Consider the following 57,671-nt stretch of genomic DNA (forward strand, 5'->3'; position numbering starts at 1 on the left):
AAGAAAAGATTTCTGCGGAAGTTTCATGGTTTTATAGGGTGTGTAAAAACGCTTCGACTCCGCTCAGCGTGACATTGCTAATACTAAAAGATATATTTTAACGATGCCATGCCGGACAGAGTCGAAGCATTTATATTTTATGTAAAGATTACTTTAATTTGTTCAAAGCACTTTCCAGTTTTGGAAGCATTACTTTGATCTCATCTACAGCCAATCCTCCTACAGAAGCACGGAACCAAGGTTCTGATTTTTCTTCTCCGAAAGCTGAGAATGGTACTAAAGCCACTCCTGCTTCGTTAATTAGGTAGAATACAAGGTCTGAAGAGTTTTCAAGTACAGCTCCGTCTGGTTTTGTTTTCCCGATATAGTCTAATTTAATAGTAAGATAAAGAGCTCCCATTGGTTCAATACTGTCAACAGCCAATCCTTTTCCTTTTAAATCCTGAACTCCGTTGTGAAGTACTTTTAAACTGTTTTCAAGTTTAGCTTTAAAATCGTTCACGAAAGTATCTACATTCTCTGAATTTTCATAGAATTTGGCCGTTGCTTCCTGCTCTGGTTTTGGTGCCCATGCTCCAACGTGAGTAAGAAGTGCCTTCATTTTATCAAGTATATGAGCAGGCCCGAATCCCCATCCAACACGTACTCCTGTTGCTGCAAGGCATTTTGAAATACCGTCGATATAGATGGTGTAGTCTTTCATTTCAGGGAAAAGAGAAACCGGATCTACGTGCTCAGCACCGAATGTAAGACAAGAGTAGATCTGGTCATACATTAAGTATAACGGTTTTTCATCTGCTCCTCTTTTTTTGTTTTCAGCAATGACCAGTTCGCAGATTTCTGAAAGCTGTTCTTTTGTAAACATTGTTCCTGTAGGGTTCAATGGTGAACACAATGCCAATAATACAGCTCCATCCAAATGAGGTCTTAAATCATCAGCAGTCGGAAGGAAATTGGTTTCCGGTTTTGTTTTCACTTCTACAGCGTTGGCTGAAGTAAGATAAGCATAGTGATTGTTGTTCCATGATGGTGTAGGATATACTACTTTATCACCTTCATCTACGATGGTTTTGTATACGGCATAGATCAAAGGTCTTGATCCGGCAGTAATCAGGATATCCTCAGGAGAATAATCAAGATTCCATCTTTTTTTAAGGTCTTTGGAAACTTCTTTTCTTAAAGATAAAAGTCCGTTGGCAGGCGGATAGTTCGTCAGATTATTCTGATATGCTTTCTGAATCTCTTCCTTCAGCAATGCTGGAATAGGATAGATATTAGAATTCAGATCACCAATAGTAAGATTGGCAATTTCCGCTCCTTTTGCTTTTAGATCATTTACTTCGTTACCAATTTTTACAATTTCAGAACCGATCAGGTTCGCTGCTAATTTTGAAACTTTCACTTTTTCTTATTTTAAATTTATATTATCGTTCTCCATTGATTCTCTCATCTATTTGATCTACGGGTGTTTGTGCATCAAAAAGGATCATTACTTCTTTTGCTTTTTTTGCCGTATTGGAATTCGGATATTTTTTGACGATCCTGTTGAACTCCGCTCTGTTTTCATCGTTTAGTTTTCCGGTTCCTTTGTCCTGATCTCTTTCGTAGGTTGGTGTATTATCCATTCCCAGAAGATAATCGGACAGGTAGTAGTTATAGTCTTGTTTTACAGTCTTTATCAGCTTGCTTTCAGGATATTTATTCATAAAATTCTCCCAGAAAATCAATCTATTACCTAATTGCTCCCAGCTGATAATCAATCCTGCATCTGCGGCATAATTGGTTTCACTTTCTTTATCGGTCTGTGAAATATAAGCTTCATAATCCGGAGTCAGTTTATTTTTAAAAAGAGAAGAATAATATCCCGGAATGGTCCATATTTCAGTTATCCCTTCTCCCACTTCTCTGAATTCAAGACCTGCTTTTTTGAGTTCTGAAGCTATTTTTTTAACGTTATCCGGAAAATTGTACTGATCCTTCTCGTAATTATAATAATTCACATATTTATCCAGAACATCGGTATGAAGATTCATCAGACATTCGGTATACTTTCCTCTTATTTTTAAATAGTCTTCGTATACTTTGTCATTCTGTTCCGGACTGTTTCCAGCCATCTCTTTTTCAGTTTTGGTACGATACCATTGAAGAGATGTGATATAATCCTCCGTTTTGTTGGTGGGCGAACAAGCTGTGTCTAGCGGCTTGTACTGATCTTCTTTGGATTCAGTTTTGGGAATCGAATCGTTTACCGGTTTTACTTCTGAAACTGCAGTTTCCTTTTTACAGGAAACTACGGCTGCAGAGAGTATGCATATTGCTATAATTCTTTTTATCATCTGCTGTATTTCAGCGCATTAATCCAGTTTCAAATCTGTTTTAACGGCTCCTATTTTAGCTTCCAATGATTTTAATTTGTCTCTGAAATCAGCTTCTGAAGTAATGGAATCCTTCACTGAAACATAGAACTTGATTTTTGGTTCTGTTCCTGAAGGTCTTACACATACTTTTGTTCCATCCTGTGTGTAATATATCAAAACATTAGACTTCGGAATATCATTCATTACTTTTTTCTCGTTCGTAGAAATGGTAAGGCTTGTCTGTTCTTTAAAGTCTTTCACTTCTTCTACTAATGAACCTGCCAGTTCTTTTGGAGGATTCTCACGGAAGTCTTTCATCATATTCTGAATTTCTTCAGCGCCTTCTTTTCCTTTTCTTACGATATTGATCAATCCTTCATAATACATTCCAAGATCTTCATAGATTTCGATCATGTATTGGTACATAGTTTTTCCGTTGGCTTTGCACCATGCAGCAATTTCACAAGCGACAAGGATACTTCCACAAGAGTCTTTATCACGAACAAAATCTCCGGTCATAAATCCAAAACTTTCCTCGCCACCGCACACAAATTTCTGTGTTCCTTCTGCTTCGCGGATCATTTTTCCGATCCATTTGAATCCGGTAAGTCCTACTTTGCATTCTACTCCGAATTTCTGCGCAATATCAAAGAAGATATCTGAAGTTACGATGGTAGAACCGATAAATTCTTTTCCGGTAATTTTCCCTTGTTTTCTCCACTCATTCAGAATGTAATACGTAAGAATTGTATTGGTTTGGTTACCGTTCAATAACTGCATTTCACCATCAAGGTTTCTTACTGCAATCCCTAATCTGTCTCCGTCCGGATCCGTTCCGATCACGATATCAGCATTGGTAATTCTTGCCAGATCCATTGCCATTTCCAATGCTGCAGGTTCTTCCGGGTTTGGAGAATCTACGGTAGGGAAATTTCCGCTTGGGATCATCTGTTCTCTTACAAGATCTATTTTTTTGAATCCTGCTTTTTCTAAAGCTTTCGGAATCGTAGTATACGTTGTTCCGTGGATAGAGGTGAAAACAATATTTAAATTTTCTTTTCCAACATTCTGATACGTAGAGTTTTCAATACAGGCATCAATATATACATCGTCCTGCTCCTCTCCGATCCATTCGATCAGATCATCATTTCCGTTGAATTTAATTTCTTCGAATTTTACAGAATATACTTCATTGATAATCGCTTCATCATTAGGTGGAACAATCTGTGCTCCATCATTCCAGTATACTTTATAACCGTTATATTCTGGCGGGTTGTGAGAAGCTGTCAATACAATTCCTCCGTTACATTTTTTATCACGTACCGTGAAAGACAATTCAGGAGTCGGTCTGTGATCTTTGAAAAGTAGTACTTTAATTCCGTTAGCTGTCAAAACATCTGCTACCAGTTTCCCGAATTCTTTTGAATTATTACGAACATCATAAGCGATGGCCACTTTAATCTCTTCTCCTTTGAACTGCTGAAGCATATAATTAGCCAATCCCTGAGTAGCCTGTCCTAATGTATATTTATTCAAGCGGTTGGTTCCTACTCCCATTATCCCACGCATACCTCCTGTACCGAATTCCAGTTCTCTGTAGAAAGAATCTTCCAGATCAGGGGAATTGCTGTCGATCAAACTCTGCACAGCATCTCTCGTTTCTTTATCGAAGGTATCACTTAACCAAAGTTTCGCTTTTTCTAGTGTATTCATATTTGTATTGTTGTTCTTTTATAGTTTGTAAAGTTCCTAGTTTCTAGTTTAAATAGTGCTGTTTTTTAATCCAGCTTTTTGTTTTCGACTTTCGTCGTTTTATCAATTTTGAACGCTCTGATAGGATCGTTGTAATAAATAAATTTTGCAGTATTCTGAATATGTCCTTTTAAAGAATCTTTTACATTTACTTCTGCGTAATTTCCATTTTTAGAATCAATATTCAAATTGGTAATTTTCCAGTAAGGGGCAATTAAACTTGCTGTATCTGAAATCTTTATCACCGCATCTTTAGACAATCCCAAAAAGTTGGCGCGGCTTCTGTTATGCATTTCCACTTCTGCTCTTCTGGTATTCACCGATCCCATGAAGCTTGCATTATTCTTCATATTAAGCCTGAAATTGTCTGTTTTGATTTCACTTGAAATATTAACTTCCACAGAATCAGAAACAGCAACTTTTTCCAGATTATATTTTGAATAAATCGTCACATTATAAAAATCTACCCCTTTGGTCCCTCTTTTTTCTTTAATGAAAAGGGTTTTATCTTTTACATCCACATCCAGATTGCTTGCTACATTCGGATAGGTTTCTATTTCTACAAAATTTTTCGGACCTCTGGCATAAAACACACGGAATTTACCTTCCAGGTCAAGGTTGACGAATTCCGAAACATCCACATCTTTCTTTTCAATATTTCCTTTTGGAGAAACTTTTCCACAGGAAACTACTGCCACCAGCATCAATGTGTATACAACTTTTTTCATATTTAATTTTAAATATTCTATATTATAATCGTAACGATCTTTACTGAAAATCTCTGAAAGCTTTTTTTCAGGTCTCTCACAGGACTTTCAATATTATTTTGAACAAAAATAGGATTAAAATTTCTAAAAATCTTTGTCTTTTGACAATAAAATACCTGATAATTTTCAATTTTTTGCTTTTTCAGGAAAGACTATTTCTTATTATCAATTCCTTTTACTTTTTTATAAAACCAGGTTTTAGGACTTCCCGCCATTGAAAATAAAAGAAGATAATTTTTACTTACACTGGAAATTTTCATTGGGGTTATATTTTCATCGTCATTATACTTCATTTTCAACAGATTATTTTCTATCTTATAAGTTCCATTGTTCCCCATTGAAGTGAAAGTTTTATCCTGATAGAAGGTCAGAATTCCTGTTCCGTATCTGGAATTGTTTGTCTTATTTTTCAAAGTGTCTGTCTGACGGATCTCTCCATCATAAATATCAATAAACTCCCATGAACAGGAAAGTTTATTGGATGAGCAGGAAATTACAAGGAATAAAAGAAAATAAAAAAGGATTGATTTGAGTGGAAACATTTAAGTTAAAAGTTTTTATAAAATTACAAAAAAGCACTCTGTTGACAGAGTGCTTTTATTTATTAAGATGAAGTTATTATTAATTGCGGTTTATTAAAAACTACTAAGTACACTAATTTTATACACTAATATCACAAATACCAATAGTGTCATTTGTGAAGAATTCACGTCATTAGTGTTTAAACTAAAACCACTAAGTACACTAATTTTATTCACCAATATCACAAACATGCATAGTGTCATTTGTGAAACATTCGCGTCATTAGTGTTTAAAAATTATATTACTTCATCAATATTATAATTCTTGTGTTCGCGGTTGGTTCTGATAATCATTTCTCCTAAGAATCCTGCTACAAACAGAAGGCTTCCCAAAATCATCATTGTTAATGCAATAAAGAACCAAGGGTTATTAGTAATCAAATGTCCATAAATTCCTCTTGCCACATCAATCAGTTTAGAAATCCCTAACCAAAGTGCTGAAAGAAAACCAACAATAAACATTAAAGTTCCTACAGCTCCAAAGAAATGCATTGGTCGTCCTCCAAAACGACTTACAAACCAAAGGGTTATCAAATCCAGGAAACCTCTTACAAATCTTTCAGTTCCGAATTTTGAAGTTCCGTAAGGTCTTGCCTGGTGTTGTACTTCTTTTTCCGTGATTCTTCTGAAACCTGCATTAGCCGCCAATACCGGAATATAACGGTGCATATCTCCATAAACATCCACAGATTTTACCACCTGTTTTTTGTAGGCTTTCAAACCACAATTGAAATCATGAAGATAAACTCCAGAAACTTTTCTAGCCGCTGCATTGAATAATTTTGACGGAATATTTTTCGTCATCACATTATCAAAACGCTTCTTTTTCCAACCGGAAACGATATCATAATTATCATGAATCACCATATTATACAATTCCGGAATTTCTTCAGGGAAATCCTGTAAATCGGCATCCATGGTAATCACTACATCTCCGTTTGTTCTTTCAAAAGCAGCGTGAAGTGCCTGAGATTTTCCATAATTTCTGGAAAATTTAATAGCGTGGATCTGAGGATACTGAACTTTCATATTCTCAATAATACTCCACGACAAATCCGTACTTCCATCGTCTACAAACCAGATCTCATAAGATAAATTGCTGGTTGTGCATACTTTATCGATTCTTGAAAAAAGCTCTTCCAGAGAGTCTTCTTCGTTCAGTAACGGAATAACTATAGATAAATTCATTTAATTTTAATAAAAATTAGGCTTCATTTGTTTCTTCGGGTTGATGTATCGTTCTTGTTCTGAAAAACGCTCCGAAAAACACCGACAAAACTACGTAAAATATAAGAATTGCTGCAAAATATCCTGAAAAATGACTTGCCGTAAGCATATCTTTTCCTTTAACCGCCTCTGGCGTGAAGCTTTGCAATCTTTCTTTGTATTTCTGATCCAGCTCATCAATATCTTTCTGATGCTTCAGAATTTTTCTTGCCGAAGTATATTCTGTATCCAGTTCTGATTTTTGTCTTTGAACATATTGATAGTTCAACAGGCTTTTAGCTGCAGGATCTACAAAAGTTAAAAAAGCATAAATACTGAAAATGGAAAGAATTCCTCCGATGAACATCGGAACGAATGCTCTTTTAAAAGCTTCCTTAAATTTTACGACTCTATGGTTGTTCCAAAACGATTTTACAGACCAGAAAGCAACTCCGGCATATAAAAGAGGCAAAACAAAAGCATTGGCTTTCAAAGAGATATCAAAATAATTGATTCCTGAGAAAAAAGTATATACTACAAAGAAAACGATCATTGTAGCGATAAAAAGTATAATTCCTAGTGTTGATGGACTTTTCGTCATATTTAAATTTTTAAAAAAAAGTTGAAAATTTTTCCCTCTAAATGTCAGGCGTTTAGCTTTACCACTGCATTTTTTCAACTAATTTTCTTTGATAAAGTTTTGAAGTTTATAAAATATTCCTACCTTTGCAACGGCAAGTCCTAAACAACCAGCTCCTGAGAATCCTCCAGGGTGGGAACGCAGCAAAGGTAATCGGTCGTAGCGGTGTGATTTAGGTAGCTTGCCATTTTTTTTTGGTTTAAAGTAAGAAGAGAGGTAATTTGATAATTATCTTTTTTTGTTTTTAATACCTTACGCATCATTTTCATTTTTCTAATTTTCAGATTACCTCCGGTTTCGTTATTGATTAAAATTCGAACGTCTCTCCTAATTTTGGTAAAACAAGTTCTACATTTTTATCAGCAAAATGTTGTAGTGCACTTTCATGATTGATTTCAATGGGAGGGAAAGTATCAAAGTGACATCCGATTACTTTCGGTGTTTTTAATAGCTCTGCTGCTGCAAAAGAAGCTTTTCTAGGGCACATTGTATAGTGGCTTCCGATGGGAAGAATAGAAAGGTCGATGTTTCCGTATAGTCTCGGGAACAGCTCCATATCAGCCATTACTCCTGTATCACCAGCCAAATAGATGTTCTTACCTTCAGGAAGTCTGAAGATATACCCTACAGGAACGCCTCCATAGCTTCCATCCGGGAAAGAACTTGTATGGTGAGCCGGAACCATGGAAATTTTAAGATCGTCGATTTTTGCCGATCCTCCTAAGTTCACATCGTCTCTATTTTTAGCCTGCTGAAAGTAAGTGCATACTTCAGGAACTCCAATGATGGTAGCTTCCGGATAATGCTGCAATACTTCTGCTACATCAGCAATATGATCACCATGTGCATGGGTCACCAGGATGTAGTCGATTTTTTGAGCAGCAATATCAAAACCTGATTCTGCTTTTTTGTAGTTGTAAAAAGGGTCGCTCAGAATTGTTTTATCCTTGTAGGTGAACAGGAAACAATTTTGCCCTAAGAATTGTATTTTCATTTTAAATTTAGTTTAAATTTTTAAACACAAATGACTCAAATAATTTCACAAAGATCACCATGAGATTAGTGACATTCGTGAAAGCATTCGTGCCATCCGTGTTTTCTTTAATTTGTTATTTCGATGGGAATTTATCCTCAATCAATCTTAAATTAATCCCATGTTCCAGGTAAGCTTTACATCCATCTAAAACTGTCGTAAAACCACCTGTATTGTCATTAATTACTTTTAGCAGATCGTCGCCTGTCTGGCTGAATCCATAGCTTTTAATGATAACAAGAGTTCCTTTTTCCATGGTTTTAAATTCATAGTCTACATGTGTTGAAGATTCGCCCCATTCTGTTCTGATCAGTTGGTTTGGAATAATCTCGTGAACTTTCACTTCGGATTTTACTCCGTACATTTCCCATTCCCAGGTAATTGTTTTACCTTCCTCCAGTTTTCCGGTAGATTTTGTAAACCAGAAATGAGTGGTCACTTCCGGATTGATGAATGCTTCAAAAACATCTTCAACCGGTTTTCTGATAAGCATTTGAGCTTCAACGTAGACATTGGAATTCATAAGTGTTTTATTTTTAAATTAGTTAAATAAATTAAGTCCAGCTGCTGTAAGAATAGCCATTACAAAAGTCATGATTCCTACCTGCTTTAAATATTGATCTAATTCCTTCGGTTCTTTTACAGATAAAATCTTTCTTCTTAGTTTTGATAATGGAAACAACAGAATCATTACGATGAAAACGTAATAGTTTTGCTGCTGCATAAATCCATTCATTCCTAAAAATACAAGAATAAGTAGTAAAGGAAGTTGCAACAGAACCATTTCATAGATCATTGCATTTTTGAATCCGATTCTCAATGCAAAGCTGTTTTTCCCTGATAGTCTATCACTTTCAATATCTCTCATATTGTTCAGGTTAAGAACAGCCATACTCATCATTCCAACAGCTGTTCCGGGTAATAATATATCCCAGCTGAAAGTTTTTGTAAATAAGAAATAGCTTCCACATACGGAAACCAATCCAAAGAAGATAAACACGAAGATATCTCCCAATCCCATGTATCCGTAAGGTTTTTTACCTACTGTATATCCAATCGCTGCAAGAATACATGCCACTCCCAGTCCTATGAAGATATAAAATTCATTCATATAGTTCGGAATGAAAGCTACGTATAGCAAAGCAATGGTAGCAATGAAAGATAATGCTGCAAAAAGGATTACTGCATTCTTCATTTGTTTTGCAGTAATTTTCCCTGACGCTACAGCTCTTGCTTCTGCTTCATTGATTCTTTTGGCATCAGTTCCTTTTACCCCATCTCCATAATCATTGGCATAATTTGATAAAATCTGGTATAAAAGTGTAACCAAAAGAGCAAGCGCAAGGATTTTCCAGTCCCAGGTTCCTCCTTCTCCGTAAAGTCTCCATTTTGCAATGAAAGCCCCCATAATAATCCCGCTTAGGGAAAGCGGTAAAGTTCTTAGCCTCGCGGCTTTTATCCAATCCGTCATATTATTTTTTGTATTCATGTAAAATGTATTCATGTAAAATGATAAAAACGATACTCATATCATTAATACTTTTTTACATGAATACATCTATACAATATTTACGATATCCATTGATCTTCTCCGAAGTTGGGCTTTCTTTTTTCAAGAAATGCATTTCTTCCTTCCTGAGCTTCTTCTGTCATATAGGCAAGACGGGTTGCTTCACCAGCGAAAACCTGCTGCCCTACCATCCCATCGTCTGTAAGGTTCATGGCAAATTTCAGCATTCTGATAGAAGTTGGAGATTTAGCCAATATTTCCTGAGCCCATTCGTAAGCAGTATCTTCTAATTCTGCATGAGGAACTACTTTGTTGACCATTCCCATTTCGAAAGCTTCCTGAGCGGAATAATTTCTTCCTAAAAAGAAAATTTCACGGGCTTTTTTCTGTCCTACCATTTTAGCAAGGTAAGCAGAACCATAACCACCATCAAAACTAGTAACATCAGCATCTGTCTGCTTGAAAATAGCGTGTTCTTCACTTGCTAAAGTAAGGTCACATACTACGTGAAGTGAGTGTCCTCCACCAACTGCCCATCCCGGAACCACTGCGATTACCACTTTCGGCATGAAACGGATCAGACGCTGAACCTCAAGGATATTCAAACGGTGTCTTCCGTCTTCTCCTACGTATCCCTGGTGTCCTCTGGCTTTTTGATCACCTCCACTACAAAATGCCCAGCCACCGTCTTTAGGGCTAGGTCCTTCTCCTGAAAGTAATACAACTCCTATGGAAGGATCTTCATAGGCATCATAAAAAGCATCGTATAATTCTGAAGTTGTTTTAGGTCTGAAAGCATTACGCACCTCAGGTCTGTTGAAAGCAATTCTTGCTACTCCGTTAGATTTTTTATAGGTAATATCTTCGTATTCCTTGGCGGTTTTCCACTCGATCATCTTATAAAAATTTTTCTCAAAGATACGGAATTACAGAGAAATTCTCAGGTTGAAATTTAAGGTTCATCTATAAAAAACACAAATTTTGAATGCATGAATTCGGCATGAAGAATTTTCAACAGAAACTGTGAATAAATCAAACCTAACAGGTTTTAAAAACCTGTTAGGTTTACAAATTATAATAGATCTAAAAGCACCTGCATGAAACATAGAATCCGGATAAAAAGCTCAACAAACATTTTCTGTTTACAATAAAAAAACGGAACATTTCTGTTCCGTTTTTCATATCTGTTATTATAAAAAATGATTATTTTGCTCCAGCAGCTGTAAGTTCAGCTTCTTTAGCTTTCATTTCTTTAACTTTTTCAATATTTTTAGTTACTACATAAATTTCTTTTAGGGCAGTAACTGCATCAATGCTCTTTGGATTTGCTTTATACCATCCTTCTGCAAATGGTAATGCTTTTCCGAATCTTTCTCTTCTTGCATCAATCAGTTTAGATGCCTCGTCTGGTTTATCTTTTCTTAATGCATTAATCTCTCCTACAACTTTAGCATCATCTCCAATAGTAGTGTAAACAAGATTTTGATATGCATCAGAGAAATCAGGCTTAAGCTCAATTGCTTTTTTAAACGCTTCTAAAGCATCATTAACCGTAGCAGGGTTTTTAGCTTGCATTACTCCAAGGTTATACCAGTTTGTTGGATCATTAGGATTCTTCGCTAATTGCTCTTTCAATCCTGAAATAAATTTATCTGTATTTCCTGACTGAAGATAAGCTGTGGTCTGAGCTTCTTTAAGCTTTGCATTGTTTGGAAATTTAACTAAGCCTTTTTCAATAACAACAAGGGCTTCATTTCCTTTTTTTGCATTAAGAAGTAATGATGACAAAGTCTCATATAAATCAGATTCTATACTCTTAGATTGTTCTGTTTTGAAATCAGTATAATCCGAGTTTTTCTTCATAAGTTCCCAAGTTGCTTTATCAAGATTTACAACCTGACCAGACTTCTTTTCTTTTGCCGTGTAAGTAGTTTCTACTCCCGTAAATCCTGAATTCACTAGGTCTGTATATATTTTGATAGACTGGTCACTGTTATTCGCTAACGCGTGGCTAAGTCCTGCATAATACATATATATTTTATTATCCTGGCCGCTGGATTTTAATAAGTCATAAACTTCAATAAACTTAGGTGCTGCTGCTGCATAGTTTTTTGCATTATACGCATCCATAGCTGCTTTGTTGGCTTCCTGAAGCTTTGCATTCAGAGCATTTGCATCTTTCTGTCCGAAAACAAAAGCAGATGCCACGATAGCCATTCCTAAAATTAGTTTCTTCATAATAACTATTTTATATTTAATTGTACAATTTATTCTTCAGAATCAGAATTCTCATTTTCCTCTGCCGGATTTTCATTTTCAGCCTGAGGTGTTACATTGTCATTTTCCTGGTTATCAAATAGCGATCCTACAACTCCTTCTTCTGTTTCTTCAAGTTCTTCAGAATCTTCCTCTACATCTTTATCCATTTCTACTTTTGCAATAGCTGCAATTTCGTCATTTTTCTTAAGGTTGATCAGTTTTACTCCCTGAGTATTTCTACCCATTACTCTCATTTCATCCATTCCCATTCTGATCGCAACACCGGATTTGTTGATAATCATCAATCCGTCTTCGTCTGTTACATTTTGAATAGCGATAAGATTTCCTGTTTTTTCAGTGATGTTCAGGGTAATAACTCCTTTTCCTCCTCTGTTGGTAATTCGGTAGTCTTCTACTGCAGTTCTCTTTCCGTATCCTTTTTCAGATACTACAAGTACTGTTTCGTTCTCTACATCGTTCACAACAATCATACCAATAGCTTCGTCACCATCTTCAAGCAAGATCCCTCTTACCCCGATAGATCCTCTTCCTACTTCTCTTACTTTTTCTTCAGGGAAACGGATACATTTACCGTTTTTAGTAGCAATCATGATCTGAGAATTTCCGTTCGTCAGGTAAGCTCCTAACAACTGGTCATTATCTCTAATTTCGATAGCATTTACCCCGTTTACTCTTGGTCTTGAATACGCTTCCAATGATGTTTTCTTGATTGTACCGTTTTTAGTTACCATCACAACGCTCATTTGATTTACATATTCAGAATCCTTAAGGTTGTTCGTTCTGATATAAGCTTTAATCTTATCATCCGGTTCGATGTTGATAAGGTTTTGTACCGCTCTTCCTTTTGCTGTTTTGGAGCCTTCAGGAATTTCAAATACTCTTAGCCAGTAACATCTTCCTTTTTCTGTAAAGAATAACATGTACTGGTGGTTGGTGGCAGACACAATATACTCAAGGAAGTCGGAATCCCTTGTTGTTGCTGCTTTGTTTCCTACACCACCTCTACTTTGAATTTTATATTCTGAAAGTGAAGTTCTCTTGATATATCCTGCGTGAGAAATGGTAAGAACTACAGATTCATTCGGAATGATATCTTCGATAGACATTTCTCCTCCTGAGTAATCAATTTCAGTTCTTCTTTCGTCTCCGTATTTTTCTTTGATTTCGATCAATTCTTCTTTGATGATCTGGAATCTTCTTGGCTCGTTAGCTAAGATATCTTCCAAGTTTGCAATTTCTTTCATAATTGCATCATATTCATCACGGATCTTATCAAGCTCCATCCCTGTCAGACGAGCTAATCTAAGATCTAGAATTGCCTGAGCCTGAATATCTGAAAGTTCAAATGCTTCGATCAAGCCTTCTTTTGCAGCCTGAGGGTTTGCACTGTGACGGATAATAGAAATGGCCCTGTCCAGAGAATCCTGAGTTCCGATCACTTTCATGAATCCTTCAAGGATGTGCGCTCTTTCTTTTGCTTTTTTAAGCTCATACTGAGTTCTTCTTACGATGACCTCATGTCTGTGCTCTACAAAATGATGAATGATATCTTTAAGGTTCAGCTGCTCCGGTCTTCCGTGTACCAATGCAATATTGTTTACACTGAAAGAAGTCTGAAGTGCCGTATATTTATATAATAGGTTAAGAACTACATTCGGGATTGCGTCATTTTTCAATTCGTAAACCACACGAAGTCCTTTTCTATCCGATTCGTCTCTGATCTCGTGGATACCAGGGATTTTTTCGTCTTTAACAAGTTCTGCTGTTCTGGCGATCATTTCAGCTTTGTTCACCTGATAAGGGATTTCAGTAACGATAATAGCGTTTCTGTTTCCGATTTCATCAAAGTTCACTTTCGCTCTTAAAACTACTCTACCTCTTCCTGTATGGAAAGCATCTCTTACTCCGTCATATCCATAGATGATACCACCTGTAGGGAAATCCGGCGCAATAATGTGCTGCATCAGCTCATCAATCGTAATTTCTTTATTATCGATATAAGCACAGATTGCATCTACAGATTCTGACAGGTTATGAGGTGCCATATTGGTTGCCATACCTACGGCAATACCTGAAGTACCGTTTACCAAAAGATTGGGAACTTTAGTAGGCATTACTGTCGGCTCCTGTAAACTGTCGTCGAAGTTATTCTGAAAATCAACTGTTTCTTTGTCCAGGTCTGAAAGAACCTCATCAGAGATTTTTTTCAATCTTGCCTCAGTATAACGCATTGCTGCAGGCGGGTCACCATCCATAGAACCGAAGTTACCCTGTCCGTCTACCTGAGGATAACGTAAGCTCCAATCCTGGGCCATTCTTACCATAGCATCATATACAGAGGAATCTCCGTGCGGGTGATATTTACCCAAAACATCCCCAACAATTCTCGCAGATTTTAAATATTTTCTGTTAGAAAACACCCCTAATCCATACATACCATACAGTACTCTTCTATGAACGGGTTTCAAGCCGTCTCTTACATCCGGTAACGCTCTTGAAACGATAACCGACATCGAATAATCGATATAAGACGACTTCATTTCATCAACAATGTTGATAGGAATCAGTCTTTCTCCTTCTTTTTGCATAAACAAATTTTATTGTAATGATATTCAAACTCTTAGCTGTAAGTCTGAAAATTATTTATTTCCAATTTTTATTAACGGGCTAATTTACGAAAAAAATGCCGATTTTTGCTGTAGAATTTATCCAAAAAAATCTTAAAAATTCATAAAAATATGAGCGTATTAAGTATAACTTTCCACTGCACGAAAGATAACCTAGAAGAATGGGAAAATTATATTGATGAAACATTGGTTTTAATGACTGAAAACCTGATGGATGTCAACAAATATATTCTTTCTGAGGTACACAGTGACTTTATCGAGGAAGGCAAAAATTATAATCTCCTGTTAATTTTTGATAATGAAGAATTACGTGAAGATTTCATTAAAAGTGAACTTTTAAATATTTCTGAAAGAATTGAGAAAAAATTTGGACAGGAAGTGATGGTCTTTAATACTTTCCTTAATCCGAAAAAATCAAGATTATAACTACTAGTCATAAAAAAAGCACTGAAAAATTCAGTGCTTTTCTTTTTATCTGTGATGTCCATGACCGCGACCTTTGTGATGATGACCACGATCGTCATAAATATACACTTTCTTTACCTGGCCGGGTGCATAGTACCTTGCACTTCCGCCATAATACCTTTTGGCATGCCCGGGTGGCATTCTTCTTCCATGATGCTCATGTACCACGCAAGAGGACAGCATTAAAACAACCACTGCTACCCCAGCAATTTTCAACATACTTTTCATTATTTTCACTTTTTCAATTTCGATAGCGAAATATATCAATGTTAATGCCAAAAGAAATTGAAATTAAGCTAATGTATGTTAAAACTAACGGCTCATATTTTTATTTTAAAGTTTATTAATAGCCACTTCTCTTTTTCACCTGTCCCGGAGCATAGTCTTTTGCACTTCCTCCAAACACTTTCTTAGCCTGTCCTGGAGGGATTGTATTTCCCCTGGCTCCATTGTCATGAACTACGCATGATGACAGCATAAACATCACAATAAGGACTCCTGTAACTTTAATTAAATTTTTCATTATTTCTATTTTTTCACTTATTAATATAACAAGGGTAATGCCAAAAAGTTCAAAGTTTAAGGTTTAAGGTTGGAATATACGACCTTCTTATGGTCAATGGTCAATTTTGCTTCGCAAGTCAATGGTGAATTTGTTATGGAGACTAGTGTGCTTATCAAACAAATTCATCATTCATCATTCATCATTCATCATTTATAATTCTTTAAATGGCTTCGCTTCTTTTTTCCATCAGAACAAGGTCTTTCCATTCTCCATTGAGCTTTCCGATTTTTTTACGGACACCTACCATTCTGAAACCGTTTTTCTGATGAGATTTGATGGCCATTTCATTTTCGGAGAAGATATTGGTCTGTAATGTCCAGAATCCGTGATCCTCGCTATCCAAAATGATCTTTTTAAGCAATACGGAACCCAATCCCCTTCCCTGGTATTCGTTATCGAAATAAATGCTTACTTCTGCGACTCCTTTAAAACTTTCTCTTTTGCTGACCGGTTTCAGGGCGCACCATCCTATTACTTCGTTATTTTCATTTTCCAGCACCCAACGGCAGTCATTGAAATATTCCATGCTCCAGGCTTCAGCCGTGGGAACTTCTGTTTCTAAAGTTGCGATACCGCCATCCACTCCCTGCTTGAAAATCTCAAGAACTCTGGGCTCATCACTGGGAAGCATTTCTCTTAGTTCGTAATTCATCGTATTTAATGGTATTTTCTTTTAAGTTTTCTTTTAATTCTTGAATAGTGCGTCTGTTTGCTTTTTTCATCCTGAGAAACCACGCTTATATTTCCATCCACTTCCAACACAGAAAGCTTTACATTATGTATATTTTCAATCCCATGTTCTCTGATCGCTTCTTCCAATTCGCTCTCGGTAATTTTTACCCGGTTTAAAGCTGACTGATCCGCTACTCCATCTCTGATCAAAATAACCGGTTCATCTTCCATAAAAGTCTGAAAGGAACGGTTGGAAAACATAATCCTTTTCAGAATAAAATTAGCAACAAACAAAACCAATGCCGCAATAATCCCGCCCTGAAGAGAGGTATCAGGACCTACCATGGCATTCTGAACAGCATTTGAAATAAGTAATAATAGTACAACATCCCCTGCATTAAGCTGAGAAAGCTGGTTTTTACCAAATAAACGGATTGCAATTACCATAAAAAGGTAAACGCAGAGGGAACGGACAGCAACGTTAAGAATAGGATCCACAATTTTTTTTATCTACTCAAATGTATCGATTTTTGCGTTTCGTAAAAAATATTTTATGGACAGATTTTGGTATACATTTTGAGCTTGGGATTCTGATAAACACCACAAAAAATAATATCAAATGAAAAAACTACTCCTCTGTTTAGGAATATTCCTGTTCTTTGTGTCTTGCAAAAAAGACAAACCTCAGCCTGCCCTATCTCCAGAGTCGGCCATTACTGAAAAAGTAAATGAATTGTACACTCAGTATGGCAAATCTAATGAAGCAATTTACAACAAACCGATTCCGGACAGTTTGTTTTCCCAGGATTTAAAAAAAGTTTTAGACAATGCTATAAATGCCTCAAAAGCAGATATTGAAAGGGTAAAAAAGAGTGATCACCCTGATGAAAAGCCATTAATTTTTGAAGGAGCTATTTTCTCCAGTTTGTATGAAGGATTTACAAGTTATACAATTAAATCTGTCAAGATACAGGATAAAACCGCTGAAGCATTGGTATCCTTTGAATATGATATGGGTTCACCTAAAGAAACCTGGATGGATACAGTACATCTGATTCATACAGAAAAAGGATGGAGAGTAGATAATGTTACTTTTGATAAAATAGGAAATTCTAAAGACCTTAAAGCAAGATTAACAGAATTTGTTGAAAGTACAAAATAATAGAAAAGCCGCTTATAAAAGCGGCTTTATTTTTTTTAAGGGCATTGAACGATTGGAACTTCGCTGCAAATTACTTTATTTGCCCATTCGCAAAATGTACAATATTTTACAGGTGCTCCTCCGTACACTGACTTCAAATCTGATTTTGTCAGCTTTTTTAAATTTTTCATATAGTTTTAATTTTATGGTAGCCCAAAACTAAAACTTTACGGTTTATTGTTTATTACAATTTAATCTGATAAGTTTTCATTATTCACACATAATTGAATAATATGCTATGAATACTATCTGCTGTGGATCTCTACTGTCACAGGCATTACGTAAGTATAGGCAACCATATTATCAGTTAGTTTTTTGCGGTCTACCTTGTAGTCAAGATCACTTAATACCGTTTCAATTTCTTTGCTTACGGTCTTACAGTCTCCACTGGAGTGAACATTTACAATTTTTCCGTTTTTGGCAATATCAAATTTCACCACTGAGTTTACGGTTCCCTGCTTGTAATCCGGGTTGGTAAGGTCAAAATTGGCTTCTAATTTATTTCTGATATCGTTAAACGTTTCACTTCTGCTCAGTTGAATTTCCTGAATGGTATTATGATCTGTAGTTTGAGCTTTAGCAGTGTTCAAAACAGTAGCAAATCCGCAAACGAAAAGTGAAGCCATTACTATTTGAATTCTATTTTTCATAACTAACTGATTTTAAATGTTATACTAACCTATTTTTGTATCTCTTAACCAAAGTTATTAAAAATAATTCATATTAATTTTACATTCAATTAACATTGAGTTAACATTAAAACATAATTAATTGATTATCAGTGTGATAAATTTTAAAAATAATTGAAAATTTAATATTGGAGGGTTATTTTAAGCATAAAAAAGGCTAAACTATTTAAGTTTAGCCAATAATTATCTCGATTTTATTCTGATATCTACTCCAGTTCTCTCTTCAAAAACTTCCCAGTCAAACTCTTCTTAGACTTCACAATTTCTTCAGGAGTTCCTTGTGCAACGATCTGTCCGCCATACTTTCCTCCTTCCGGTCCTACATCGATAATATGGTCTGCTAATTTGATGACATCCATATTATGTTCGATGATGATGAATGAGTTTCCAAGTTCTACCAATTGATTGATAGCATCCATCAGGATTTTCACATCTTCAAAATGCAATCCTGTAGTGGGTTCATCAAGGATATAAAGGGTGTTTCCGGTTTGTCTTTTCGCCAGTTCGGTTGCTAACTTGATACGTTGCGCTTCACCCCCTGAAAGGGTTGTTGATTGCTGCCCCAGGGTAATATATCCTAAACCTACATCCTGTAATGTTTTCACTTTTGCAAAAATCTTAGGAATCGGCTGGAAGAAATCTACCGCTTCATCAATCGTCATATCCAGAACATCAGAAATTGATTTTCCTTTGTAACGAACTTCCAGGGTTTCTCTGTTGAAACGTTTCCCGTTACAGGTTTCGCAGTGTACGTATACATCCGGAAGGAAATTCATTTCGATCACTTTCAATCCTCCACCCTGACAGGTTTCGCATCTTCCACCTTTTACATTGAAAGAGAATCTTCCAGGCTTGTACCCACGGATTTTACTTTCCGGCAGTTCTGCAAAAAGGTTTCTGATATCAGTAAACATTCCGGTATAGGTAGCAGGATTTGAACGTGGCGTTCTTCCGATTGGAGTCTGATCTACATCTACAATTTTATCAATATTATCTAACCCTTCAATTTTTTTGTACGGTAACGGCTCCTGAACCGCTCTGTAGAAATGTTTATTAAGGATCGGATACAATGTTCCGTTAATCAATGAAGATTTTCCGCTTCCTGAAATTCCGGTTACTACAACCAGTTTTCCAAGAGGAATATCAAGGGTTACATTTTTAAGATTGTTCCCTGTAGCTCCTTTTAAAACAATATTTTTACCGCTTCCTGCTCTTCTTTCTTCAGGAATTGCAATTTTTCTTTTTCCATTGATGTATTGAGCAGTGATGGTATCTGCTTTCAACAGGTCTTTTGGTTTTCCCTGCCAAAGGATTTCTCCACCGAATTTTCCTGCTCTCGGACCAATATCCAGCACCTCATCGGCTTCAAGAATCATATCTTTATCATGCTCTACCACCAAAACAGAGTTTCCAATGTCTCTCAGGTTTTTCAGAGAATGGATCAGTCTTTCGTTATCTCTCTGGTGAAGCCCGATACTTGGTTCATCAAGAATATACAATACATTGACCAATTGCGAACCGATCTGCGTTGCCAGACGAATTCTTTGTGATTCTCCTCCAGAAAGGGTTTTTGAACTTCTGCTCAGACTTAAATAATCTAATCCAACATCCAGCAGGAACTGAAGTCTGGTTTCGATTTCTTTTAAGATCTCGTAAGCAATGATTTTATTTTTTTCTGAAAATTTATCTTTAACGTCAGCTAACCAGTCTTTTAAATCTGCTAAGCTTAAACCATTAACCTCAGCGATATTCTTCCCGTCAATTTTAAAACTTAAACTTGAAGGCTGAAGACGGGTTCCATGACATTCCGGGCAGATTTCTTCTGTGGTGAAATGTCTTTCCAGTAAAATGGCTTCATAAGATTCTCTTTCATCAATAATTTCTTCCATGAAAGCAATCAAACCATCGAAACCAATCTTTATTTTCTTGGTAATTCCTGCATATTTCAGGTCTTTATTGAATTCTTTATGACATCCGTTATAGATATAATCCAATGCCTCTTCCGGAATATCCTGCAAAGGAGTTGTTAATCCCAATCCAAAGATCTCAAGAATATTTTTAATCTGTGACAGAATCCATTTGTTCGATTTGATATCTTCCAATGGCAATAATCCTCCCTGATTGATTGATAACTTTGGATTATCGATGAAATAATCGGTATTGATCTTTTTAATGGTTCCAAGACCTTTACAATTCGGACAGCTTCCTTTTGGAGAGTTGAATGAGAAAGTATTGGGTTCAGGTAGCGCCAGAGAGTGTCCGGTTTCAGCATCCATGAGGTTTTTGGAAAAGTATTCGATATCTGTACTTCCCAGTTTCTGAATTCCGATAATGCCTTCTCCCATTTCCATTGCTGTACGCAATGATTTCTCCATTCTTCCTTCTGAAGCATTCTCCCCGATAATCCAACGGTCGATCACAATGTCGATGTCGTGGGTTTTATAACGGTCAAGTTTTAAATCATATTCAATATCCTGCAGCTCGCCATCAATTCTTGCCTGTCCATAGCCTTTTTTAGCCATCTGAACAAAGAGTTCATGATAATGTCCTTTTCTGGAACGCACCACTGGCGCCAAAAGCATGATTTTCTCTTTTTTATAGTTTTCTTTGATGGTTTCAAGGATCTGATCTTCGGTATAGCTTACTAACTTCTGTCCTGTGGACAAAGAGTAAGCATCCGAAACTCTGGCATACAAAAGACGAAGAAAGTCGTACAGTTCAGTAACGGTTCCGACAGTAGAACGTGGATTTTTATTGGTTGTTTTCTGCTCGATAGCAATAACCGGAGAAAGTCCTTCAATTTTATCTACATCCGGACGCTCCAAACCACCTAGAAACTGACGGGCATAGGCAGAGAATGTTTCGATATAACGACGCTGGCCTTCCGCAAAAATAGTATCGAAAGCCAATGACGATTTTCCACTTCCGGAAAGGCCGGTAATCACGACCAATTCATTACGTGGAATTTTTACATTAATATTTTTCAGGTTGTGTTCACGTGCTCCGTAAACTTCTATATATTCTGTTGATTTGCTCATAATTTGGAGTGACTTTGCCTGAAAATCACAACGTGCAAAAATACGAAATTTTATAGACTTTTTTTGAATATAAAAGGGATAAAAGTTTCATAAAAAATTCTTAGGTTTTGTTAACGCATTGAACCCGTTGTTATTGAATTTTTTCGGAATGATTTCGTATTTTTCAGATCATTATGTTTTGGCTGAAGCCAATGGAGGGTATTATTTATTAAAAAACGGGCTAAAGCCCGTTCCTATTGATATGATAAAATATATTGAGATTTAGAAAAAGAATAATTCATAATTCATAATTCATAATTCATAATTCATAATTCATAATTCATAATTCATAATTCATAATTCATAATTCAATTACACATTTTTATTTGTGCGTATAGTATTCCCAGACCGCACGAGTGATATCTGAGATAATTTTTTCCGTATCTGCCATTTCTTCTTTAATATTTTTAAGATAAATGGATAAAATCACATGTTTTCCATTGGGGAGCTTTATGATTCCTACATCGTTCATGGCTGCACGTAGATTATTTTCATTTCTTCCGGAAATTCCTGTTCGGTGAGCCAACTCTGTCCCTACAGGCAATCCTGCTTTCATCCATGTAAGTCCTCTTGAAGTTTCTACCATCACCTGATACAGGTATTTTGTAGTTTCTTTTTTCAATACCTTTCCTTTATAGAATTTTTCCAAAAGTTCTGTAGTTGCTAAAGGTGTTGTGGTGTTCAGATAGCACTTTTCAAACGAGGACATTTCCTTCTCATTGACTTTTATAGTAAAATCTTTGATTCCTTGCTGATTGATGAATTTCTGTACTGTTTCTGTTCCACCAAGTATATTCAATAAAATATCACGGCCGTTGTTATCACTATGGAAAACCGTATATCTTATTAATTGGTCTAATGTAAGATACATATTTCCTTGAGGATATTCTTCCCGGATCGGACTCCAGGTTTCGGGTAACAGGTCTTCTTTTTTGATGAAGAATTTTTGATCCAGCTTTAATTTTCCTTTATCAACCTGGTTCAAAACGGCCAATGCAATATGAAATTTGAAAACACTCATCATTGGAGTTTCTTTATTTCCATTGATGCTAAGTGTATCTTTGTCTTCTATTCCTTTTAAAGATATTCCAACGGTGGCATTTTTTGTAGCAATAATCTGAGTGATTTTATTTCTCAGATCCTTAATAGTCTGGCTTTTTAAATGGCTTGTAAAAAGGAGAAGCAGTATTAGAAGTGATATTTTTTTCATTGAATTGTGATTCTGATTATTACGAATTTGTTTAAACTTTTTTGAAACATTAAGATTGCATTAAGGTGTTTAGAGTATTAAGATGAGCTTTGCTTTAAGCTTAAAAATCAGAATGATTTATCAACTTAAGTATGCTTTACTGCTTAAATCCTTCTTAATGGTTTAAGAAATACCCAATATTTTTTGATAAGTTTAAACAACTCCTACATTAAAAATGCCGTAGTGGGTACGGCATTTATATTTTAAACTTATTTATTTTTTAAGGAATTACATATCCTGGAAATCGACATCTTCGTTGGTAATTCTTACAATATACTCAATTCCGTCTATGGCTTTGGAAATGATCTGATTTCTGATGATATTGGCCATATTTTCCCAATAGGCTCTTCCGTAAAAAGAATAATTCTGCGGAACAATTTCTACCTCAACAGTTCTTACAAATCCTTCTTTCGGTTTGTTGCTGATCATTGTTCCTCTTCTTACTCTTACTTCTCTTACCTCATCTTTCAGAATCATACGGCAATAATTTTTAACGTCTTCCAAAGAAATGATCTTATCTCTGGTTGTCAAAGCGTATTTATAAGCCTGAATACTGTCCGTCCCTTTCTGCTCTTCTGCTCCACCTAATGTTTCGGTAAGTAATACCACAGTCTGAGATTTCAGCTGATTGGAAAGTTCTGTTCCTGGTCGCATATGATTGGCCAGCGTACAATGTGTTACCCAGAAAGAAGCGTAAGTATGATCTGTTTTTTCTACAGGTTCCATGATTACATAATTCAGTTCCTGTCTGATATTCCTTTTGGCATTGTTTACTTTCTGTACCATGGTTTTCATTTTATCAGACATTTCGCTGAGAACTCCTTTTACATTATCTCTGTTCAAAAGGGAAAATGCAGCAATTTCGTCTCTGGTCAGTTCCAGAACATTGGCAATCATATCGACTGCATTTCTGCTTGTGAAGCGTTCCATTCCTCCTTTTCTTACGGTATATAAACCTTTTTTAAGATCATCAGCAGGAGTGAAAGGAATTTCCGTATATTTTCTTCCGTCACCATCCTGTACCTCATCTACATAAAGGAAATGCTCTCCTTCGTCTGTTACCAAAGGAATATTATTCCCCATAATATCCAGGCTGTACTCTGTTTTTTTCCAGCCTCTGTTGTATACCGGAAAAGCATTCAGAACAAAGGAAAAATTATCCAGGATTTCTGCTGAAAATTGTGGCGGAAACTCAAAAGTAAGCCACAGATAACTTTTATTGTCCAGGAATTTAGAAATTTCTTCTTTTCCTGCAAGGAAATCAAGATTCTGTGGAAGCTGCCCCGGTTCTGAGAACAGACTTTGAGAGATTCCTGTTACTTCAATAAATTTATGGCGATAGATACTTTTAATATCCTCAATCACCTTATTTCTGATGGATTGTTCTTTGAACATCTGTTCATAACCATCATTCTGACTTTCTGTAAGATAACTTAATCCTTCTCTTACAAACAGAGGATTGCCATTACTTGATACCGAGATATAAGGCAATAATTTGTATACGAAATCAAGGTGCTCAAAAGCAGGATTGGAGCAGAATATGCTCAGATATTTCGGAAAATTTTCACTTACATATTTGCTTACATCTACTCCGATTGTAATTTTCCTGTAATCTTCAGGTTTCCCCTGGAATCTTGCAATAGGAATTTTATTGAATCTGTCATCGATGCTGTAACAGGTATTTCCTACAAACATGATAGAAGTATGAACTTTATTGATTCTTACATTTCCTACCGGAGTAAAAGGAATGTTCAGTTGCTTGTCTGATTCTGATTTTACAGTGGAAGTCATCTGTTTACGGAAGAAAAATTCCGTGTGTTCCAATAAAATCTCAGAAGACTCATAAGGCTGTGTAAAAGCTACGGAATGAGCCGGAATAGGATGTGTATAAATGGACGGTGTAAGTAATTTTGCCAGTTTTTCCAATATACGGGCATTTACCGTCTGTATTTCATTATTCGCTTTGAAAACTTCTGTACTGAATGCGTCTATCAACAGTTTTACAAAAGGATCTAAAGACTGCGGACTTCTCAATCCCCATACCTTTGTTGCATTCTGCAGCATTCTTGCTTTTACAGATTCTTTGGAATAAATATTCTGATCTAAATTCATAATTTTCTTTCGCTGTTAAAAATATTAATCAATAGACATCGGGCTTAGAAACAATTCTGTGGAAAAACTAAAACGTTCTCCTGTTTCTTCCATTTTTGCATTGATGGCAATTCTTACTTTCTTTTTAATTTCGGTGTGTTCTTTAGTATCATAACTGTGCTCTACGAATTGTATATGAGCATCAATCTGCGGGTTTACGATTCTTGGTTCATATTCATGAATCTGTCTCCTTAAGCTTTTGATAAAAACGCTTTCCCAGATGGCACTTGTAACTCCATTATCGAATTCAAGGTTCCAGACATCGTTTCCATAGTTTTCATCATATCTGTTCTCCCCTTTTTTGGTGGTGATCAGCAGCATAATATTGTGGGCAATACTTTCTCCCATATCGCAGGTATCGATACTTCCGCCTTCGGTCATTAAAGTAGACGGTACGAAAGGCATTCTGTAATTTGGTGTATCCATAGCTTATTGTTTTTACTTCATGGTCCTGTTTTAAAAACGAAATACCAAATTACACATTTTCGACAAATAATAATGGTATACTTTAAAATATTATTCAAAAATAAGGGCCTTCAAACTGAATTGAAAGCCCTTTAATCTGTTATATTTTTATGTTATTTTAAGCATTTGCTTTTTTTCGGTTGATAAAATAGTACACGGGAAGTCCCAGCAATACCAAAACAAAACCAGGCCAGGTATACTGCTGTTTGTAAATAAGCAACAGAATACAGAAACAGGTACCGATGATAAGATAAATAACAGGTGTTACCGGATAAAGCCATGTCTTATAAGGTCTTTCCAGTTCCGGCTGTTTCATTCTTAAATAAATAACTCCAAAAACCGTAATCATATAGAACAGAACAATCACGAAAGAGATCATATCCAATAAATTTCCGTACTGCCCGCTCAAACACAAAATGGAAGCCCAAACTCCCTGCATCCATAAGGCATTTTCGGGAACTTCATTTTTATTATTTTTTTCTGCTGATTTAAAGAACATTCCGTCTTTTGCCATCGTCTGAAAAACTCTTGCTCCTGCCAGAATCAATCCGTTATTACAACCGAACGTTGAAATCATAACTAATAAAGCAATGATGATAGTTCCTGCACTTCCAAAAATATTCTGAGATGCTGCTACCGCGACTCTATCATTGGCTGCAAATGCAATCCCGTCTCTGTCCAGTGCATTTAAGTAGACATAGTTCACCGCGATATAAAGGATCATTACAGCAGAAGTACCGTAAATCATAGACTTTACTACATTCTTTTTAGGATTTTCAATCTCCCCGGAAACAAATGTTACACTTTCCCAGGCAACGGAACTGAAAACAGAACCCACCATTGCAGCAGCAATTCCGCCTAAAAGAGTCATTCCCCCAATGGGTTCCCAACCTTCTTTAAGGAAATTACCACTCAAATCTTTTTTAAGATTATTGAAAGAATCTGTTCCCCAGCTGAAGTTTTCTGTTAAATGAGAAACGTCTACCAATATAAAACCGGCAGCAATCAAACCTAATAATGCAATAATTTTGGAACCGGTAAAGATATTCTGAAGAATTTTCCCACTCTCTACTCCTCTGGTGTTGATATAAGTAAGTAAAATAATGACAGCAATGGCCAGAATCTGTATCCATGTAATTTTAAATTCACCACTTTGGAAGATAGGTGCTGCATCGTTTAATGAGGGAATCAAATACGCTGTAAATTTACCAAAAGCCATTGCTACGGCTGCAATTGTTCCGGTTTGTATTACGGTAAACAATCCCCATCCGTAAAGGAAACCCATTCTTTTACCAAAGATCTCTTTCAGGTAAGTATATTGGCCTCCGGCTTTCGGAAACAGTGCAGACAGTTCTCCATAGCTTATAGCTGCGGCTACTGTCATTATTCCTGTGATGACCCACACCACAATGAGCCAGTATCCTGACCCCAGGTTTCGCATCATGTCAGCACTTACAATAAAGATCCCGCTTCCGATCATAGATCCCATCACAAGCATGATGGCATCCCATAGTTTCAGTTTTTTTTGCATAGTCAAGTATAGGGGTCAAATATAATCAAATCTGTCTTTGATTTTCAATTTTGTTGAAAATTCATCAAAACACCTGTTTTTTGTCATTTTTTATTCCTTTATGATTCAATTTTAATTAGTATTTTTGAGAAAAATATTAAACATGAAATTTAAAGTTTTATTATTTGCTGCCGTTTTAGCAGGTTCTTCATCAGCATTTGCTCAATCCGGACCACCAGAAGGGAAAGCTTTGGTAGGTGATACTTATGGAAGTCAGGTAACTTCATCTGCTGAATCCAAAGCGATCACCGTAGATAAATTGAATAAGCAGCTTAAAAAAGACAACAAAAAGGTTGAGAATGTATCCATTAAAGGAAAAGTAACTGACGTATGTGACAAAAAAGGTTGCTGGCTTACCATCCAGACAGAAGATAATTCTAAGTTTTTTGTAAAAATGAAAGACTACGCTTTCTTCGTACCTACAGCGTTAAAAGGAAAAAATGTAGTATTGGATGGCAATGCAGAAAGAAAAGTGATTTCTGTAAATGAGCAGAAACATTATGCAGAAGATGCTAAACAGCCTCAGTCTGAAATTGACGCTATCACTCAGCCTAAAGAAGAGATCAGATTTGTAGCGAATGGAATTAAAGTGGTTAAGTAATCTTTAATTATTGAATAAAATTTATTGCTAAGGTTAGGTTTTGGATAAAGCCGGATGAATATTTATTTAAAATAAATGGGCTAAAGCCCATTTATATTGAATATGAATTTTATTTTACTAGCTCAAATTCTGAAATCAGATATAAAAATACAAATTCGGCAGGCCTTTAGGCCTGCCGAATTTTTTATAAGGTGATATTAACTGATCCTATTATTTACTCAGTTTCTTTTCTTTTTCTAACATTACCGGATAAACAGGTAGAAAATCATACGATGGATAAAACTCAGTCTTGAATCCACCCCAAGCTCCGCTTTCAAAAACCTGATTCACTTCTCTTGTGTATTCAGGTTTAAATCTTAAAGTAATAATCTGCCCTATTCCCATCACAACATTCCAGGATACAATACGGGTGTGACTTTTATTGAGCTTCTGATAAAATTTTTGCTTCATCACTCTTGCCTGAATTGAGTCCACAGGATTTTCCTGCATGTGGCGGAGGATTACGGTTACCATTACACTATCATTTGCTTTATAGGGAATGGCAGATTGATTTTGTGCCATCAAAGGCAGTCCCATACTTATCAATAAAATTAAGGTCAGAAAATTTTTTATCATAATAATCCTTATTAATTTAATAACGGAGATTATCTTTATATCATTGTTTTAATCTTCAATTTTAAATTCTACCACAGCATCCAGTTTAGGATATTTAGTTGCAGAAATAAATTTCTTTCCGGTACAGTCTATTTCCAGCCAGCCCTTCTTTTGTTTTACATCCCCAGCTTCCATTACAAAAGGAATAAAAGAGATTTCATTTTTCCCTTCTTCTTTGATCTCTCTATACTGAACTGCAATATCCAGGATACATTCATGCTCTGTATTCAGCTTTACATTTCTGTAAATAATATCATAATGCGTTTCCTGGTTCTCAGGAATTTCAAGATAAGTTTCCCATCCCGCAATATCAGAGTTCAGTTCACTGATTGCTTTTAATGCATAATAAAGAGCAATTGTATAATATTTTCTTGTTCCTGTTCTCGTATAATCTTCTACAAAGTGTCCACCTTCGAATAAGATGGTTGGCATTCCTGCTTTGATAAAGTTATCTCCGGTAGAAGTCGGATAAAATTCGTCAGAATATCTTCCGATCTGGTTGGGAATCATTTCTTTTAAATGGTTGTATACACTTCCAATGACTGCCATACATTTTTTTCTGTTTACGGTAACCGTACGTTCTACGTTTTCAGAAGGTGCCAAAAAGGAAAGTGTAGCAGGATGAATTCCATCTGTAGTAAATATGGTTCTCTGCTCATGAAGGTTTAAAGCATAATCATACTTTTTGGAAGCAGCTGCTTTCTTCAGGAATTTAATCTCCTTACTGGCTTCGTTATGAAAATCCCTGTTCAGGTCTATATCTGCAGCATTCAGTCTGGTCCATCTTTCAGATCCGTCCGGATTCAGCATGAATATAAAATCAAGTTTTATTTTACTGAACAAATCCTCTTTCAGTTCCGGAGCTTTATCAAGACTTACTAAAAGGTCAAGCATTGCATGAGTAGCATTAGATTCATTTCCGTGCATTTGTGACCAGGCCAATACCTGAATGTTTCCGGTTCCGATGCTTAACTGATAAATAGGTTTATCTAAATAGGATGTTCCGATCTCCTGAATATAATCGCTGAGATTGGTCTGTAGATAAGAAAATAATTTTTCAGGGGAAATATAGCGATTTGAGAAATCGGGGTTTTGAGAATAGATCTGTTCAAAATTCATTGTAGGAATAGTTTACAAGAATCAAATTTAGCCATTTTTAGCCAAAAACTTAAATTAACATTTGTAAATATTGGTAAAATTAACAAATTTACATTTGACATCTGTTTTGAAAATTGTTTACAAGGTTTAAATCAATAAATTTTTGAGTTCTAAAAACAAGTTAACACTTGTAACATTATTAAACAGTACCGCAAGACAAATTGTCTGTGGATAAAATTGTGGATTGCGAATAATTAAATTGAATATATTTAATTATCTAAAATTCAGCACTTTACTAAACTTACTTCAATTGTATTTGTAACAGTGCTTTAAGTGTATAAAAAGGCTATTTTTACTATTTGAGAGCTATTTTATTAAACATATAAATTGTGGATAACCTTGTTTTTTAACAATGTATACATATGTAAAACGAGTAAAAAACCAAATGAATCTCTGAAAATTATTCAAATAACACTTTTTTTAAGAGTTTTAATCTTTAATAAAATGAGTTGTTTAACAGGAACCCTATTTTTACTTCAATTTAGCCAAATATGGGCTTAAAATGGGGTATTGACATCGGTAATTTACCAATGTAACTTTGTTAAAAGTGCTTTTGTATGCGTTATATGAGGTATTTATCGATATTTCTATTTCTGAAAATGATTTAAGGTGTTTAATAATGTATATTCTGTTTTTAAAGATATTTAATGGACAAAATGACCCCATCAAGGGTGAGAATTTACATTCTTAAATCAATATTTTAGAAAAATAAGAGTCATATTAGATATATATGCTGCGAGCTGAAATCGCTCATTGTAGATTAGTATAATAGGCAAATACAATTGTAATTTAGATATAAATATTTGATTTTAAAATGATTAAAATAAAGTTACAAATGTATACAAAGAATATCTTCGATTATTTACATTTGTGTTTTGCATTTGTAAATTATATATATTACATTTGTAAAATAATTAATGACTTATTTTTATGAGTTTAAATGAAAGAATTTCCAAAATTATAGAGTATTCTCGTCTTACTCCTTCTGAGTTTGCAGATGAGATTGATGTGCAGCGTTCGTCTATTTCACATATCACATCAGGAAGAAACAAACCGTCTCTTGAATTTATCATAAAAATAAAATCCCGTTTCCCGGAACTTCTTTGGGACTGGCTGGTTACCGGTGAAGGTGAAATGTTGAAATCCCAGCTACCCGAATCAGAAATTAATGAAGAGCATGCCGAAGAGGAAAAAATAAAGACAACTCCACTACCCGACCTTTTTACAATGATGAATGATGATGATGAATTCGGAAGTGATGAAGCGGAAGCTCCAACATCAAGTTCTGGAGAATCGTTTATAACAGCCCAAGATAAGGCCCCGGAAAAAATATCGGATTCTCAGCGATTAGAAAATTCCGGCGATCATATTCTAGGACAACTATTTGGTAATCAGCAAAGTAAAATAAAACGTATCGTTCTCTTCTATGAAAACGGAAAATTCGAAAGTTTTGAGCCTTAAAAAAACCTGATCAAAGAAAATGATCAGGTTAAAAAATATTTGAAGAAGAAAACTAAAGCTATTGCTTTATTTTATTTTTAAAATTTTTACAGGATAGCAGCTGATAGAGTTTTTCTTTTTTATGATCATCTGTTCCTATAATTATAGTTTTTATAATTTGGGCTATTTAAAAGGGTAATAGTACTGGATTATTATATGGTTGAGATTCTATTCTAAGACAGAATTATAACAGTAATTGAAAATATTTTTTTTGCATTAGTTTTTTATGGCTCTATCAAATATAATTATTTAAAATCAAATCAGCAATAAAAATAAAATTATTTTACTATATAATCACAACAACTAACAATTGTTTCGATTATTATTAATTATCATATTTCTCAAGTCGCTTCGTTCCAATAAAAAAGACCCACACAATTGCAGGTCTAGTAATAGATATATTGAGAACAATATTATTATTTCTTTCTTCTTTCAAGTTCTTTTTTGATCAGTCCAAGCTCTCTTCCGGTTTGTCCGGCTACAGAGGTGTTTTCCTGGGCTCTTCTCGTCAAATAAGGCACAACATCCTTTACAGGTCCGTATGGAAGATATTTAGCCACATTATAGCCTTTATCAGACAAATAGAAGGTGATATTATCACTCATTCCGTAAAGCTGTCCGAAATAAACGTGTGGATTACTACTTTCCAGAGATTTTGCTTTCATCTTATCCATAATCAGCTCAGAAGAGATTTCATTATGGGTTCCAAAGAATGCTGAAACTTTATCCAAATGATCCATCACAAAATCAATTCCTGCATTATAATTTTTATCTGAAGCCTCTTTGGTTGGCTGAATAGGATCTGCATATCCTTTTTCTGCAGCTCTGGCTCTTTCTTTTTCCATATAAGCGCCACGAACGATCTTGTAACCAATGAAGTAATTCTTCTCTCTTGCTCTTTGAAGGTTGGCTTCCATATACTCCAGTCTTCCGGTTCTGTACATCTGGATGGTATTCCAAACGATAGGTTTCTGCTGGTTATATTTCTCCATCATCTCTTCACAAAGATGGTCTGCTGCATCCTGCATCCAGGTTTCTTCAGCATCTACCATTACTTTTTTATCATGTTCGTGGCAAAGACTGCATACTTCATCAAATCTTTTTACCACTCTTTCCCATTCTTCTTTCTGGCTGGTAGTAAGCTCTGCTCCTTTTCCAACAGCTTCATAAAGATCAATTCTTCCGAAAGCGGTAGGCTTAAATACAATAAAAGGAATCGCCGGATTTCCTACTGAGAATCTTACAATATCCTTAATTTCTTTGCAAACCGCATCAAAAGTTTCCTCATCTTCCTTCCCTTCAATGGAGTAATCGAAAATACTTCCAACTCCTCTTTTGAATAGCTGCTTGACAACTTTCATACTTTCTTCACGGGTTTCACCACCACAGAACTGCGCAAATAAAGTATTTTTTACAATTCCGGTTACGAAAGGAAAATTATTGTGTACTGTGAAATTCAGAACAGATGTTCCAAGGCTTGTAAGAGCGGGCTGTTCAATCATTTTAAACATCCAGTAAGCCTTTCTCAATTGTGCATCAGACTTGTCTGCAAATGCAATTTTAGTATCATTAAAAATGGGCATTCCTATTTATTAAATTTAGTTATGCAAAGGTAATAATAACCTCAGTTTATTTAAAGAATTTTTTTACAATTTATGCTCTATTCCATTTAAAAGCATCGCAATGATTCCAACGAAAACCCAGAATCGTAATATATTCAATGTAAAGAAGTTACTTCTTCGGGAAGCGTTTAATAAGAGATAAATGCATACGATCATAACAAAAAGCCCTCCGGCAAAATAATAGGCCATGAATCCGGTGATGCCGGTTTTTGTAATAATCTTCATTGAAACTAACATGGTAACTATCAGTAAAGAAGTCAGAAAAATTTTTGTATTTCTGCTTTTAAAATAATTGGGAATTGTGGTGTATCCAAATGTTTTATCCACACTTCTGGTAAGAGTATCTTTCACAATATCAATACACAACAGAATAAGAAACAGAAAAACAGCCATCAGGAAAACCTTTTTGGAAAAGGTTTCGTAATACACCATCATTCCAAAGAACGGATACAAAGTGAGACTGACAAAAGTAAGATTGTTCAGGATCAGTATTCTGCTCAGTTTATGGCTGTAAAACCACATAAAGAACTGATAGACCACAAAAAAAACAAATACATTGTGAGAAATCATCCAGGCTACCCCTAAAGAAATAGCACTGAGCGCCAGATAAGCATAGAGAAAATATTTCTGTTTGATGAAGCTCTGAACTCTTGTTCTGAAGGGTTTTACTACATGATCTTTCTCCAGATCGTAGAATTGGTTGATAATACCACCCGCCAGAATCGTAAGGACGGTACAAAAAATAATACCGTGAACTTTAAAATCAAATACAAATTTTCTGAAAGATTCGTCCTGATTGAACAGGAAAAAAGTAGAAACATAGAGCGCAAATGTCAACAGAGCAGCTACAAAAAAACGTGCTCCGAGGAGAAAGCCCACGAATTGTGAAAATCTGTAAAATAGAGATTTTGAGAGATAGTTTTTAGATTGGAAAGGTTCTTTTTCAGAATTCATTCCAATCTATTTAAAATCTGTAAATCACTTCTTTTTGGAAGCCATCAAGCATTTTTTCTGCTTTTGCATAATCTTTGGTAAATCCTAAGATATAGCCGCCTCCACCGCTACCGCACAGTTTCAGATAATAAGCGTTAGAATCCAGTCCTTTTTTCCAGATATTAAAAATACTTTCAGGAATCATAGGGCGGAAATGTTCATAAGCCCAGTGAGAAAGCTTTTTAAGATTTCTGAAGAATGGGTTCATGTCTTTTTTAAGGAAAGATTCGATACATGCGTTGTTATAACGGATGAATTCTTCTTTCAGGGTTTTACGGAAACCTTCTGTTTTCATTTTTTCGAAGAAAATCTGGATCATAGGTCCTGTTTCACCAGTCATTCCGGAATCAATCAGGAAAATAGCTCCTTTTCCTTCTTCACCTTCCGGAATATCTACCCTGTCTAAATTTTCTTTATTTTCGATAAGGATTGGCAGATTCATATAACAGATCAGCGGATCCATTCCTGAACTTTTTCCATGGAAATAGCTTTCCATTTCACCAAAAACAGCTTTTAATTTTTTAAGATTATCTTTTGAAATGTTTTCAGGGTTCAGTTTGCTGATTGAATATTTTTCAAAAATAGCAGCTACCAAAGCCCCGGAACTTCCCACTCCATATCCCTGAGGAATATTGGAATCAAAGAAAAGTCCGTTTGAAATATCATTTTTGAAGCTCTCAATATCCAACTTAAAATCGTCGGAAAGATCAAGTGCTGTAAGAAATTCAGAATATTTCTGCAGATGTCTGTTGGAATTAAGTTCAAATTCAGAACTCAAATCTGAAAATTTCAAAGTTCCTTTATAGAAGCTGTATGGTACTACAAGCCCCTGGGAATCTTCAATCATTCCATATTCTCCAAACAGGATTATTTTTGCATAAAATAAAGGGTTGGTCATATTGACAATAAATCTTTTTGCAAAGTTAAAAATTATTCCGCTGAATATAAGCAAAACTCAGGCCGAATTGTCTTCTATTTTACTTTCTTCAGTTCTTCTATTAAAAATACGAAAAAAATATGGTAAATAAATATAATTTCATAGATAAAATTCAATGAATTACCTTGATAAAAAAAAGACGTTAAAAATAACGTCTTTTAATTTTATAATGTTTCTCTGTCTTTTCTCATTTTAACGTTCAGGAATCGTATTAAAATTAATCCTGCTCCAAAAAATATGGTCATTGATAAGGCTGCAATACGCATATTATTGAAATGTTCAATCAATGTAGCAAAGATAAATGTTCCGATAATGATGGCAATTTTCTCCAAAACATCATAGAAACTGAAGTAAGTAGTGTTTTCCATTGAGTTTTCAGGAAGTAGTTTTGAATAGGTTGATCTTGACATTGCCTGAAGACCACCCATTACTAAACCTACTACAGCTGCTACGCCATAAAACTGATATTCTACTGTAGGATTTTCTTTGTTCAGGAAATAAGCCCAAAGACAAGCTACAATCCAAAGGATGATCGCAATTGAAATAACATTTCTGTTCCCAATTCTCTTTGATAATCGGGAGAAAATAACCGCACCAATGATGGCTTCAATCTGAATCACTAAAAGAGTTCCGATCAGTTTATCCTGAGCAAGATTAATTTCACTCTTTCCAAATAATGTAGCCATCAGGAAAATAGTCTGCATTCCTACACTGTAAAAGAAGAAACTCGAAAGGAAGAATTTCAGATTTCGATCTTTGAAAAGCTCTCCTCCTACTTTAAACAGTTCGTGAAAACTTTCTTTTGCAATATCTTTATAGAAGCTCAGGTTATCTTTAAATACCTCAAAGAAGCCACCCTGCTCTTCATGTTTTTTGAAGATATTCTTATAGTTCAGTAATACTAAATCTTTAGGAAGTTTATCTTTCACATCCCCAAATTGAGGAAGATGTTTGAATGTATATTGAGAAAACCCGAACCACCATGCTCCTGTTAAAAGGAAGCTGATTCTTGTAAACAGTAGCTGCTGAGCTGCTCCTTTGGCAAAAACCTGAATCAATACCAAACAGATAACCACTAAAACTACGGAACCAATATATCCATAAACATATCCTCTTGCAGAAAGTGCATCCTGTCTGTCAGGTGTGGCAATATCCGGAAGGAAAGAGTTATAAAACACTAAACTTCCCCAGAAACCGACACTGGCCGTAATACTGAATAAAAGCCCCAGAAATACATTATGCATCCCCGTAAACATGGCTAATCCCATACAAGAGGTTGCGCCAAGATAGCAGAAAAACTGCAGGAAAGATTTTTTGTTTCCGATGGTATCTGCTAATGAAGATAAAAATGGAGACAGTAATACCACAACAAAGAATGATATGGTAAGGGAATATCCATACACGGCATCCGGCTGGTATTCTTCGCCAAAAATTTTGATCATATGCCTTACCGGAACATCAATCCAGGTTTTTGTTTCCGCTATATATTCTTTTTTCTCGTAAGCGGTGGTCAGGATAGAGTAATAAATGGGGAAAATGGTAGAGGTAATCACCAGGGAATAAACAGAATTTGCCCAGTCATATACAGCCCAGGCTTTCATAATTTTCGGATTATTCTTTATGTTTTTAGGCTGTCGATTCTCAGTTTCAGACATTTCAAATATATATTAGTAGCACAAAAATAGAAAAACTACTGAATATTCTACGGTTTTTAATGTTATTTTGAAAATAATAATTGTAGGGTATTAAAATAATTCAGCAAAGTTTTAATCTTATTTTATACTTTTTAAAGGTGAGAAGGTATTAATCAATGCTTTCGTCTGTGTTCGTAAAGAGCTGACGGTTCATATGATCAATCTGAATATATGATCGAAAGATAGTATTATTCTATTCTGTAACAAAAAAATCGGGGTACAAAGACCCCGATTTTTATATTTTAAACACACAATGTGTTTGTATGTGTCAACTATAAGTTTTCAATCACAATTGCAGAAGCACCACCACCACCATTACAGATAGCAGCAGCTCCATATTTCGCATTATTTTGCTTCAATACGTTGATCAATGTAACGATGATTCTTGAACCTGAACTTCCCAGTGGATGTCCTAATGCCACAGCACCTCCGTTTACGTTTACTTTAGCAGCATCTAATCCTAAGATTTTGTTGTTAGCTAATCCTACTACTGAGAACGCTTCGTTGAATTCGAAGAAATCGATATCTGAAACTTCTAATCCTGCTTTTTTAAGAGCGATAGGTAAAGCTTTTGCCGGAGCAGTTGTAAAGTTTTCAGGCTCGTGTGCTGCATCAGCGTAAGAAACGATTTTTGCAAGAGGTTTCAGTCCAAGCTCTTCCATTTTTTCTTTGGAAACAAGGATTAATGCAGAAGCACCGTCATTCAATGTAGATGCGTTTGCTGCAGTTACTGTTCCTTCTTCTTTTTTGAATACGGTAGGAAGTGTTGAAATTCTGTCAAAGTTTACCGCTTTATATTCTTCATCTTCAGCAAAGATTACAGGTTCACCTTTTCTCTGAGGAATAGAAACCGGTACAATTTCTTCGTTGAATTTACCTTCACTCCAAGCTTTTGCGGATCTTTTGTAAGATTCTACAGCGAAGTTATCCTGATCTTCTCTTGTAATATTATAGTCTACAGCACATTTTTCTGCGCATACTCCCATATGTACTTTGTTGTATACGTCTGTAAGACCGTCAAGTACCATTCCGTCAAGCATTTTGATATCGCCTAATTTTGTAGCGACTCTTGCATTGTAATAATGAGGAACTAAAGACATATTCTCCATACCTCCTGCAACAATTACTTCAGCATCACCAGCTTTGATCGCCTGAGCCGCCATTGTTACAGCCTTCATTCCTGAAGCACAAACTTTATTTACTGTAGTAGAAGGTGTATTGATTGAAAGACCTGCTCCTAAAGCAACCTGACGAGCCGGCGCCTGGCCTTCTCCTGCCTGAAGAACATTTCCCATATAGATTTCCTGAACATGATTAGGATCTAAACCAATTTTATCTAATGCTCCTTTTACGGCAGTTGCTCCCAGTTTTGTAGCCGGAACTGTTGATAAGCTTCCCATAAAACTCCCCATAGGTGTTCTTACTGCGGAAACAATGAATACTTCTTTCATGTATATAATTTTTATTTAGCTAAAACGGAATCAAGATTCCATTTTTATAGTTAGAATTTATTTCACTTTTACGTATACCAGATCAAACTGAGTCCCTTCAATTTTGGTATTCACTTTCAGAAGATTATCCTGAGTGGCTACTATTTTATTATTGAAGACATCTCCTATCTGTGCGGGATCATTTTTATCGGATTTTTCCATCACGATTGCTTTATAATTGCAGTCATCCACAAAAACCAATGTCGATTTGATATAGTCTTTTCCATTATTGAAATATTCGGTTTGAATATTATCTTTAATGGTCATATACCATATTGCTTCAGGGTAATTGGGTCTTGTAAACTTTCCTTCTTTTATATTCGCGCATTTAGGCGGATTATCCGGTTTTTTCTGTTCTGTTGCCTGAGCATGAATCTGTGTCGCTGCTGTCAACAAAATACCTGCTGAAAATATTTTTAAGAAGCTCATGTTTATATTTGTGTTCTGTTGTTAACTTTTTTATTTCCTCCGGCAAAAACCATCAGAAAAGCGCCTAAAAACTCTACAGCCCAACCCCACTTCAATGTAACAATTCCTGCAAAAGTTTCCTGCCAGGATTTGAATGGTAAAAAGCTAAAGTATTGAAGCGACTGCATTTTTACAGCAACTAGGGTAAATCCGAATAAAAGAATAAGCAGAATACCAAAAAATCTAACGATTTTAGCACTGTTATTTACAATTCCAAAAACTGCACAAGCGGAAAAGATCCAGCATGCAATAGCCAGATAATGATCAAGCTTCCAATAGTTCCAGTTCCCAATGACAGGCACGTGTACCAAGGGTAAAAAGCTACCTACAATTACTAATAGTAATCCTAATAACTGAATATTTTTCATATTTACTAAAGTGCCAAAATACAAAAAAAAACACACTTTTAAAGAATGTGTTCTAAAAATGCACAATCCATGCACAAACGTTTGTTAGTCACAAAAAAAACTTAGTATTCTTATTTATTAATTAAAGAAATAATTTATTTTTTATCAAATTAAAAATTAACATTTTCGATTCTATTCCAACAGGAAGTCCATATTATTCTTCAGCAAAGCTTTATTTTGAAGACAGATTAATTCTCTCCGATCTTATTCATAAATCTTGCTTTTTCAGACATAAGATTCTATGGTATCAAAAGGTTCCTTGGGGAATAAAAAAATTGCATCTTTTTTCAAAAATGCAATTTAATATTTTAATAAATGTTAGCTTAAATTAATGCTTTACTGATGAAACATCTTCCGGGTTATGTTTATGCTTGAAAATAAAAGCAAATAATATTGCAACTACTAAAGCATACCCTGCAAAAATATACCACGACATTTCCCAACCTTTAAGCTGTAACAAAGGGTCTGTTTGAGAAAATACATAATGATTCACAACTTCCTGTGCCAAAAGCATCCCAATTGTTGCTCCAAAACCATTTGTCATCATCATAAATACTCCCTGTGCACTTGATCGTATACTTTTATCTGTTTCTTTATCTACAAAAAGAGAACCTGATACATTGAAAAAATCAAATGCAATACCATATACTATCATAGACAAGATAAACATCCATACACCACCACCTGGATTTCCCAATCCAAACAACCCAAACCTTAGAACCCATGCAAACATGGCCATTAGCATTACTTTTTTAATTCCAAATCTCTTTAAAAAGAATGGAATTAATAAAATACATGCTGTTTCAGAAACCTGAGATAGAGAAATTAAAGCATTAGCATGGTTAGATCCCCATGTATCTTTAAAAGATGGAATATCTTTAAAACTTGTTATAAAAGGATTTGCATAGCCATTCGTTATCTGAAGAGAAACCCCTAATAACATGGAAAAGATAAAGAATGTAGCCATTTTTTTATCCTTGAATAGACTAAATGCTTTTAATCCCAAAGCATCATATAAGCTTCTTTTTTCGACACTTTTATTAACAGGGCATTCAGGTAAAGTAAAGCAATAAAGGAATAATATAATTCCTAAAATACCTGAAACAAAAAACTGAGAATAATTATTCTGATAACCTGTAAAGTCTACAAATAGCATCGCACAGATAAATCCAATAGTTCCAAAAGTACGAATTGGAGGGAAAGCCTTAATAGTATCAAAGTTATTATTAACAAGAACTGTATAAGCCACAGAGTTTGACAACGCAATCGAAGGCATGTAAAACATTACACTCAAGCTATACAAAGTAAATAATTTGGAAAACTCAACATCGTTTCCAGCTGACATTCCATAATATCCAGCGGCAATCAAAAAAACAGCGGCCAGTAAATGACAGATTCCAAGTAGTCTTTGTGCTTGTATCCATCGATCTGCAATAATCCCCATAATTGCAGGCATAAAAATAGAAACAATTCCTTGCATTGCATAGAAAAGTCCTATTTTGGAGCCTAATCCTATAGAACCTAAATAATTTCCCATAGAAGTTAGATAAGCTCCCCAAACTGCAAACTGAAGAAAGTTCAGAACAGTCAGTCGTAATTTTAAATTCATAGTTTATATAAAAAGTATCTCTTTAGTCAATTTTCTTTTTCCTCCTCTTGATTTCTTCCTGGATTTCAAGGGCAGTATCATAGTCTTCTTCTTTAACGGCTTCATCTAATAATTTCTGAAGCTCTTCCATAGAAAGAGATTTTAAGTTATCTTCTGTCTGTACAGTTTCTGAGAAAGATTGATCTTCTTTTGAAACATCTTCCAGTTCCAATAAAATCCCGGCTTCATTTAAAACCTGCTGCGTTGTAAATATTGGCGCATCAAATCTTACGGCCATAGCAACAGCATCGGAAGTTCTGGCATCAAGGATCAGTTCTTCTTCGGTTACTTTATTTTTAAAGTTGATATTTGAAAAGAAAACTCCGTCTACAATCTGATAGATAATGACAGAAATCAACTCATAATTGGCAGAAACTATAAATTTTGTAAATAAATCATGAGTAAGAGGACGCGGTGGATGAATATCTTTCTCCAATCCGAGAGAGATAGACTGGGCTTCGAAATTTCCTATAACAACAGGTAATTTTATGTGTGTTTCTTCATGCTCCAGTAACAATGCGTACGCCCCCGACTGGGTCTGGCTGTACGATATTCCGCGAATAATTAGCTGCTTATAATCCATAGCTACAAATATAGATTAATTTTTTGTTGTGTTTTCACTTTTTTACGCAAAAATAAAAGCCCGGAAAGCCGAGCTTTTATCTGTATTGTTGATGATTGTCAAACGTCAATAGTGAATTTTGCTTCGCACGTGAATTATTTAATTGAAATTGACGAGCAAAGCGAATTGACTATTCACAATTCACTTTCTTATCCTTTAATTGCTTTAATTTTCTCTGTTAGTGCAGGAATAATCTGGAAAGCATCTCCTACTACTCCATAATCAGCAGATTTGAAGAACGGTGCTTCAGGATCACTGTTGATTACTACGATAGTTTTTGAAGAGTTAACTCCGGCAAGGTGCTGAATAGCTCCTGAAATTCCTACTGCAACGTAAAGATTAGGTGCAATTGCTTTACCTGTTTGTCCTACGTGTTCTGTGTGAGGTCTCCATCCGATATCAGAAACTGGTTTAGAACATGCTGTAGCAGCTCCTAAAACGTTTGCTAAATCTTCGATCATTCCCCAGTTTTCAGGTCCTTTCATCCCTCTACCAGCAGAAACAACAACTTCAGCTTCTTTAAGGTCTAATTTACCTGAACTCTGCTCGTGAGAAATCACTTTAGTATCTTCATTAGCTACTGATAAGTTTTTCACTTCTTCTGAGCCTGATACTGCATTTTCTTTAACACCGAAAGCGTTTTGAGAAACAGTAACGATTACTCCGTTTCCTTCTGCTTTTGCATGCATGAAACCTTTTCCTGAGAATGCTCTTCTTTTTACCTGGAAAGGAGAAAGGCTCTCTGGAGCTTCCAATGCATTAGTAATTAAAGAATAGTTCTTCATTACTGCAAGCATAGGAGCAATAGAAGAAGCGTCAGTAGTGTGAGGGAAAACGATGATATTTCCGTCTGCCACTTCACTTACAGCCTGTGCGAATGCTTTTGCTGAGAAATTTTTAAGACCTTCGTCTTTGATATTGATTACGTTTGATGCTCCATATTTGTATAATAAATCTGAAGAATCTGTTGGGTTTACAGAGATTGCCGTAACGGTATCTCCTGCTTTATCAGCGATAGCTTTAGCATAAGAAACTGCTTCAAAAGCTGCTTTTTTGTAAACTCCGTTTATATTTTCTGCGTATACGAATACTGCCATTGTTTTAAATTTAAAAATTAAAAGATTGAAAAATTTAAAGATTAGATTACCTTAGCTTCTTCGTGAAGTAATCTTACCAATTCATCAAGATTATCCGGAGAAACCATTTTCACAGCAGCTCTTGGCGGAACGCTGTCATAAGATACTCCCTGAACTTTTACTTCTGAAGAAGAAGGTTCTACTACCTGCAAAGGTTTTGTTCTTGCAGACATAATTCCTCTCATATTCGGGATGATAAGATCTTTCTCATCTACTAATCCTTTCTGACCTGCAATAATTGCCGGTAATTTTACAGAAATAGTTTCTTTTCCTCCTTCAATTTCTCTTACTGCAGTAGCTTCGCTTCCGTTAACGTCTAATCCTACTGAAGCGTTTACGAAAGGCTGGTTTAATAACTGAGCTACCATTCCAGGAACAGAACCTCCGTTATAATCGATAGATTCTTTTCCGCAAAGGATAAGATCATATCCTCCGTTTTGAGCTACAGCTGCAATTTCTTTTGCTGTAGAATAGCTGTCTTTTGGATCAAGATTTACTCTTACTGCATCGTTAGCACCAATTGCCAAAGCTTTTCTGATTACAGGTTCTGTAGCAGCATCCCCTACGTTGATTACTGTTACTGTTGCTCCCTGAGATTCCTGAAGTTTAACCGCTTTTGTCAACGCAAATTCGTCTAAAGGATTAATTACCCACTGAATTCCGTTTTTGTCGAAAGCAGATTTGTCTGCTGTAAAGTTAATTTTGGAAGTAGTATCCGGAACACTACTAATACAAACTAATATTTTCATGTGTACTATTTTATTTTTTCCCTTTTGGTGCATAAAATCATGACAGTTTATGCAGAGATTTTGTTTGAATTAATTTTTGCTAATATAAATAAAAAATATATTATGCATGCATAATACTTATTAAATTATTATTCAATACATTAGATGTAGTTACTTAGCTGGTTTCGTTGCCCTAAACTCTATTTTACTTGGCAAAACTCTTGGATTCATCTTTAAAATATCCAATATAAGATTCCCCATATCTTCAGGCTGGATCTTCCAACTGTCCTTTTCAGACGGAATATTTCCGTTAAAATGAGTCGCTACAGATCCTGGCATAATCACCGTAGATTTAATATTGTATTTTCTTAAATCAATCATGGCGGCCTGTGTGAAACCTACCACACCGAATTTTGAAGCGTTGTATCCTGTACCATTCTCAAAGAAGTTAGCTCCTGCCAGGCTGGAAATGGTAATATAGTAACCTTCTGTCTTTTTCAGTTCTTCCACAGAAGCTTTTAAGGTATAAAAAACACCGGTAAGATTTGTTTCTATCATATCATTCCACTCCTCTGCCGTCAACTCATCTACGGGCTTAAAAATACCCAATCCTGCATTAGCAATAATATAATCCAGTCTTCCGAACTTTTCGACGGTATATTTTACAGCTTCCTGTTCGCTTTCCAGACTTCTTACATCAGAAACAATCCCCAAAACATTTTCTGAATATTGCTTAAGTTCTTCTTCTGCCTTCATTACATCTTCTCTTTTTCTTCCTGAAAATGCTACAGAAATGCCATTTTCAAGTAAAATTTTCGCAATCCCGAAACCTATTCCTTTGGTTCCTCCTGTTATATAAGCTGTTTTATTATCTGACATATGATTGAAATTTTTAATTCTCTAAAATAACAAAAACGCTCCAATTGGAGCGTTTTGCTGATACTAAGATTTATCAGTAATTATTTTTTGATGAACTTCTCTGTGAAGTTTCTTCCTTCTGTTTCTATATTCAGTAAATACGCTCCGGCAGACAGGTTTCTAACATTTACCTGATCTCCGTTTAACGTTACATCCACTTTCTTTCCAGACATATCATATGCTTCAACATGTTTGATTTTGTTAGGCGTTGTGATTTTTATAACATCAGTAGCCGGGTTTGGATAGATAGACAATTTTACGTCATTCTTAACAGCGTCTTTAGTAGACAAGGCTGCTTCATTATTAATTTTGATATTATCGATATAGGCAGAACCTCCATAATTATCATGTACAAAATCCATTCTGTTAATATTATTGTTACTGAATGGTTGTCCTGTATAAATTAAAGCATCATTCAGGTAATATTGGATTCCCGTAGCTGTAGAAACTATTTTTACCCTGTACCATGTATTGGCATTCCAGGTTTGATTGGTATTGACTAAATTATTTGAACCCGCATTTGCAATCAGAATGCTTCCATCATAAGAGAAATCAATATACGTAACGATTCCTCCTGTACCTACTGTATTTACGGTTCTAAAAACAAAATCTGAACTTGATGAACTTTTTTGAGTCAGTCTTACGTCAAATGATTGTGTAAAGCTATTATACGTTAATGGCGTCGTAAAAGTATAAAAACCTCCCATTACAGGACTCTGCTGTGGCCCATAAGGAGCATCTGTTGTTATTTTAAAACTGTTTGATCCCTGGCTTGCCATTTCAGCGGATACCAATTGACTTGTCAGATATACTGGCGGTGTTGCTCCATTATTAGTCGTAACCCAGCCCTGCTGTCCATTAATGTTTCCTGCTGTATATCCTTCACCAGCTTCAAAAGAAATAGTCTGCTGAGCAAAAGATGATATTGAAATTAACGAAATGGCGAAAATGTAAAGTTTCTTCATGATATTTTTTTAGTTTTGAGCAAATATATACGTTTTAAATCTAAAAAGCAAAATATGTGAATATTTTACACGTATTAATAAATTAACATAATATTTTTAACTAAAAATAATAAAGATATTAAATCTAAGGACAAACGTCAATTCCGAAAAATCATCCACAAATACACCAAAACGCTAAAAAGAGCATATGTTTTCAGAAGCATGAAATAATTTATCTGATAATCACTTTTTCAGTAAAATTTCTTTCTTCAGTTTTTATATTGACCATATATATTCCTTTGGCTAAGCCTTTTACCTCTATTTTATTATGGTTTATTTCAGTCTTTATCAGCTTACCTGTTTCGTCATAGAGTTCTATACTTTTTACTTTGGCAGCAGCATTAATATTGATAAAATCAGTTGCAGGATTAGGATAAAGAGATATTTTTTTAGTATTTGCACTGGAATCCTGAACACCCATTGTTCCCAGCTCGCTATTAATTTTAATATGATCAATATAAGCTGATCCCAACGAATTATTATGTACAAAACGAAGCTGGTTTATATTCAATGAACTTGCTGCTGTACCTGTATAGATCAGCAGATCATTAAGGTAATACCGGACATCTGTAGCACTTCCTACTACTTTTAACCGATACCAGGTATTCGACAGCCAGGCGGAAGGTGTAGCAATAAGGTTCTGTGTACCAGATAACATATCCAGGATCTTTACCGATCCGGTTTTTCCAAAATCCAATCTTACTACAAGCTGGTCATCAATATTGTTTACAGCCTGAAAACCAAAATCAGAACCGTTGAGCTGTGACATATTGATATCGAATGATACAGAAAAATTATTGTAAGCAAGAGGAGCGGAAAGGTTATAAAAACCTCCGATGACTGGCTCTGCCTGCGTTCCATACGTACTTTCTTTGACAATTCTCAGGGAACGGCTTCCATCACTGGCTTTATCTAAACTGATGGTTTGATGGGTAACATTTTCCGGCACACCTCCTGTGGGCGTACTGATCCATCCTGCCTGCCCATTGACATCTCCAACGTTGAATCCCTCCATAGGTTCAAAGGATATGGCTTGTTGAGCGAAAACACATAGTGACGATAGTAAAAATGCAATTGAGTAGTATTTTTTCATGGTAAATCGAGTTTTGTATTAAAAATATAAACTTTCAATGAATAGTGAAATAACTTATTGCAAATAAAAAATTAACCCATTTATTTTCAGCGAATTTAATTTTCAAAACCTTGAAAACACTTCGCTAATAATTGATAAAAGAGCAAAAAAATAAGGCATTCCTTTGCAGAAACACCTTATCATATCTTATTTTCGATTCATTATTTTGAATAATTCTCAAAGAATAACGGAATACTTTCAATCCCTTTATAGAAATTGAATAGTCCATAATGTTCGTTTGGAGAGTGGATCGCATCAGAATCCAATCCAAAGCCCATTAATACAGACTTAGCTCCTAAAATCTGCTCAAACATTGCTGTAATCGGAATACTTCCTCCTCCTCTGTATGGAAGAACTTCTTTTCCGAATGCTGATTCCATCGCTTGTTTTGCGGCTGCAAATTCTTTTGTATCCGTTGGTAAAACGTAAGGCATACCTCCGTGGTGAGGGGTTACTTTAATTTTTACTGTATCCGGAGCAATCTTTTCAAAATATTTCGTGAACTTCTCCGTAATTTCCTGAGGAGTCTGATAAGGAACCAAACGCATTGAAATTTTAGCAAAAGCTTTTGAAGGAATTACTGTTTTTGCTCCTTCTCCTGTATAACCGCCCCAGATTCCGTTGCAGTCTAAAGTTGGACGGATAGATGTTCTTTCTAAAGTTGTATATCCTTTTTCACCTTCAATATTGCTTAATCCAATTGATTTCTTGAATTCTTCCGGATTGTCTTTCAATTTGTTCATTTCAGCTCTTTCAGCATCTGAAACAGTTTCAACATTGTCGTAGAAACCATCAATAGTGATATGCCCGTTTTCATCAATCAGATTGGCAATCATTCTTGAAAGAACGTGAATAGGGTTCGGAACTGCTCCACCGTAAAGCCCTGAGTGCAAGTCTCTGTTTGGACCTTCCACTTCTACTTCTACATAGCTTAAACCTCTTAAACCAGTTGTTACAGTAGGCTGTTCATTACTATAAATGTGAGTATCAGAAATTAAGATACAGTCGCAAGCTAATTTCTCTTTATTTTCATTGACCCAGTCTCCTAAGCTCACAGATCCTACTTCTTCTTCTCCTTCTAAGATAAATTTAACGTTGCAAGGAAGAGCATTGGTTTTCATCATCGCTTCAAAAGCTTTCAAATGCATGAAGAACTGGCCTTTATCATCAGCAGAACCTCTTGCGAAGATTGCTCCTTCAGGGTGTAATTCAGTTTTTTCAATATAAGGCTCAAAAGGTGGCTTTGTCCATAATTCCAATGGATCTGCCGGCTGAACATCATAGTGTCCGTATACCAAAACTGTAGGTAAATTTTTATCTAAAATCTTTTCCCCGAAAACAATTGGATATCCTTTTGTGTTGCAAACTTCCACATTATCAGCGCCTGCATTTTTAAGGTGTGCTGCCACTACATCTGCACATTTCAAAACGTCATCTTTATACGCCGGATCTGCAGAAATAGAAGGAATTCTCAATAACTCAAATAATTCATCCACGAAACGCTGTTTGTTTTCGTTAATGTAATTTAATGTCTCTTGCATTGTAAAAATTTATTTTGTTAAAATTAAAAAAAATGCCCGGCAGGAACAAACAAAAAGAAAGGATTTTCCCAACCTCGTGTTAATGAACCTTATAGCCCTCTTTTTTAATAAAAAATGCCCTGCAGAAACAGGGCATTTATATATTTTGTACTTCTAATTAGTGTTCAGCTTTTGGCGCTTTATCAGCTTCAGCAGGTTTTGCAGCCGCAGTACTGTCAGCTTTTGGAGCAGCTGCTTCTGGTGTTGCATGAGCCTCTTCTTTATGTTCTGCAGCTCCAGCTTCATGTCCGTGAGCTTCTCCCTGAGGGTCGTCAGAATATCTTTCTACTCCTTCTTCAAGTTTCAAAGTACCTCTGTTTCCTCCTTGTGGAACTTTCTTACAGCTTACCGCTACCGTTGCAATCGCTAAACATATAACTAATTTTTTCATATGTAAAATTATTTTTTTTTAAAAGGTAATATGAAACCGCACTATTTTAGTCTATTATGACCTTCCAGACAGCAAGCGATTTCATGCTTAAATTTTTGATTGCCCAAAAGTAAGAAATCCTGCTTTTTTCGGCAACATTTTTATACTGATTTTAATATTATTTTCCCTTTTTTGGATTGGGTAAAAATAAGATACTGATCTCCTCCGTCTTTTAAACCATATTTCTTTTTGATTTCTTCAGGTTTTAAAGGGTAATTTTTTGTAATAATATTAAACTGACTTTTCTTTTTAATACTTTTAGAATCAACAGATTCCATTTCTAAAATTCTTCCGGGAAAGTTTTCAATTCTTTCGCTGGAAGTGTAAAGATGACTGTTGGGATGAAGTTTTTTTAATCCAAATTTCTGAGAGATCAGATTGAAGACTCCAGCCTTCAAAATGGAATGATTGGGGATGTAAATGTATCTTTCAGGTTCAGAATATTCAGATTGAGCCATTTCTTCTTCCCCAAATGTAAAGCTAAAGACAGATTCTTTGCTTTCAAGGTTCACACAATTACAGATGATCTTATCCGTATTTTCGTTGGAAAGAAATACTACCACTTCTTTCACATCATTTTTCAGAGCGATAATATCAATCCTGGAAATACCCGGCAATACTGAAACAAGGTATTTAAGATCAATCAACGGAGAAAGCTTTATCACCACAAGATCAGATATGGAACATAATTTTTCCTGAATCTCAAGAATATCAGGAGAGAGATCTTCCAAAAGAAAAACTTTATTTTTTTGCTCATCCCTTCTGGCCGGATCAAGATAAATAACATCAAAATGTTCCTGATTCTCATTCAGAAAATCTTCAAGCTTAAGATTGATAAATTTCGCCTTGCGACCTAAAATACCCCAATTATTTTCAACAATCTTTAAAAGTTCAGTATTCTGCTCTATTAAAGTGATATTATCAAAATTTTGAGACAGATAAAAGGCATCAATACCAAAACCGCTTGTAAGGTCAATAAATGTTTTCCCTTTCAGAATTTCAGATTTATAAAGGGCTGTTTTCTCTGATGAAGACTGTTCAAGATTAAGCTGTGGCGGGAAAAGAATGCCTTCTTTTAAGAGAAACGGAAATTTTCTCTCTGCCACCTGTTTTCCTTTGATCTGCTGTACAATTTCATGCATGGAAACCTCTGGAAACGGGGATTTTTTCAATAATAGTGTATGTAAATCTGTTTTCAGATTTGCATTGATATAGTTTTGAACTTCTTTATTTAGTAATTTAACCACAGATTTTCGCAGATTTACACAGATGATTATGTTGTATTTCTTTTATGTATTTCAATGTAGATATACTTTCCTTTTCTTATTATTCTAAAGTTTTATACAGTTTGTAGTTATTTTCTCACCATAGAGGACATGGATTTTCACAGATGTTTATGTTGTATTTCTTGTCTATTTCAATGAGAACTAGTATTGTTAATCTTTTTTTAATTTTTTTAAAAAAAGATACGCAATCATCTGTGAAAATCCGTGTTATCTGCGGTTATATTTAGAAAATTAATCTAAACTCCCTCTTACTTTCCGAAAAATACTTTTGCTAATATAATCAGTATTAAAGTTAACCAGAATTCCTAATTTCAACCCCGTTAACTTTAGATAGGTTAATAACTGTTGATGATGAATATTTGCTATTTCCGTTACGGCTTTCACTTCTATAATAATCTTGTCTTCAACAATTATATCGGCAACAAAACTAGAATCAATAATGATATCTCTGAATTTAACTTTCATTGGAACTTGAGTATTTACTTTTAATCCGTTATTCTCAAGTTCATAAGCTAAAACTTTTTCGTAAACTTTCTCCAAAAGCCCAGGACCTAGCTCATTATACACAGAAAATATAGATTTCCTTATAAAAAAACTTATCTCATTTTCTTTCATAACATTTGTATTTTGTGTTTTTATAAATCTACACAAAATCTTTCCAGAAAATGATTATTTATTAAAATTATCTTTTATAAAAAATATAGTCCGTCAATACCGGTGTTATACCATTCTGTTTAAGCAAAGAATTGATTTGCCCTCTATGATAGGTAGAATGATTTACTGCATGAAAAAGCATTTCAAAAATGGTATTTTCAAACTTTGTTCCTCTTGAATTCTGATATTCTATCTTTGTGTCCACATCAAGATTGTTAATAATATGAATGCTTTTAAGAAAGTTCTTTTGATTGGTTTCTACCAAAGATTCAAAGGGATTGATCTGCCATACTTCAAAGGTTTCCTCCCCCAATATCCGGGCATTCCAGATCTGTTGTGCATTAAGAGTATGATTAATGAGATTGATTGTTTTATCATCTACAAGTTCTCTGTTTTCAGAGATTACTTTAATCATCTCAATATTGAAATGATAGGTGTATTCAAATAAATCTATCAGTTTTTCTTTCATTACTAAAAACTATAAGCTTTTTTCTTTATATAGCGTCAACACATTTGGAGATGTAATATCAATATCTGTAGGGTTTTTATTTTCAAAGTCGAAAAATATTAGAAATTCATTCTCATTAACAAATTTAATAAGTCCGTTTAAAAATTTACTTTCTTCAAGTTTATTATTAAAATCATTGTATGATGCAATTAAACTAAATTTTACAATTTTTTTTGAAAAATCCGCAGCATATTTTACCTGTGCAACTTTACCTTTATTGGGTCCGTCAGGAATTATATGATTTCTACCGTCAATATTCAATCCATCAAGTTCTACTTTTACAAAACCGTCTGAAAAAAATGTAAATGAGCCAGCGCTCCCCGCATCTGTTCCTACCCATTTTCCATACAAATCTTTCTCAGTTTGAGAAAAACATAATCCGAAAAACAGTAAAAGGAAAATTAAGAAACTTTTTTTCATGGTGTTAAGAATATTCTATTCAAACATTTCAGCCCAACGAACGGCTTTTATTTCTTTTTCGTTGTAAAGATCCCCAATAGACTTTTTAACGTCTAATTTAGGGTATAAATTCACTCCGATCAGCTTTATTTTTCCTTCTTCAATCCATTGCTGCTCTTCAATCGCGTGATCATAGATCTTTTTCTGAACAACTCCCTGTTTCAACAATTCAAGATATCCTCCGGCCTCTTCTATTTCCACAAATAAATCCCATGCTTTTTCAGCAAACTGCTGGGTAATATCTTCCACATAATAACTTCCGTTAGAAGCATCTTCAAATACATTGATAATACTTTCGTAAGCCAGGACGATCTGTTGTTTGAAAGAGATCTCTTCCGAGTTATTGGTACTTCTGTCAACAAGATAATTGTTAGAGAAAACGGCATCTGCCCCACCAATCATTGCAGAAGCAAGCTCCAGTGTAGAACGGATAAGGTTATTTTCGTTGTCAGCAACCGCTTTATTTCGCAGCGAAGTCTCGGCAAAGATGTAAGGAACTTCGTCCAGTCCATATTCTTTGGAAAGCTGATTAAAAATGATTTTAAAAGCTCTCAGTTTGGCCATTTCAAAGAAATAACTTCCTCCTACTGCTATTCTGAAGATCAGTTTACTTAAAACTTCAGCACCATACGCTTCCACCAATTCCTTAGTTTTTGCAAGAGCAATTCCAAGTTGTTGATAAATAGCAGCACCAGCATTCTGATGGAGTGAGATATCTACACAAATATTTCTTTTAAAATCTTTTGACAGCAATTCTTTTACCAGCTGATCATCAATAGCTCCTTCTTTTTCATTAAAGACATCAATCAGCGAAAAATACTGATCTTCTTCTTTAGGGCTGATATGCCCTGCAAGATCTTTATTATTCACAAAAAGAGTTTTCTGATCAAGGTTTTCTACATTCTGATCCAGCATAAATGCAAATACTTCTTCTTCCAGACTTTCATGGTATCTAGCTACCAAATGGGTGCTTTCTTCAACTCTTGGCAGGTTGACCAAAGGTTTCTGAACCTCTGTGTAAAAAGGCTTCACCTCTATTCCTTCCAGATTTTGTTTCTCTAAAACAGGGTAAATATCCTCTGTTTTAAGCTGTTTTTTGACTAGATTTTCCCAGTTTGAAAGTATATCTGTATTTGACATTAGTTTTTTTATTTGTGAATGGTCAATGGTGAATTCTGCTTCGTAAGTGAATTTTTAATTTTAAAAATTCATTTCATCATTGACGTCATTCTATTCAACTTTTATTACTTTTTAGCAACTTTTGTGCTGTCTACTACCAGAATAAAGATCTCTTCATTCGGCTTTTTCATAAAATAATTTTCTCTTGCGTACTTTTCTTTTTCTGACTTGTTATTCATCAGTTTTTTATAAAAAGCATCATTTTTCTCGTATTCTTTTTTGTAATAATCCAGCTGATCTTCATATTTATGAATCTCACCATTCAGTTCATTAATAACAAGAAATGAGGTTTTATCGAAAAAAATCATCCATACCAAAAACAGACAGATCGTAATGGTATACTTATTCAACACATATTTCTGGATAAGTTTGAATGTTTCAGATTTCGGCTGAATGTCTTTGATAAGGTTGTTTTCTTCCATTTTTTAATGTTTTTTCAACGAATTTTTAATAACGGTAGTTAAAAAATCAATCGCTACGGAATTCTGCTTCATATTGGGGATAATAAGATCCGCATCATTTTTAGAAGGCTCGATGAATTCCTGGTGCATTGGTTTCAATGTGGTCTGATAACGGTGTAATACCTCACTCAGATCTCTTCCTCTTTCCTGAGTATCTCTTCTGATCCTCCTGATCAGCCTTTCGTCAGAATCTGCATGAACAAATACTTTCAAATCAAATTCTTTCAGCAATTCTTTGTTGGTTAAAACAAGAATTCCTTCTACTACCAATACGTTTTTAGGTTCTACAGTGACATGATCTCCTGTTCGGGAATGGGTAACAAAGCTATAAATCGGCTGTTCAATAGACTCATTGTTTTTTAAAGCTTTCACATGTTTTATCAGTAAGTCAAAGTCTATAGATTTCGGATGGTCGTAGTTTAGAGCTTCTCTTTCCGTCAGTGTAAGACCCTGGTTGTCGTGATAATAATTATCCTGAGAGAGGATATTCATTCCCTCAATATCAAGCTGCTGAAGTATCTTATCAACAACTGTAGTTTTGCCGGATCCTGTACCACCGGCAATTCCTATTACAAGCATTGTTTTTTTGTTTCTTTATAGTTGGTACAAATATACTATTTTAGATAAAATATGACAATGTAAGTGTATTGAGAAATTAAAAGATTAAAGCATTTAAAGATTAAAATATTGCCCAAAAACCTGTCAGTCTTTATGATTTCTTGTTATTCATCAACTTTCCTCTCTGGATTCAATAAAAAAATCCGACAATTAATTTGCCGGATTTTTATTTTATACAATTTCGCTTGTTAATTCGCGCGAAATTAATTTTTCATGCATAGGCTTCAAAACATCCATTGAGCCTGTTTTTACGGTACACTTGCCTTTGTAATGAACCAGAATTGTACGTTGCTCAGCTTGTTCCAGGGTATGCTTACATATTTCGATCAAACAGTCTATGACATAATCAAAAGTATGAATATCGTCGTTATGCAGTACCAGTTTATAAACTTCATCCGTATCATCTAAAACGAGAACTTCTTCTTCGTACTGACGTTTCGGATTTTCGTAATCTTTTATGCTGTTATAAAAATTCATTTTCATTCTTTTAAACTTCTCCTATTTTGTCTGCCAGATGATCTATAGCATTAGGTTCCTGATAAATCAGTTCCACAAGTTCCACACTCTTGTTATTCATTTTCAGAATTTTGAAGTGATAATCTTCAAGATCAAACTCCTGATTTTCTTCAGGGATTTCTTCAAGCTCATAAAGAATGAATCCTGCTAGTGAGTTGTACTCGCTTTCTTCGGAAAGAGGAAGTTTTTTAGGTAGAAATTCGTTGATTTCGTCCAAAGGCTGAGTAGCCTGTACCCAATAGGTATTGTCCGCTATTTTATCAACTATTTTTTCTTCATCATCTTCTTCATCCTGAATTTCCCCTACAAGTTCTTCAAGAATATCTTCTAAGGTAATAATACCTTCAGTTCCTCCAAATTCGTCAATAACAATGGCGATATGTTGTTTTTTAAGCTGGAAAGTCTTCAGTAAGTCTGAAACTTTTTTGCTTTCCACTACGAAAAAGGCATCACGCATTAAGTCTTTAAGATCTTCATGATCCAGATCTCCTTTTCTCTTCACAAATTCTCTTATGATTTCCTTTGTGTAGAAAATTCCGATCACATTGTCAATGGAATCAATATAAACAGGAATACGGGAATAACCGCTATCCATTATTTTGTTGATAATATCATTGACATCTTCTTCAAAGTCTATGGAAGTAATATTCTGTCTTGGAACCATGATCTGCTTGGCAGAGTGATCTGTAAAATCAAATGCATTTTTAATGATCTCGTAGTTTTCTTCTTCAATCTCACCACTGTCTGCACTTTGCTTTACCAAAAGCTGAAGTTCTTCCGTAGAGTGAATTTCCTGTTCGGAAGCAGGGTGGATTTTTACAAGTCTTAAGAAACCATTTGACATGGAGTTCATCAACCAGATAAACGGTTTAAAGATCGTATAGAAAACTCTCAACGGAACCGCTGTTGCCATTGTAGTTGCCTCAGATTTTCTGATCGCGATTGATTTTGGAATAAGCTCACCAAATACAATGTGCATAATGGTAATCAATACAAAACTTGTCACTACTGAAATTGTAGTAATGGTTGTCTGAGTCAGGTTAATGCTCAAAGATGTGAAAATATTTTCAACAATATGATGCAGGGCGCTTTCTCCTACCCAACCAAGGGCAAGGGAAGCCAATGTAATTCCTAATTGTGTAGCGGAAAGATATTCATCAAGATGTTTGATGATATGTTCTGCCTGCTTAGCCATAGAGTTTCCTTCTGCGGCTTTTAACTGAATTTGTGAATAACGAACTTTAACAATTGAAAATTCTGCGGCTACGAAGAAGCCATTTAGTAAAACAAGAAATAAGGCCAGCAAAAGCCTGACTATGTCCGAGTCCATTTAGAGGTTGTATAAATTTTATTAGCTACAAAGATATGTAAAATAAAAATAACCTGCCTGAATCCGGGATTGATTATTTCGATGAAGGAATTTTCTTACAAAAATATGGCTTGATATAACATGGCTATTTTTAAATAAAAACAATAATTGGAACAACTGCTCATTTTCTGATGGAAACAGGATTTTTGAATAGCCAATGGCTGTTTCATCACTATGTAAACAAAAAAGCACCGATAATTTCGGTGCTTTTATTTGTATAATAAAATAATTCTTTATGAATTTTTCAAAGCTTCTGCTCCGGAAACAATTTCCAGGATTTCGTTGGTAATTGCAGCCTGTCTTGCTTTGTTGTAGAAGATCACAAGATCATTCTTTAAAGCTTGAGCGTTGTCTGTTGCTTTGTGCATTGCAGTCATTCTCGCTCCGTGCTCAGATGCTACTGAATCTAAGATGGCTTTGAAAACCTGAGTTTTGATAGACTTTGGAATCAAGTTATCCAGGATTTCAGCTCTGTTAGGTTCAAAGATATAATCTGTTTCAACCTGTGGTTCAGTGTTTTCCGGCATTGAGATTGGAAGAAGCTGTTCTGTAGTTACTTCCTGAGTAGCAGCATTAACGAATTTGTTATAGATAACATAAACTTCGTCAAATTTACCTTCTTTGAAGCTTGTCATTACTCCTTCAGTGATATGAGCAACGGCATCAAAGTTCAGATTATCATATACAGAGCTTCCATTAGCATATACCGTACGATTTTTTCTTACAGCATCATATACTTTTTTACCTACCGGAAGAATTTCCACCTCATACTGAGCGTTGTTCTGGAACTGAATATTAAGCTCCTTTACGATAGAAGAGTTAAAAGCTCCCGCAAGACCTCTGTTTGAAGTAACAGCGATGAATAGTACTCTTTTAACCTCTCTTTTCTGAGCATATACAGAAATCTGATCAGGATCAGAGCTAGAATTTACATTCTGGATAAGCTCCTGTAATTTTTCAGAATAAGGTCTTAACATTACGATTGCGTCCTGTGCTTTTTTAAGTTTCGCTGCGGAAACCATCTTCATAGCACGTGTAATCTGCATCGTAGATGAAATTGACGTAATTCTGCCTCGTATTTCTTTTAAGTTTGCCATTAATTTGGGTTCAAAGTTTAAGGTCTAAAGTTTAAGGTTTAAAACACTATATTTCAAACCTTAAACATTGAATTTTTTAGTTGTATTTAGAAGCTAAATCGTTAGCTGCCTGCTTAAGAACACCTGTAATATCGTTATCGATTTTTCCAGACTTAATAGCAGCCATTGTATCAGGGTGCTTAGACTTAAGGAACTCGATATATTCGTGTTGGAATTCTTTAATCTTGTTCAATGGAACGTTTCTCATTAAGTTTTCTGTTCCAGCGTATACGATCGCAACCTGACTTTCTACAGGAAGTGGTGCATTTACCGGCTGCTTAAGGATTTCTACGTTTCTTTCTCCTTTAGAGATAACTGCTAAAGTAGAAGCATCAAGGTCAGAACCGAATTTAGCAAACGCTTCTAGTTCTTTATATTGAGCCTGGTCAAGCTTCAATGTACCAGATACTTTCTTCATTGATTTGATCTGAGCGTTACCTCCTACCCTTGATACAGAGATACCTACGTTGATTGCAGGACGAACCCCTGAGTTGAATAGATCAGACTCCAAGAAGATCTGTCCGTCAGTAATAGAGATTACGTTTGTAGGGATATATGCAGAAACGTCACCAGCCTGAGTTTCAATAATTGGAAGGGCTGTTAATGAACCACCACCTTTTACGATTGGCTTAAGAGACTCTGGCAAATCGTTCATTTGCTTAGCAATTTCGTCATCAGCGATTACTTTTGCAGCTCTTTCCAATAGTCTTGAGTGAAGGTAGAAAACGTCTCCAGGGTAAGCTTCACGGCCCGGTGGTCTTCTCAATAGTAGAGAAAGCTCACGGTAAGCAACAGCTTGTTTAGATAAATCATCATAAACGATAAGTGCTGGTCTACCAGTGTCTCTGAAGAACTCACCGATAGAAGCTCCTGCCATTGCAGAATATACCTGCATTGGAACCGGATCTGATGCGTTAGCTGCAACGATTACCGTATAAGCTAAAGCTCCTTTATCAGAAAGAGTTTTAACGATTTGTGCTACAGTAGAAGCTTTCTGACCGATAGCAACATATATACAATATACTGGTTTACCAGCATCAAAGAATTCTTTTTGGTTGATGATCGTATCGATAGCAACAGTAGTTTTACCTGTTTGTCTGTCACCAATGATAAGCTCTCTCTGACCTCTTCCTACAGGGATCATCGCATCAATTGCCACGATACCAGACTGTAAAGGCTCAGTTACCGGCTGTCTGAAGATAACTCCAGGAGCCTTTCTTTCCAATGGCATTTCGTATAAATCCCCAGTAATAGGACCTTTACCATCGATTGGGTTACCAAGAGTGTCTACTACTCTTCCTAACATACCTTCTCCTACTTTGATAGAAGAGATTCTGTTTGTTCTTCTTACTGTATCACCTTCTTTTACTAATTTACTTTCACCAAGTAGAGCAACACCCACGTTGTCTTCTTCAAGGTTAAGTACAATACCTTCTACATCACTAGAAAATTTCACCAACTCTCCGTATTGTACGTTTTCTAACCCGTATACACGAGCAATACCATCACCGATGGTTAAAACTGTACCTACTTCCTCAACGTTTGATTGAGTATCGAAGTTGGCCAATTGCTGTTTTAAGATCGCAGATACTTCTGCCGGATTTATTTCTGCCATTGTATGGTTGTTTTTCTTAATTTAATTGGAAATCTTTTTTAACTTGGTTCAATTTTGTCTTCACAGACGCATCTACCTGCTGGTCACCTACTCTCAGAACATATCCTCCAAGAATTTCAGGCTTCACATTTACTTTCAGATCAAAGTTTGAATCAGCATTTACAAGATTGGTAGATCTTAAAATCTGATCAAGGTTTTCTTTTGAAAGCGGAGTTGCTGTTGTAAGTGTTACTCTCTGTACACCACTAAGGTCTTCAACTTTATTGATGAATTCCTGAGCGATATTTTTCA

59 protein-coding genes and 1 other RNA gene (2 of these 60 cut by a window edge) are annotated in these 57,671 nt (G+C 35.3%); 5 read left to right on the forward strand and 55 right to left on the reverse strand.

Translation table 11 applies throughout. The annotated features are described in order from the left end of the window. From ACMA47_RS13665 to ACMA47_RS13700, 8 genes are all read right to left on the reverse strand, one after another. Window positions 1–27 carry the start of a hypothetical protein gene (locus tag ACMA47_RS13665; RefSeq protein WP_413930212.1) on the reverse strand. It extends 564 nt beyond the left edge of the window, so 27 of the gene's 591 nt are visible here — the first part of the coding sequence; the start codon lies at window positions 25–27; its stop codon lies beyond the left edge, outside the window. 121 nt (window positions 28–148) lie between these two features. Then, the gene (locus tag ACMA47_RS13670; protein ID WP_114822330.1) at window positions 149–1,402 is read right to left on the reverse strand and encodes a pyridoxal phosphate-dependent aminotransferase; all 1,254 of its coding nucleotides are present in this window, start codon (window positions 1,400–1,402) and stop codon (window positions 149–151) included. A gap of 22 nt (window positions 1,403–1,424) precedes the next feature. After that, window positions 1,425–2,336: a hypothetical protein gene (locus tag ACMA47_RS13675; protein ID WP_413930213.1), complete on the reverse strand. Its 912-nt coding sequence runs from the start codon at window positions 2,334–2,336 to the stop codon at window positions 1,425–1,427. An 18-nt stretch (window positions 2,337–2,354) separates the two neighbouring features. Then, the gene (locus ACMA47_RS13680; RefSeq protein ID WP_413930214.1) at window positions 2,355–4,070 is read right to left on the reverse strand and encodes a phospho-sugar mutase; all 1,716 of its coding nucleotides are present in this window, start codon (window positions 4,068–4,070) and stop codon (window positions 2,355–2,357) included. Between the two features lie 65 nt (window positions 4,071–4,135). Next, complete coding sequence (locus tag ACMA47_RS13685) at window positions 4,136–4,837, reverse strand: GIN domain-containing protein (RefSeq protein WP_413930215.1); 702 nt, start codon at window positions 4,835–4,837, stop codon at window positions 4,136–4,138. Between the two features lie 191 nt (window positions 4,838–5,028). Then, window positions 5,029–5,418: a hypothetical protein gene (locus ACMA47_RS13690; protein WP_413930216.1), complete on the reverse strand. Its 390-nt coding sequence runs from the start codon at window positions 5,416–5,418 to the stop codon at window positions 5,029–5,031. Between the two features lie 276 nt (window positions 5,419–5,694). Next, window positions 5,695–6,645 (reverse strand): glycosyltransferase family 2 protein, encoded by a 951-nt coding sequence (locus ACMA47_RS13695; RefSeq protein ID WP_047425488.1) that lies wholly within the window; start codon window positions 6,643–6,645, stop codon window positions 5,695–5,697. 16 nt (window positions 6,646–6,661) lie between these two features. Further along, complete coding sequence (locus ACMA47_RS13700; RefSeq protein ID WP_413930217.1) at window positions 6,662–7,264, reverse strand: DUF4199 domain-containing protein; 603 nt, start codon at window positions 7,262–7,264, stop codon at window positions 6,662–6,664. A 131-nt stretch (window positions 7,265–7,395) separates the two neighbouring features. On the opposite strand from ACMA47_RS13700, the gene ffs reads away from it, so the two are divergent. Next, window positions 7,396–7,493, forward strand: an RNA gene (gene ffs, locus ACMA47_RS13705) — signal recognition particle sRNA small type. A gap of 117 nt (window positions 7,494–7,610) precedes the next feature. On the opposite strand, the gene ACMA47_RS13710 is transcribed toward ffs, so the two are convergent. The 6 genes from ACMA47_RS13710 to gyrA all read right to left on the reverse strand — a co-directional run bounded on the left by ACMA47_RS13710 (window position 7,611) and on the right by gyrA (window position 14,714). Further along, on the reverse strand, window positions 7,611–8,297 hold the full coding sequence (locus ACMA47_RS13710; protein WP_413930218.1) for a metal-dependent hydrolase: 687 nt from the start codon (window positions 8,295–8,297) through the stop codon (window positions 7,611–7,613). Window positions 8,298–8,412: 115 nt separating this feature from the next. Continuing rightward, complete coding sequence (locus ACMA47_RS13715; protein WP_413930219.1) at window positions 8,413–8,859, reverse strand: SRPBCC family protein; 447 nt, start codon at window positions 8,857–8,859, stop codon at window positions 8,413–8,415. 18 nt (window positions 8,860–8,877) lie between these two features. Beyond that, complete coding sequence (gene menA / locus ACMA47_RS13720) at window positions 8,878–9,807, reverse strand: 1,4-dihydroxy-2-naphthoate octaprenyltransferase (RefSeq protein ID WP_413930348.1); 930 nt, start codon at window positions 9,805–9,807, stop codon at window positions 8,878–8,880. A gap of 98 nt (window positions 9,808–9,905) precedes the next feature. Beyond that, window positions 9,906–10,742 (reverse strand): 1,4-dihydroxy-2-naphthoyl-CoA synthase, encoded by an 837-nt coding sequence (locus ACMA47_RS13725; protein ID WP_034697698.1) that lies wholly within the window; start codon window positions 10,740–10,742, stop codon window positions 9,906–9,908. 307 nt (window positions 10,743–11,049) lie between these two features. Continuing rightward, window positions 11,050–12,084 carry a tetratricopeptide repeat protein gene (locus ACMA47_RS13730; protein ID WP_413930220.1) on the reverse strand — a complete coding sequence of 345 codons (1,035 nt, stop codon included), beginning with the start codon at window positions 12,082–12,084 and terminating at the stop codon, window positions 11,050–11,052. Window positions 12,085–12,113: 29 nt separating this feature from the next. Further along, entirely contained in the window at window positions 12,114–14,714 is a 2,601-nt protein-coding gene (gyrA, locus tag ACMA47_RS13735; protein ID WP_413930221.1) for a DNA gyrase subunit A, read from the reverse strand. Window positions 14,715–14,864: 150 nt separating this feature from the next. Between gyrA and ACMA47_RS13740 the strand changes: the two genes are divergently transcribed. After that, complete coding sequence (locus tag ACMA47_RS13740) at window positions 14,865–15,179, forward strand: DUF4286 family protein (RefSeq protein WP_034697690.1); 315 nt, start codon at window positions 14,865–14,867, stop codon at window positions 15,177–15,179. A 45-nt stretch (window positions 15,180–15,224) separates the two neighbouring features. Here ACMA47_RS13740 and ACMA47_RS13745 read toward each other — a convergent pair whose 3' ends face one another. From ACMA47_RS13745 to ACMA47_RS13760, 4 genes are all read right to left on the reverse strand, one after another. Continuing rightward, a complete protein-coding gene (locus tag ACMA47_RS13745) occupies window positions 15,225–15,497 on the reverse strand; it encodes a hypothetical protein (protein WP_238590628.1) in 273 nt (90 codons plus the stop codon). Between the two features lie 64 nt (window positions 15,498–15,561). Next, entirely contained in the window at window positions 15,562–15,702 is a 141-nt protein-coding gene (locus ACMA47_RS13750; RefSeq protein ID WP_407849198.1) for a quinol oxidase subunit 4, read from the reverse strand. Window positions 15,703–15,943: 241 nt separating this feature from the next. Next, entirely contained in the window at window positions 15,944–16,435 is a 492-nt protein-coding gene (locus ACMA47_RS13755) for an N-acetyltransferase family protein (RefSeq protein ID WP_413930222.1), read from the reverse strand. A 5-nt stretch (window positions 16,436–16,440) separates the two neighbouring features. Further along, entirely contained in the window at window positions 16,441–16,953 is a 513-nt protein-coding gene (locus tag ACMA47_RS13760) for a DUF421 domain-containing protein (protein ID WP_413930223.1), read from the reverse strand. Between the two features lie 121 nt (window positions 16,954–17,074). On the opposite strand from ACMA47_RS13760, the gene ACMA47_RS13765 reads away from it, so the two are divergent. After that, window positions 17,075–17,617, forward strand: coding sequence for a hypothetical protein (locus tag ACMA47_RS13765; protein WP_413930224.1), 543 nt, complete (start codon window positions 17,075–17,077; stop codon window positions 17,615–17,617). A 35-nt stretch (window positions 17,618–17,652) separates the two neighbouring features. Here ACMA47_RS13765 and ACMA47_RS13770 read toward each other — a convergent pair whose 3' ends face one another. The 7 genes from ACMA47_RS13770 to ACMA47_RS13800 all read right to left on the reverse strand — a co-directional run bounded on the left by ACMA47_RS13770 (window position 17,653) and on the right by ACMA47_RS13800 (window position 26,818). Beyond that, window positions 17,653–17,787, reverse strand: coding sequence for a bacteriocin-like protein (locus ACMA47_RS13770; protein ID WP_413930225.1), 135 nt, complete (start codon window positions 17,785–17,787; stop codon window positions 17,653–17,655). 114 nt (window positions 17,788–17,901) lie between these two features. After that, entirely contained in the window at window positions 17,902–18,306 is a 405-nt protein-coding gene (locus ACMA47_RS13775) for a hypothetical protein (protein ID WP_034697677.1), read from the reverse strand. A 245-nt stretch (window positions 18,307–18,551) separates the two neighbouring features. After that, entirely contained in the window at window positions 18,552–21,383 is a 2,832-nt protein-coding gene (gene uvrA / locus ACMA47_RS13780) for an excinuclease ABC subunit UvrA (RefSeq protein ID WP_413930226.1), read from the reverse strand. 361 nt (window positions 21,384–21,744) lie between these two features. After that, complete coding sequence (gene bla / locus ACMA47_RS13785) at window positions 21,745–22,632, reverse strand: class A beta-lactamase, subclass A2 (protein ID WP_413930227.1); 888 nt, start codon at window positions 22,630–22,632, stop codon at window positions 21,745–21,747. Between the two features lie 267 nt (window positions 22,633–22,899). Next, window positions 22,900–24,783 (reverse strand): type VI secretion system baseplate subunit TssF, encoded by a 1,884-nt coding sequence (locus tag ACMA47_RS13790; protein WP_413930228.1) that lies wholly within the window; start codon window positions 24,781–24,783, stop codon window positions 22,900–22,902. A 24-nt stretch (window positions 24,784–24,807) separates the two neighbouring features. Next, the gene (locus tag ACMA47_RS13795; protein ID WP_413930229.1) at window positions 24,808–25,248 is read right to left on the reverse strand and encodes a GPW/gp25 family protein; all 441 of its coding nucleotides are present in this window, start codon (window positions 25,246–25,248) and stop codon (window positions 24,808–24,810) included. Window positions 25,249–25,405: 157 nt separating this feature from the next. Next, window positions 25,406–26,818, reverse strand: coding sequence for an APC family permease (locus ACMA47_RS13800; protein ID WP_413930230.1), 1,413 nt, complete (start codon window positions 26,816–26,818; stop codon window positions 25,406–25,408). Between the two features lie 142 nt (window positions 26,819–26,960). Between ACMA47_RS13800 and ACMA47_RS13805 the strand changes: the two genes are divergently transcribed. Then, window positions 26,961–27,458 (forward strand): DUF4920 domain-containing protein, encoded by a 498-nt coding sequence (locus ACMA47_RS13805; protein ID WP_413930231.1) that lies wholly within the window; start codon window positions 26,961–26,963, stop codon window positions 27,456–27,458. A 210-nt stretch (window positions 27,459–27,668) separates the two neighbouring features. On the opposite strand, the gene ACMA47_RS13810 is transcribed toward ACMA47_RS13805, so the two are convergent. Both ACMA47_RS13810 and ACMA47_RS13815 read right to left on the reverse strand, forming a co-directional pair. Further along, window positions 27,669–28,073, reverse strand: coding sequence for a hypothetical protein (locus ACMA47_RS13810; RefSeq protein ID WP_413930232.1), 405 nt, complete (start codon window positions 28,071–28,073; stop codon window positions 27,669–27,671). Between the two features lie 48 nt (window positions 28,074–28,121). Next, the gene (locus tag ACMA47_RS13815) at window positions 28,122–29,231 is read right to left on the reverse strand and encodes a M14 family zinc carboxypeptidase (RefSeq protein WP_413930233.1); all 1,110 of its coding nucleotides are present in this window, start codon (window positions 29,229–29,231) and stop codon (window positions 28,122–28,124) included. Window positions 29,232–30,200: 969 nt separating this feature from the next. On the opposite strand from ACMA47_RS13815, the gene ACMA47_RS13820 reads away from it, so the two are divergent. Further along, the gene (locus ACMA47_RS13820; protein WP_413930234.1) at window positions 30,201–30,731 is read left to right on the forward strand and encodes a helix-turn-helix transcriptional regulator; all 531 of its coding nucleotides are present in this window, start codon (window positions 30,201–30,203) and stop codon (window positions 30,729–30,731) included. A 455-nt stretch (window positions 30,732–31,186) separates the two neighbouring features. On the opposite strand, the gene ACMA47_RS13825 is transcribed toward ACMA47_RS13820, so the two are convergent. From ACMA47_RS13825 to atpH, 28 genes are all read right to left on the reverse strand, one after another. Then, window positions 31,187–32,353 carry a proline dehydrogenase family protein gene (locus ACMA47_RS13825; RefSeq protein ID WP_079241849.1) on the reverse strand — a complete coding sequence of 389 codons (1,167 nt, stop codon included), beginning with the start codon at window positions 32,351–32,353 and terminating at the stop codon, window positions 31,187–31,189. A gap of 63 nt (window positions 32,354–32,416) precedes the next feature. Next, complete coding sequence (locus tag ACMA47_RS13830; RefSeq protein ID WP_413930235.1) at window positions 32,417–33,346, reverse strand: UbiA family prenyltransferase; 930 nt, start codon at window positions 33,344–33,346, stop codon at window positions 32,417–32,419. Between the two features lie 10 nt (window positions 33,347–33,356). Then, window positions 33,357–34,283, reverse strand: a complete 927-nt coding sequence (locus ACMA47_RS13835; protein WP_413930236.1) for a mevalonate kinase — start codon at window positions 34,281–34,283, stop codon at window positions 33,357–33,359. A 203-nt stretch (window positions 34,284–34,486) separates the two neighbouring features. Continuing rightward, the gene (locus tag ACMA47_RS13840) at window positions 34,487–35,977 is read right to left on the reverse strand and encodes an MFS transporter (protein ID WP_413930237.1); all 1,491 of its coding nucleotides are present in this window, start codon (window positions 35,975–35,977) and stop codon (window positions 34,487–34,489) included. Window positions 35,978–36,288: 311 nt separating this feature from the next. Then, on the reverse strand, window positions 36,289–37,467 hold the full coding sequence (locus tag ACMA47_RS13845) for an acetyl-CoA C-acyltransferase (RefSeq protein WP_034697648.1): 1,179 nt from the start codon (window positions 37,465–37,467) through the stop codon (window positions 36,289–36,291). Window positions 37,468–37,524: 57 nt separating this feature from the next. Continuing rightward, a complete protein-coding gene (locus ACMA47_RS13850) occupies window positions 37,525–37,935 on the reverse strand; it encodes a hypothetical protein (protein WP_413930238.1) in 411 nt (136 codons plus the stop codon). 2 nt (window positions 37,936–37,937) lie between these two features. Further along, a complete protein-coding gene (locus ACMA47_RS13855; RefSeq protein WP_413930239.1) occupies window positions 37,938–38,342 on the reverse strand; it encodes a hypothetical protein in 405 nt (134 codons plus the stop codon). Between the two features lie 367 nt (window positions 38,343–38,709). Further along, window positions 38,710–39,990 (reverse strand): MFS transporter, encoded by a 1,281-nt coding sequence (locus tag ACMA47_RS13860; protein ID WP_413930240.1) that lies wholly within the window; start codon window positions 39,988–39,990, stop codon window positions 38,710–38,712. A 22-nt stretch (window positions 39,991–40,012) separates the two neighbouring features. Beyond that, on the reverse strand, window positions 40,013–40,612 hold the full coding sequence (locus tag ACMA47_RS13865; RefSeq protein WP_034697639.1) for a bifunctional nuclease family protein: 600 nt from the start codon (window positions 40,610–40,612) through the stop codon (window positions 40,013–40,015). Between the two features lie 188 nt (window positions 40,613–40,800). Beyond that, window positions 40,801–41,748 carry an electron transfer flavoprotein subunit alpha/FixB family protein gene (locus ACMA47_RS13870; protein ID WP_034697637.1) on the reverse strand — a complete coding sequence of 316 codons (948 nt, stop codon included), beginning with the start codon at window positions 41,746–41,748 and terminating at the stop codon, window positions 40,801–40,803. Between the two features lie 41 nt (window positions 41,749–41,789). Further along, entirely contained in the window at window positions 41,790–42,536 is a 747-nt protein-coding gene (locus ACMA47_RS13875; protein WP_034697635.1) for an electron transfer flavoprotein subunit beta/FixA family protein, read from the reverse strand. A gap of 150 nt (window positions 42,537–42,686) precedes the next feature. Then, window positions 42,687–43,394 (reverse strand): SDR family oxidoreductase, encoded by a 708-nt coding sequence (locus ACMA47_RS13880; RefSeq protein WP_079241856.1) that lies wholly within the window; start codon window positions 43,392–43,394, stop codon window positions 42,687–42,689. An 80-nt stretch (window positions 43,395–43,474) separates the two neighbouring features. Beyond that, the gene (locus ACMA47_RS13885) at window positions 43,475–44,398 is read right to left on the reverse strand and encodes a T9SS type A sorting domain-containing protein (protein WP_413930241.1); all 924 of its coding nucleotides are present in this window, start codon (window positions 44,396–44,398) and stop codon (window positions 43,475–43,477) included. A 211-nt stretch (window positions 44,399–44,609) separates the two neighbouring features. Then, window positions 44,610–45,530 carry a T9SS type A sorting domain-containing protein gene (locus ACMA47_RS13890; RefSeq protein WP_413930242.1) on the reverse strand — a complete coding sequence of 307 codons (921 nt, stop codon included), beginning with the start codon at window positions 45,528–45,530 and terminating at the stop codon, window positions 44,610–44,612. Window positions 45,531–45,730: 200 nt separating this feature from the next. Then, window positions 45,731–47,110: a dipeptidase gene (locus ACMA47_RS13895; protein ID WP_413930243.1), complete on the reverse strand. Its 1,380-nt coding sequence runs from the start codon at window positions 47,108–47,110 to the stop codon at window positions 45,731–45,733. 157 nt (window positions 47,111–47,267) lie between these two features. Continuing rightward, entirely contained in the window at window positions 47,268–47,540 is a 273-nt protein-coding gene (locus ACMA47_RS13900) for a hypothetical protein (RefSeq protein WP_062674994.1), read from the reverse strand. A gap of 140 nt (window positions 47,541–47,680) precedes the next feature. Continuing rightward, window positions 47,681–48,826: a class I SAM-dependent methyltransferase gene (locus tag ACMA47_RS13905; RefSeq protein WP_413930244.1), complete on the reverse strand. Its 1,146-nt coding sequence runs from the start codon at window positions 48,824–48,826 to the stop codon at window positions 47,681–47,683. Between the two features lie 270 nt (window positions 48,827–49,096). Next, window positions 49,097–49,480 (reverse strand): GxxExxY protein, encoded by a 384-nt coding sequence (locus ACMA47_RS13910; RefSeq protein ID WP_413930245.1) that lies wholly within the window; start codon window positions 49,478–49,480, stop codon window positions 49,097–49,099. Between the two features lie 67 nt (window positions 49,481–49,547). Beyond that, on the reverse strand, window positions 49,548–49,988 hold the full coding sequence (locus ACMA47_RS13915) for a DinB family protein (protein ID WP_413930246.1): 441 nt from the start codon (window positions 49,986–49,988) through the stop codon (window positions 49,548–49,550). Between the two features lie 9 nt (window positions 49,989–49,997). Next, window positions 49,998–50,447, reverse strand: coding sequence for a hypothetical protein (locus ACMA47_RS13920; RefSeq protein WP_413930247.1), 450 nt, complete (start codon window positions 50,445–50,447; stop codon window positions 49,998–50,000). A gap of 15 nt (window positions 50,448–50,462) precedes the next feature. Further along, on the reverse strand, window positions 50,463–51,626 hold the full coding sequence (locus tag ACMA47_RS13925; protein ID WP_413930248.1) for a methylmalonyl-CoA mutase family protein: 1,164 nt from the start codon (window positions 51,624–51,626) through the stop codon (window positions 50,463–50,465). Between the two features lie 104 nt (window positions 51,627–51,730). Beyond that, window positions 51,731–52,087, reverse strand: coding sequence for an FtsB family cell division protein (locus tag ACMA47_RS13930; protein WP_034697620.1), 357 nt, complete (start codon window positions 52,085–52,087; stop codon window positions 51,731–51,733). 3 nt (window positions 52,088–52,090) lie between these two features. Then, window positions 52,091–52,705: a uridine kinase gene (gene udk, locus ACMA47_RS13935; protein ID WP_034697618.1), complete on the reverse strand. Its 615-nt coding sequence runs from the start codon at window positions 52,703–52,705 to the stop codon at window positions 52,091–52,093. A 210-nt stretch (window positions 52,706–52,915) separates the two neighbouring features. Beyond that, window positions 52,916–53,221 carry an ATP-dependent Clp protease adaptor ClpS gene (locus ACMA47_RS13940; RefSeq protein ID WP_413930249.1) on the reverse strand — a complete coding sequence of 102 codons (306 nt, stop codon included), beginning with the start codon at window positions 53,219–53,221 and terminating at the stop codon, window positions 52,916–52,918. Between the two features lie 10 nt (window positions 53,222–53,231). After that, entirely contained in the window at window positions 53,232–54,590 is a 1,359-nt protein-coding gene (locus tag ACMA47_RS13945) for a hemolysin family protein (protein ID WP_309521248.1), read from the reverse strand. A gap of 272 nt (window positions 54,591–54,862) precedes the next feature. After that, window positions 54,863–55,726: an ATP synthase F1 subunit gamma gene (gene atpG / locus ACMA47_RS13950; RefSeq protein ID WP_413930250.1), complete on the reverse strand. Its 864-nt coding sequence runs from the start codon at window positions 55,724–55,726 to the stop codon at window positions 54,863–54,865. 76 nt (window positions 55,727–55,802) lie between these two features. Beyond that, window positions 55,803–57,380, reverse strand: a complete 1,578-nt coding sequence (atpA, locus tag ACMA47_RS13955; protein WP_034695418.1) for a F0F1 ATP synthase subunit alpha — start codon at window positions 57,378–57,380, stop codon at window positions 55,803–55,805. A 16-nt stretch (window positions 57,381–57,396) separates the two neighbouring features. Next, on the reverse strand, window positions 57,397–57,671 hold the 3' portion of the coding sequence (atpH, locus tag ACMA47_RS13960; protein WP_034695420.1) for an ATP synthase F1 subunit delta. The gene runs 265 nt beyond the window's last position; the window shows 275 of its 540 coding nt (coding positions 266–540); its start codon lies beyond the right edge, outside the window — the gene reads right to left on this strand; the stop codon is at window positions 57,397–57,399.

Source organism: Chryseobacterium sp. T20 (assembly GCF_047345655.1).
Taxonomy (GTDB): domain Bacteria; phylum Bacteroidota; class Bacteroidia; order Flavobacteriales; family Weeksellaceae; genus Chryseobacterium.

What these genes read in the sequence shown, in the direction of transcription:
- ACMA47_RS13910 (WP_413930245.1), bottom strand. Translation starts at nt 49,480, where the DNA reads ATGAAAGAAAATGAGATAAGTTTTTTTATAAGGAAATCTATATTTTCT.
- gyrA (WP_413930221.1), bottom strand. Translation starts at nt 14,714, where the DNA reads ATGCAAAAAGAAGGAGAAAGACTGATTCCTATCAACATTGTTGATGAA.
- ACMA47_RS13700 (WP_413930217.1), bottom strand. Translation starts at nt 7,264, where the DNA reads ATGACGAAAAGTCCATCAACACTAGGAATTATACTTTTTATCGCTACA.
- ACMA47_RS13725 (WP_034697698.1), bottom strand. Translation starts at nt 10,742, where the DNA reads ATGATCGAGTGGAAAACCGCCAAGGAATACGAAGATATTACCTATAAA.
- ACMA47_RS13820 (WP_413930234.1), top strand. Translation starts at nt 30,201, where the DNA reads ATGAGTTTAAATGAAAGAATTTCCAAAATTATAGAGTATTCTCGTCTT.
- ACMA47_RS13920 (WP_413930247.1), bottom strand. Translation starts at nt 50,447, where the DNA reads ATGAAAAAAAGTTTCTTAATTTTCCTTTTACTGTTTTTCGGATTATGT.
- ACMA47_RS13835 (WP_413930236.1), bottom strand. Translation starts at nt 34,283, where the DNA reads ATGACCAACCCTTTATTTTATGCAAAAATAATCCTGTTTGGAGAATAT.
- ACMA47_RS13940 (WP_413930249.1), bottom strand. Translation starts at nt 53,221, where the DNA reads ATGAATTTTTATAACAGCATAAAAGATTACGAAAATCCGAAACGTCAG.
- ACMA47_RS13750 (WP_407849198.1), bottom strand. Translation starts at nt 15,702, where the DNA reads ATGTTTATGCTGTCATCATGCGTAGTTCATGACAATGGAGCCAGGGGA.
- ACMA47_RS13865 (WP_034697639.1), bottom strand. Translation starts at nt 40,612, where the DNA reads ATGGATTATAAGCAGCTAATTATTCGCGGAATATCGTACAGCCAGACC.
- ACMA47_RS13805 (WP_413930231.1), top strand. Translation starts at nt 26,961, where the DNA reads ATGAAATTTAAAGTTTTATTATTTGCTGCCGTTTTAGCAGGTTCTTCA.
- bla (WP_413930227.1), bottom strand. Translation starts at nt 22,632, where the DNA reads ATGAAAAAAATATCACTTCTAATACTGCTTCTCCTTTTTACAAGCCAT.
- ACMA47_RS13790 (WP_413930228.1), bottom strand. Translation starts at nt 24,783, where the DNA reads ATGAATTTAGATCAGAATATTTATTCCAAAGAATCTGTAAAAGCAAGA.
- ACMA47_RS13730 (WP_413930220.1), bottom strand. Translation starts at nt 12,084, where the DNA reads ATGAAGAAACTAATTTTAGGAATGGCTATCGTGGCATCTGCTTTTGTT.
- ACMA47_RS13690 (WP_413930216.1), bottom strand. Translation starts at nt 5,418, where the DNA reads ATGTTTCCACTCAAATCAATCCTTTTTTATTTTCTTTTATTCCTTGTA.
- udk (WP_034697618.1), bottom strand. Translation starts at nt 52,705, where the DNA reads ATGCTTGTAATAGGAATTGCCGGTGGTACAGGATCCGGCAAAACTACA.
- ACMA47_RS13900 (WP_062674994.1), bottom strand. Translation starts at nt 47,540, where the DNA reads ATGAAAAAATTAGTTATATGTTTAGCGATTGCAACGGTAGCGGTAAGC.
- ACMA47_RS13825 (WP_079241849.1), bottom strand. Translation starts at nt 32,353, where the DNA reads ATGCCCATTTTTAATGATACTAAAATTGCATTTGCAGACAAGTCTGAT.
- menA (WP_413930348.1), bottom strand. Translation starts at nt 9,807, where the DNA reads ATGACGGATTGGATAAAAGCCGCGAGGCTAAGAACTTTACCGCTTTCC.
- ACMA47_RS13685 (WP_413930215.1), bottom strand. Translation starts at nt 4,837, where the DNA reads ATGAAAAAAGTTGTATACACATTGATGCTGGTGGCAGTAGTTTCCTGT.
- ACMA47_RS13755 (WP_413930222.1), bottom strand. Translation starts at nt 16,435, where the DNA reads ATGAATTACGAACTAAGAGAAATGCTTCCCAGTGATGAGCCCAGAGTT.
- ACMA47_RS13855 (WP_413930239.1), bottom strand. Translation starts at nt 38,342, where the DNA reads ATGAAAAATATTCAGTTATTAGGATTACTATTAGTAATTGTAGGTAGC.
- ACMA47_RS13695 (WP_047425488.1), bottom strand. Translation starts at nt 6,645, where the DNA reads ATGAATTTATCTATAGTTATTCCGTTACTGAACGAAGAAGACTCTCTG.
- ACMA47_RS13845 (WP_034697648.1), bottom strand. Translation starts at nt 37,467, where the DNA reads ATGAAAGAAGTATTCATTGTTTCCGCAGTAAGAACACCTATGGGGAGT.
- ACMA47_RS13795 (WP_413930229.1), bottom strand. Translation starts at nt 25,248, where the DNA reads ATGGATACACCAAATTACAGAATGCCTTTCGTACCGTCTACTTTAATG.
- ACMA47_RS13860 (WP_413930240.1), bottom strand. Translation starts at nt 39,990, where the DNA reads ATGAATTTAAAATTACGACTGACTGTTCTGAACTTTCTTCAGTTTGCA.
- ACMA47_RS13775 (WP_034697677.1), bottom strand. Translation starts at nt 18,306, where the DNA reads ATGAAAAATAGAATTCAAATAGTAATGGCTTCACTTTTCGTTTGCGGA.
- ACMA47_RS13945 (WP_309521248.1), bottom strand. Translation starts at nt 54,590, where the DNA reads ATGGACTCGGACATAGTCAGGCTTTTGCTGGCCTTATTTCTTGTTTTA.
- atpG (WP_413930250.1), bottom strand. Translation starts at nt 55,726, where the DNA reads ATGGCAAACTTAAAAGAAATACGAGGCAGAATTACGTCAATTTCATCT.
- ACMA47_RS13930 (WP_034697620.1), bottom strand. Translation starts at nt 52,087, where the DNA reads ATGGAAGAAAACAACCTTATCAAAGACATTCAGCCGAAATCTGAAACA.
- ACMA47_RS13770 (WP_413930225.1), bottom strand. Translation starts at nt 17,787, where the DNA reads ATGAAAAATTTAAAAAAGCTGACAAAATCAGATTTGAAGTCAGTGTAC.
- ACMA47_RS13765 (WP_413930224.1), top strand. Translation starts at nt 17,075, where the DNA reads ATGAAAAAACTACTCCTCTGTTTAGGAATATTCCTGTTCTTTGTGTCT.
- ACMA47_RS13890 (WP_413930242.1), bottom strand. Translation starts at nt 45,530, where the DNA reads ATGAAAAAATACTACTCAATTGCATTTTTACTATCGTCACTATGTGTT.
- ACMA47_RS13815 (WP_413930233.1), bottom strand. Translation starts at nt 29,231, where the DNA reads ATGAATTTTGAACAGATCTATTCTCAAAACCCCGATTTCTCAAATCGC.
- ACMA47_RS13680 (WP_413930214.1), bottom strand. Translation starts at nt 4,070, where the DNA reads ATGAATACACTAGAAAAAGCGAAACTTTGGTTAAGTGATACCTTCGAT.
- ACMA47_RS13715 (WP_413930219.1), bottom strand. Translation starts at nt 8,859, where the DNA reads ATGAATTCCAATGTCTACGTTGAAGCTCAAATGCTTATCAGAAAACCG.
- ACMA47_RS13915 (WP_413930246.1), bottom strand. Translation starts at nt 49,988, where the DNA reads ATGAAAGAAAAACTGATAGATTTATTTGAATACACCTATCATTTCAAT.
- ACMA47_RS13885 (WP_413930241.1), bottom strand. Translation starts at nt 44,398, where the DNA reads ATGAAGAAACTTTACATTTTCGCCATTTCGTTAATTTCAATATCATCT.
- ACMA47_RS13710 (WP_413930218.1), bottom strand. Translation starts at nt 8,297, where the DNA reads ATGAAAATACAATTCTTAGGGCAAAATTGTTTCCTGTTCACCTACAAG.
- ACMA47_RS13800 (WP_413930230.1), bottom strand. Translation starts at nt 26,818, where the DNA reads ATGCAAAAAAAACTGAAACTATGGGATGCCATCATGCTTGTGATGGGA.
- ACMA47_RS13925 (WP_413930248.1), bottom strand. Translation starts at nt 51,626, where the DNA reads ATGTCAAATACAGATATACTTTCAAACTGGGAAAATCTAGTCAAAAAA.
- ACMA47_RS13740 (WP_034697690.1), top strand. Translation starts at nt 14,865, where the DNA reads ATGAGCGTATTAAGTATAACTTTCCACTGCACGAAAGATAACCTAGAA.
- ACMA47_RS13880 (WP_079241856.1), bottom strand. Translation starts at nt 43,394, where the DNA reads ATGTCAGATAATAAAACAGCTTATATAACAGGAGGAACCAAAGGAATA.
- ACMA47_RS13810 (WP_413930232.1), bottom strand. Translation starts at nt 28,073, where the DNA reads ATGATAAAAAATTTTCTGACCTTAATTTTATTGATAAGTATGGGACTG.
- ACMA47_RS13870 (WP_034697637.1), bottom strand. Translation starts at nt 41,748, where the DNA reads ATGGCAGTATTCGTATACGCAGAAAATATAAACGGAGTTTACAAAAAA.
- ACMA47_RS13830 (WP_413930235.1), bottom strand. Translation starts at nt 33,346, where the DNA reads ATGAATTCTGAAAAAGAACCTTTCCAATCTAAAAACTATCTCTCAAAA.
- ACMA47_RS13875 (WP_034697635.1), bottom strand. Translation starts at nt 42,536, where the DNA reads ATGAAAATATTAGTTTGTATTAGTAGTGTTCCGGATACTACTTCCAAA.
- ACMA47_RS13675 (WP_413930213.1), bottom strand. Translation starts at nt 2,336, where the DNA reads ATGATAAAAAGAATTATAGCAATATGCATACTCTCTGCAGCCGTAGTT.
- ACMA47_RS13840 (WP_413930237.1), bottom strand. Translation starts at nt 35,977, where the DNA reads ATGTCTGAAACTGAGAATCGACAGCCTAAAAACATAAAGAATAATCCG.
- ACMA47_RS13850 (WP_413930238.1), bottom strand. Translation starts at nt 37,935, where the DNA reads ATGAGCTTCTTAAAAATATTTTCAGCAGGTATTTTGTTGACAGCAGCG.
- ACMA47_RS13895 (WP_413930243.1), bottom strand. Translation starts at nt 47,110, where the DNA reads ATGCAAGAGACATTAAATTACATTAACGAAAACAAACAGCGTTTCGTG.
- uvrA (WP_413930226.1), bottom strand. Translation starts at nt 21,383, where the DNA reads ATGAGCAAATCAACAGAATATATAGAAGTTTACGGAGCACGTGAACAC.
- atpA (WP_034695418.1), bottom strand. Translation starts at nt 57,380, where the DNA reads ATGGCAGAAATAAATCCGGCAGAAGTATCTGCGATCTTAAAACAGCAA.